The following is a 56,406-nucleotide window of genomic DNA, read 5'->3' as shown; positions in this document are numbered from 1 at the left end:
TACCAGATCTTCCAGGCCAGCGCCGGGGCAGATAACGTGCCGCGAAATTTTTCCGGAACTTTCATATTCAAGGATCTCTTCGTGGATGGCCTTGCTTATTTCAGAACCGAAAGCATGCTGGTGCTCCATCGCGACACTAATCAGCACATCCGAACTGTTCTGCTTGATGACATATAGAGTCTTTCCAGTTGTTCCGAAACCATCCACCTGAATTTTGGTTTCCATATCCCCAAGCTTTTGGCGAATGAAACCCCATGTCCTTTTTTCTGTAGAGCTACCGGGATACATAACGAGCGATCCTGATACATCTTTTAATGGATCGTCGCCCCAGGTAACTTGAAGCAATGTTTCCTTATCTCTTGAAATTTTCTCCAGCTGCCACCCCGAGTAATCAAGCTGGAGATATTGGCCTGAAGGTGCCCGAAATCCAGTGAGAAGGGCTCTTGCACCCTCTTTCGAAGTAGTGAAGAACTTGAAGGTATCCTCCCCACCATCGTTATACATCACTGTAAATCCAATTATTTTTTTCTCCAGAGGAGCCATACCAATATTAAATAAAGGTTCTATTTTAAAGTCACCCCCATTAACAGGTTTTACTTCCAGATCTATCTGAACACGACGTCCATCCCGCAATGTCGCAACAAGCTGATCACCCGCCCACGGAAGGTACCTGTTCGAATATCCACACTGAATAAATACTCCGTCCTTCGGGTGATAAGACAAGTGCACCTCAAGTGGGCTACTCAAACTGTCATCTGCATACAACTCCCCTACCGGAATCTGCAATGTCGGCAACCCCGAACGCGCATCGACAGCAATCAGTCGCCCTGCTTCGGCGTACTGGTCGAACAGTTGCTTCTCTTCACTGCTCATCCCCGCCAGTTCCACGGGGTCGTCTTCCTCCTGATCCACCTTGTGCCCATGCAACTGCCGCGCGACGAACCTGAAGCCCGACAGGATCTCCGCCTCCACCACCAGCCCCGACCCCGCCGGGGTCCAGAAGCAATTGCCGTCCCGACTGTCCGAGGCGGCGATGACGAACGACGTGGCATTGCCCTCGCCCGCCCGCAGGAACCTGCAGAAGCTGTTGACCTGGCTGCACAGGTCGCGGGTCCAGGCCTGCAGGTCCAGGCGTCCCGCCCTGGGCCAGAACACCTGGCTTTCGAGAATCCGCCCTGTCTTGCTGCCCCTGACCCGGATCACCATCTGCTGGTTCGACTCGAAGTCCTTCGAGCCGAGCGCAGGCCCCTTGACCCAGTTCTTCAGGCTCATGAAGGTGGTGAACGCACGTACATTGGGGTCGCAGGCCCAGAGCGCGTTGCGGTATCCGCTGGCGATGGGCAACGGCGCCTCGTTGCTCTTCTTCTCCCCGGCGGCGATCAGCTGGGTCCGACTGTTGATGCGCTCGGCCAGGTCGTTGGGCGCGAGGGACGAGCCGTTGCGCTTGGCCGCGGGGGTGAACTCGATTTCTTCCAGGACGTCCTCGCTGGTGTCGTCGAGGACGTAGGCCGTGCAGCCTTCACCGGGGTCGAGGTCGCGCTCCGCCGAGATGTAACCGACTTCCTTGAGCGAAACCGTCGCCATGTTCACGTCCAGCAGGTCCGTGGACCAGAGGGGCAACCAGAAGCTGTTGCCCTTGCTGTCCTCCTTGGCCACGAAGGTCTTGCTCGCGTCGTCCTTGACCCCCGCCCTGAGGCAAAGACCCTGCGCGTTGATGTACCGCGCCAGGTCATGGTGCCATTGGCCGGCCTTGAGCCGGCTCGGGTCGGGGGTGAAGGTCAGCGTCTCGCACAGGTTGCCCTTGCCGCGGGTGGTGACCTTGACCTGCACGCGCTCGTGTGGCTTGAGGTCCACGCTGGAGACCATCTCCTTCGCGCGGGTCCAGCCTTTCATGTTCGCCAGCGCGCTGCAGGTGAACAGTTGCTTGCCGTATTGGCCGAAGGCGTTCTCGCTGGCGTCCTGGGGCGGCGCGAAGCTCTCGTCCGAGAGAACTCCGGCCTCCAGGTACTGCGACGATGCGTTGATCTTGTGGGCCAGGTCCGCCGGCCACTGCGCCAGCCCCAGGCGCGCGCCGTCGACACCGGCAACCAGGGTGGTGCGCTCGATCAGGCGCTCGGCTATGTTGTCGAAGACGAACACGGACAAACGCTCGCCCTGCCTGGCATCGCGATCGGCCTCGATGGGGCTGGTCGTGGACAGTACCTCGGAGAACCAGGACACCTCGAAATCGCCGTTGTGCGGCAGCCAGATGAAGTTCGCTGTCGCGCCGGCCTGGGGCTCGATGCTCTCGCCGTTGGCACAGCCGGCGCGCACGAACCGGCTGACGGCATTGATTCGGGCCGCCAGGTCCTGCGGCCACTCGTCGATGCCGGAGCGTTCGAGCGTCAAGGTTATGGTTTCCAGGAGCACACCCGTCGCAGTACGCACGTTCACCCTCATCCGCGTCCCTGCAGGCCGTTCTTGCGTAGCTTTGAGCGGTACGCAACGGTCGCTGCTCCAGTTCCAGACGCTCGGCACGGTGGTGGTCACCACCAGCTCGCGCGTGGTCAGGTTGCGGTAGTGGTTGCGGTAGCGGCTGCAGATGACGTCCCAATCGCCGGCAGCGTTTTCCTCGCCGGCGTGGATCAGGGCCGAGTGCGCGTTGATGTACAGGCAGAAATCCTTGACCCAGAGGTGGCGTGTGCGTCGGTTGCGGCTGGGGCGGAAGGGGATCTGCTCCAGCAGGATGCCCAGCGACTTGTCGAACACGTTCAGGGTGACCTCCTCGCCCGCGGCAAGGTCACGGCCCGACCAGACTTCACCCAGATCTTTCCAGTTGCGTTTCATGCGCGCACGCCTCCGGCGGGCATCGGCGCAACGCCACCCGGCATCACCGTACCGATGCACATCCAATGGTTGAGAACAGTGAATACTGGGGTAACACGGTAGTGAGGGGCGGTCCCCCGCACAACTGACAGAAATGTCAGGTGGAGGGATATACAGGGGGCGCGGGAAGCGTCGTTTCAGGCGGGTGCGCGGGTCTGGCGGCGCGCAGGGCGAGCACCCCTTGTCGCCTGTCGAAGGCGTGAATCTCGAAGCATTTCAAAGACCGGCGCCGCGAAGTTTTTGATAACCTGAGCGGCGCCAAAGCGCTCCTGAAGATCCAGGCCATGAATGCTTCGGAAAATACGAGATTGGCGAAATCACCTTGCTGAACAACAACAGAAAACCATTGAGCCAGAGGAAAAAGAAGAACTTTCAAAGTTCTCGCAGCCATCCGGCTCTTGACACAGGACCGAGCCGATGCCCCACATGGACCTCAATGATATTGCAGAAAAACTACCTGTTTCCTGGAAATCGAAAGTGATCGGACAGTCGGGTAACTGCAATATAAAAATCCTCAAAATGGATGGCCAACAATATCCAGACGAAACCCATGACTACAATGAAGCATTGATTGTAATCAAGGGTTCCCTGCTTCTTGTTGTCGACAATGAAACGATACGGGTCGCGGAAGGAGAAATGTATCTGGCCCCCGCGGGCGTTCCACACGCTGTGGCAGCGGGCAGTCACGGCACCCTCATGATCATCGATCCAATGGAGCACGACCCGCGCAGTTGACTGTCGGCTGGCGGGTCGCTGCAAGGTCTGCCTCAGCGCTGTGACGGCGCCCACAAGCCCATTTCCCGGGCCAGGCTCTGCGCGGCGATAGTGCGTTTCTGGTAAGCCGGGGCACGCGGATCGGTGGCCAGCCAGAGCATCACCGCCGCCGGCACCTCGGGCGGGGCACTGCCGGCGCGCAGGGCGATCACGCCCTTGTCGCCGATGGTGGCCTTCAGCGCGTCGGTGGTGACCACGCCCGGGTTGAGGGTGTAGGCGCGGATGCCGCTTTCGCCCAGCTCCGTGGCGACGATCCCAGACAGCCGCGACACCGCCGCCTTGCCCGCGCCATAGGCATAACCCCAGCCGCCCTTTTCCGCCGCCACCGGCGGGTCGCTTTCGCCTGCCCCGGACGTGACGTTGATCACCACCCCACTGCCCTGCTCCACCATCACCTCGGCCACCGCACGGGTGAGCAGGAACGGCGTGAGGATATAGCCGTGGAACATGCGCTCCAGGGTATCGGGCTGCAGGGCCATGAAGCCGGCGTTGAGGTCGCTGCCCTGGTAGATGGCGTTGTTGACCAGCACGTCGATGCGACCGTACTCGGCGAGCACCGCCGTGCAGGCGGCCAGGGCCGAGGCGCTGTCGAGCAGGTCCATGGGCACGACGAGCGCCTTGCGGCCCAGGGCACGGATGGCCGCGGCGGTCGCGTTGAGGCTGCCGGGCAGCGGCGCGCCGCTGGCGTCGCGCAGGGAATGGGGATGCTGCTCGCCCTCGTCGAGGGTGCGCGCGCTGATCGCCACGTCGAAGCCGGCACGGGCGAAGGCCAGCGCCGCCTCGCGGCCGATGCCGCGGCTGGCGCCAGTGATGAAGGCAACCTTGTTCATGCTGACTCCTCAGACCTGACCGGGACGCACCATGGCGTCCATGCCGCCATCGATGTACATCACGCTGCCGTGGACGAAACCGGCCTGCTCGGAGTGCAGGAAGGCGATCAGCGCGGCGATTTCCTCCGGATGACCGTTGCGCCCCAGCGGCGCGACGAAATCGCGCACCGCCTGGCCGAAGCGCGGGTCGTTGCGCGAGGCGTCGTGCAGCGGGGTTTCCACGGCGCCGGGGGCGACCACGTTGAGGCGGATGCCCTTGGGTCCCCAGCTGGAGGCCAGGCGGCGGGCATGATGGGTGATGGCGTATTTCGAGCAGGCATAGGCGACCTGGGGTTCGCCCAGGGTGTCGGCGAGGTCGCGGGCGCGGGCTTCGTCGTTGGCCAGCATGGCCTGGGTCATGGCCTCGTTTTCCGCGCCGGGGCGGATCGCGGCGACCGAGCCGATCACCAGGGCGGCGGGGTTGTCGCCCTTGGCCAGGGCGTGTTCGAGGCCGGCGAGCAGTTGGCTGACGCCGAAATGGTTGATTGCCACGATCAGCCCGCAGGACGGCGCGGTGACGCCGACGCCGGCGCAGCAGACCAGGCCGTCGAGGACGCCGTTGCTGAGCTGCAGGACCTGGGCGATGGCGGCTTCGCGGCCTTCGCGGGTGGAGAGGTCGGCGTTGATGTCGGCGTTGGCGCGGTCGATGCCGATGATGCGCTGGCCGGCGGCGCGCAGGGCGGTGGCGACGGCGGCGCCGATGCCGGAGGCGGAACCGGTGATGACGGTGGTGGGCATGTTGTTGTTTTCCGTGGTGGGGTCGGGGACCGCTTTGCGGTCCTTCGCGGTGGTTCGTCACACGACAAGCCACGCTCCTACAGAGGCATCGCGACATTCCTGTAGGAGCGTGGCTTGCCCGCGAAGGGCTGCAAAGCAGCCCCAATAATCGAAGGTGAACTGGAGCAAAACATCGTCCACCCAGACTAAAAAACTACGCCCGCCTGGCCATCGGCACCGCCAGCTGCGGCGGCGGCACCTTGACCTTTCCCGGCGCTTTCAAGGGCATCTTCGGCTTGCCCAGGGCCACCACGCTGTTGAGCAGGATGCGCACCAGCTCGGTCTGCCGGCGCACGCCCGTCTTGGAGAAGATCGAACGCAGGTGCGCCCGCGCGGTATTGCGGCGGATATTCAGTTCCTCCGCCGCTTCCTCCAGCGACAACCCGTTGGCCAGCTCCATGGCCAGCGCCGTCTCGGCCTTGGTCAGGTTGAACAACTGCTTGGTCACCAGTTCGCTGGCCAGCGACTTGCTCGCCGCGTCGCGGATGTACACCAGCGCCGCCGGCTTGCCCTTCTCCTCCGCCCAGTCCAGCGACGGAATCGGCTCCACCACCAGGCCCAGGTTGACCTGCCCGGACGGCCGGGTCACCGACATGGCCTCGGCGCTCTTCGGCGCGTCCGGGGAGAACGCGGCGCGGATCAGCCGTTGCAGCTCGCGGTTGTCGCTCGGATAGGTCGCCTCCAGGCGCCCGCCCACCAGCTTCAGGCCGTCAGCCTGGGCCAGCAGGTCCTGGGCCACCGGGTTGACCCGCAGCACGCTGCCGCTCTCATCGAGGATCAGGGTCGCCACCGAAAGCCGGCTGATGGCCTGGGAATACAGCTCGCTCAGGGATTCGCTGCGGTCCAGCAGGTTGTGCACCTGCATGCCGCGGCGCAGGTGCGGCAGGAACATCGCGCACAAGGCCCGGTCATGCCGGCTGAACGCCGGCGCGCGCTTGGGCCGGGTGATGCGCAGGCGCAGCTTGCCGCCATCCGGGGTGGAGATGTCCGCGCCCATGACGTGGTAGACGTCCTGCGGGCCGCAGAACATCTTGAAGTAGGCCGAATGCTCCCACTGCTCCGGGCTGAGCACGTCGTCCACGGTGAACACGTAGTCCTGGGGCAGATTGGTGAAGGGGGTCTGGGTCTGCGGGTAGGTCATGTAGCTGACTTCGCCGGCGCCTTCGATATCGCCGACGATGATCATCAGGCCCATGTCCGGCTGGTCCGGCACGCGCAGGATCAGGGTCACGTAGTTGGCGCCGTAGAGGTCGCGGAAGCTGGTCAGGGCCTTGGCCATGCGGCGTGGATCGATGGCGCCGTCATAGACCTCGCTGACCAGCCGATCGTAGGTGGCCAGGTCGAGACCCAGCGCATCCAGGCCTTCCTGGGTGAGTACAGGATTCTCCACAGTCTTCTCCTCGCTCGGGTAAGGCCGTGGCCTGCCCTTGTTGTTTTTATGAGTTCGGCTGCTGCACGTTGCAAGGCGGGGCTCCAGGGGAGCCGCGCCACAGTCTCGCTGTCTCGCGGAACGCCCACAATAGGGCGCTCCCCTATTTTTCGACGATGGGTGCGGCCGGCTGTCGCTTCGGCCGGAATTCGCCACGCAGTACCTCGATGGAATGCGCCTCCCGCACCACCAGCGGACGACCACGGTTGAACCAGGCGGCCAGGGCCGGCAGGAGGAAGATGGCGCCCAGCACGTTGACCAGGAACATGAACGACAGCAGCACGCCCATGTCGGCCTGGAACTTCAGCGGCGCGAAGGCCCAGGTGCAGACGCCGATGGACATGGTCAGGGCGGTGAACACCGCCGCCGTGCCGCGCTGGCACATGGCCTGGTAGAAGGCTTCGCGCAGGTCGGCGCCGGCGGCCATCTCGTGCTGGATGCGCTCGTACAGGTAGATGCCGTAGTCCACCCCGACCCCCACGCCCAGGGCCATCACCGGCAGGGTCGCGACTTTCAGGCCGATGCCGAGCATGGCCATCAGCGCGTTGCAGAGGATCGCCACGATCGCCAGCGGCACCAGGATGCACAGCACCGCGCGCATGGACAGGAAGGTCAGCCAGCAGAACAGCGCCACCGAGCCGAACAGCGCGGCGAGCATGATCACCTCGGCGCGCTTGACCGCCTCGTTGGAGGCCGCCATCACCCCGACGTTGCCGCCGGCCAGGAGGAATTCGACATGGGGCGTGGCGACATCGGCAATGATCCGCCTGGCCTCGTTGAGCACATGGCTGATGGTGGCGCCTTCGTGGTCGGCGAGGAACACCAGGATCTGCATCTGCTGGCAGCCGTCGGTGACCAGGCCGTCGTCCGGCATGTAGGCCCGGGCGCCCTGGCTGAGACCGCGGGCCGAACCGGGAATCGCCGCCCAGCGCGGGTTGCCCTCGTTGTTGCCGGCGATCACCCGCTTGCCCATGCCGGCCACGCTCTGCACCGACTGCACGCCCTGCACGGCGCGCATGCGGAAATCGAAGCCTTCCACGGCGCGCATCACTTCCGGATTGAGGCAGCCCTCCTCGACGTTGTGGGCCTGGACGAACACCGCCAGCACATCCAGACCGATGGAGTAGCTGCCGATGATCCGCGCGTTGTCCTGGTTGTAGCGCGAGTCGGCGCGCAGCTCGGGGGCGCCGGCGCCGATATCGCCCACCGCCAGTTCGCGGGCCTTCCAGGCGCCGGCAGCCAGCAGCAACAGGCTCAGGGCGAACACCGCCAGGGCCGGTTTCGGCTCGGCCAGGGCGGAGAGGCGCCACCACAGGGCATGGCGGCTGTTGGCGTCGGCTTGCGCCTTGCGCAGCAGGCCGCGCTCCAGCGGCAGCCAGGAAATGATGATCGGCAGCATCAGCTTGTTGGTGACGATCATCAGCATCACGCCGATGCAGGCGGTCACCCCCAGTTCGTGGACGATGGGGATGTCGATGAGCATGATCACGGCAAAGCCCAGGGCGTTCATCAACAGCGCCAGGGAGCCGGGAATGAAGATCTTGCAGAACGCCGTGCGCGCGGCCTGCAGCGAGGTGGCGCCGGCCACCACGTCCTGTTTCCAGGCGTTGGTCATCTGCACCGCGTGGGACACGCCGATGGAGAAGATCAGGAACGGCACCAGGATCGACATCGGGTCGATGCCCAGGCCCAGCAGCGGCAGCAGGCCGAGCAGCCAGACCACCGGGAGCAGCGCCACCAGCAGCGCCACCACGGTCAGGCGCAGCGAGCGCGAGTACAGCCACAGCAGCAGGCCGGTGATGACGAAGGCGATGGCGAAGAAGCCGATCACCGTGGTCAGGCCTTCCACCACATCGCCGACCAGCTTGGCGAAGCCGACGATATTGATCTCGATCTGCTCGCTGGAATACTTCTGCCGCACCTCTTCCAGGCGCTGCGCGATCTGCGCGTAGTCCACCGGTTTGCCGCTGCGCGGATCGAGGTCCTGCAGGTCGGCGCGGACCATGGCGGATTTCAGGTCGTTGGCGATCAGTCGGCCGACCTGGCCGGAGGCGGCGGCGTTGCTGCGCACCTGGGCCAGGTCCTCGGGAGTGCCGCTGAAGCGTGGCGGCACCACCACGTCACCGAAGAAGCCTTCCTCGGTGATCTCGATGTAGCGCACGTTGGCGGTGAACAGCGAGGTCACGCTGGGCCGGCTGACCCCGGAGATGAAGAACACATCGTCGGTGACCTTGCGCAGGGTTTCGAGGAATTGCGGGTTGTAGATATCGCCCTCGCCTTTCCAGCGCACGCTGACCAGGAAGCGGTTGGCGCCGGTGAAGTACTGGCTGAACTTGAGGAAGTTGACCATGTAGGCATGGCGCACCGGGATCTGCTTGTTGAAGCCCGGGTCCAGCTGCGTATTGAGGGCGCTGTAGCCCAGTCCCAGGCTGAGCAGCACGAACAGCGCCAGCAGCCCCTTGCGCCAGGCCATCAGCCAGTCCGCGATCACCTCGACGCCGTGCGCCACCCATTGTTTGACCTGATTCATCACCCGTCTCTCGTTGGCCTTTGACCGGATAGTCGGGCTGGAGGGGGTTGGGGGCATCGTCCAAATGGGTTAGGTAGCAAGAGGCCTGCGTCTGTCCCGTAGGAGCGTGGCTTGCCCGCGAAAGGACTGCACAGCAGTCCCTCTTCCGGGGCAGCGCCGTAATGGGACTGCTGCGCAGTCCTTTCGCGGGCAAGCCACGCTCCTACGGGGACGTGCGACTCGCGACGATCATTGCTCCACCCGCGCCATCGCCGCCTGCTCATAGCGGGGATAAAGGTGAGTCACGCTGCGAATCAACTCGTACTTGCTCAGGTTGACCGCGGCGAACCGCTCCGGAATCGGCGTGGCGATCACCTCGTTCATGTCCAGCCCGTTGGCCGCGCTGTCGCGCAGCAGGTCGTCCAGCCAGCCCAGGTAGTCCACCATCTGGTCGAACGGGGCGCGGTCGCTGCTCACCGGGCCATGCCCCGGCACCAGCACTTTCCATGGCAAGGCCTGCAACTGCTGCAGGTCATCCACCCATTGCGCCAGCCCGGGGCTGTGCGGCGTGGTCAGGGCACGCTGGTAGAACAGCAGGTCGCCGGCGAACAGCACCCCGCTCTTCTCGTCCAGCACCGCCAGGTCCGCGCCGCTGTGCCCGCTGAACGCCAGCAGGCGCAACGGATGCGAACCGAAGGTCTTCAGCCCCGCTTGCGCGGTCTGCTCCGGCAAGCGCACCTGGGTCCCGCGCATCCAGTCGCCGACCATGCGGTACAGGTTCTCCGCCAGGGCATCGCCCTCCCTGGCCAGTTGCTCGCGGGTCCCGGGCAAGGCGGCGATCGGCACATCGGCGAAGGCCTGGTTGCCCAGGGCATGGTCCGGGTGATGGTGGGTGATCAGCACCTGCACCACCGGCTTGTCGGTAACCGTGGCAATGGCCTGGCGCAGGGCCTGGCCGTAGCGCAGCGAAGGACCGCTGTCGATCACCACGACACCGTCCTCGCTGACGATGAACCCGGTATTGACGATATTGCCCCCGTTGTCACGGGAGAAGTTCTCGGTGCTGCCCTCCAGCACCCAGGTGTCGGCCGCCACCTGGCGCGGCTGCAGGTGGTAGTCCAGCTCGGCCAGGCTCGGCAGGCTGACAAGACTCAACAGGCACAGCAAAGCACGCATCCGGGACCTCATTCGATGGCGGCGTCGAAGGCATTGCCGTTGTTGTCGCGCAGGCTCAGGCGTACCGGGCCCGGGCGGCGCAGGTCGAACGACAGGCTGGGGTTCTCGCTCACGGCCGGGAACAGTTCCAGGGTCGCCAGGGACTGGCCCTGGGCGTCGAACAGTTCGGCGTGCTCGATGAAGAATTCCGGAATCCCGGCCATCAGGCCGTTATCCATGGGGTGCGAGACCGCCAGGCGCAGGCGGCTGTAGTCCTCGCGCGGGTAGCGCCCGCCCAGCACCTGGCCGAGACGCTGTTCCCAACCCGGCTGGCTGCGCACCACGCTGGGCGCGGTACAGCCACCGCCGGCGGCGTCGATCAGGGTCGAGCCGACATGCCAGACACCGTCCTCGGTCTGCACGGCGGCACGCAGCGGGGTGGCCTGCTCGATGCGGATGCGCACCGCCAGCCACGGCAATACCTCGGGCCCCGGGGTGAAGTCGACGATCCGCGGCAAGGGGTTGAGCTCGGCCCACACCAGCATGCGCCTGACCTTGCCCGGCAGCTCGCGGGCATCCACCTGCAGCGGCACCTGTCGGGCATCCTCGGCGAACGGCGGCGCAATGACCTTGACCCGCTGATCGAAACGGTACGGCTCGTCGCCAATCCATTGTTTACGGTAGAACTCCCACATCACCGAGGGCACCGGGTCGGGGCCCGGCTCCAGGGCACATGCCGGGGCGCCAAGCCACAGCGTGATCAGCAACAGCGGCACCCGGCCCATGGCATCACTCCGTGACGTGAACACTGTCCAGATAGGTACGGATGGCCCAGAGCGCTTCCTGGCTCAGGAAATCGGCCATCTTCGGCATGTACACGCGACCGTCGCGCACCGAGCCGTGACGTACCCGCTCGACGAACCATTCGTCACCGGCGACGCCCTCGTCGAGCATGCGCAGGTCGGGAGCGATACCACCGGACTTGGCTTCCAGGCCATGGCAGGCGGCGCAGTTCATGTTGTAGGCCGAGGTACCGATGGCCAGCGCCTCGTCGTGGTCCTTGCCGTTGCGGTAGGGGTTTTCCGTCCGCCATTCGTCACCCAGCTTCTCCAGATTGCCGGTGTTGACCGCGGTCGGCGTCACGTTGCCGTGGGCCATGACCGCTCCGGTGCTGATCAGGCCGGCCATGAACACGGTGCCCAGCAAGGCGTTCTTAACTCTTGTCATTGTTTTGCCCTCGACTACTCAGGTTGCACGATTTGCACGCGAAAACCTCTCTGGCGAAAGGTTCTGCCGGCCATCTTAGGAAGCACCCGACAGCCTCCCCATGCTGCTTTGGTGGTCGCGCTCTACTCCGTTGGTAGTAGGGCTTGTGGGGCAGTGCCAAATCATGCCCGGACCGGGAATTTTTCCCGGCAAGGACGGGAGTTTTTCCGTATCTCGGGAGGGCCTGGCGTTCCAGTCTATGCAGGCCAAAACCTCCATTGGGAAACACCAACATGACAATAAGATCGTTACCCGCCGCTCTCTCCCCACTGTCCCTGGCCGTACAATCCGTGCTGCTGGTAGGCACCCTGGCCATGGCTCCGGCCCAGGCCAAGCCCGTGACCTGGGAAGACATCGCCGACGACCACAAGACCACTTCCAACGTGCTGCAATACGGCATGGGCACCAACGCCCAGCGCTGGAGCCCGCTGGCGATGGTCAACGACAAGAACGTGTTCAAGCTGACTCCGGCCTGGTCGTTCTCGTTCGGTGATGAGAAGCAGCGTGGACAGGAGTCGCAAGCGATCATCAACGATGGCGTCATCTACGTGACCGGTTCCTACTCGCGGGTCTTCGCCCTCGACGCCAAGACCGGCAAGCGCCTGTGGACCTACAACCACCGCCTGCCGGACGACATCCGCCCCTGCTGTGACGTGGTCAACCGTGGCGCGGCGATCTTCGGCGACAAGATCTTCTTCGGCACCCTCGACGCCCGCGTCATCGCCCTGAACAAGGACACCGGCAAGGTCGTCTGGAACAAGAAGTTCGGCGATCACTCCGCCGGCTACACCATGACCGGCGCACCGACCCTGATCAAGGATGGCAAGACCGGCAAGGTCCTGCTGATCCACGGCAGCTCCGGTGACGAATTCGGCGTGGTCGGCCAGCTCTACGCTCGCGATCCGGACACCGGTGAAGAAGTGTGGATGCGTCCGTTCGTCGAAGGCCACATGGGCCGTCTGAACGGCAAGGACAGCACCCCGACCGGCGACGTCAAGGCGCCGTCCTGGCCAGATGATCCGACCACCGAGACCGGCAAGGTCGAAGCCTGGAGCCACGGCGGCGGTGCCCCATGGCAGAGCGCGAGCTTCGATGCCGAGACCAACACCATCATCGTCGGCGCCGGCAACCCTGGCCCGTGGAACACCTGGGCACGCACCCCGAAAGACGGCAACCCGCACGACTACGACAGCCTGTACACCTCCGGCCAGGTCGGCGTAGACCCGAGCACCGGTGAAGTGAAGTGGTTCTACCAGCACACCCCGAACGATGCCTGGGACTTCTCCGGCAACAACGAACTGGTGCTGTTCGACTACAAGGACAAGGATGGCAAGCAGTACAAGGCCACCGCTCACGCCGACCGCAACGGCTTCTTCTATGTGGTCGACCGCACCAACGGCAAGCTGAAGAACGCCTTCCCGTTCGCCGACAACATCACCTGGGCCAGCCATATCGATCTCAAGACCGGTCGCCCGGTGGAGAACGAAGGTCAGCGTCCGCCGAAGCCGGAGCCAGGCCAGACCAAGGGCAAGCCGGTCGAAGTCTCGCCACCCTTCCTCGGTGGCAAGAACTGGAACCCGATGGCCTACAGCCAGGACACCGGCCTGTTCTACGTACCGTCCAACCAGTGGAAAGAGGAATACTGGACCGAGCAGGTCAACTACAAGAAAGGCTCGGCGTACCTGGGCATGGGCTTCCGCATCAAGCGCATGTACGAAGACCACGTAGGCTCGCTGCGCGCCATGGACCCGACCACCGGCAAGATGGTCTGGGAACACAAGGAGCGCCTGCCACTCTGGGCCGGCGTGCTGGCGACCAAGGGCAACCTGGTGTTCACCGGTACCGGCGACGGCTACTTCAAGGCCTTCAACGCCAAGACCGGCGAAGAGCTGTGGAAATTCCAGACCGGTAGCGGCGTGGTTTCGCCACCCATCACCTGGGACCAGGACGGCGAGCAGTACATCGGCGTGACCGTCGGCTACGGTGGTGCGGTACCACTGTGGGGCGGCGACATGGCCGAGCTGACCAAGCCGGTGGCACAGGGCGGTTCGTTCTGGGTGTTCAAGATCCCGAGCTGGGACACCAAGACCGCGCAGCGCTGATGTGAGTCAAGCGAGGGGGGCCTGACAGCCCCCTTCGCACTTGCTGCGCCCCCTTGTAGGAGCTGGCTTGCCTGCGAAGGACCGCAAAGCGGTCCCCTCCCCTGGCAGCCATACACCAAGCCCAGGAGCCACCATGAAATACCTCCCGCTACTCCTCACCCTCGCCATCACTCCCGCCTTCGCTGTCATCGCCGACGACGGCGAAGACCAGCCCCTGGTCGTCAATGGCTGCGTGATCAAGCCGGAAAGCCAGTGCCCCAACGCCAACCTCGAAGGCGCCGACCTGAACAACCAGGACATGCGCAAGATGAACCTGGCCGGCGCCAACCTGAAGAATGCCAACCTGCGCCATGCCAACCTCGACCTGGCCAACCTGGAAAAAGCCCAGTTGCAGGGTGCAGTGCTCAACCGCGCGAGCCTGCAGCAGGCCAACCTGCGCATCGCCGATCTCACCGGCGCCAACCTGGTCGCCGCCCAGGCCTGGGGCATGTTCGCCCAGGGCGCGAAGTTCAACGATGCCAACCTCAGTGCCGCCTACCTGGAGTTCGCCAAGTTGTCCGGGGCCAAGCTGCATAACAGCAACCTGCAGGCCGCGGACCTGGAAATGACCTGGCTGAGCCGCGCCGACCTGCTGGGCGCGAACCTGGCCGATGCCAACCTGCAGGAAGCCAAGTTCGGCGAAAGCAATCTGGAAAATGCCGATCTGCGCGGAACCCGCAAGCATTATGCGAATTTCCAGGATGCCAACATGGAAGGCTGCAAGGGTTGCCCGAAGACCTGGGACTAGCCCATCGCGTTCCTGAGTCCCTCGTAGGAGCGCGGCTTGCCCGCGAAAGGACCGCAGAGCGGTCCCCGTTACCCGACACGAGTGGGCATGGGGACCGCTTTGCGGTCCTTTCGCGGGCAAGCCGCGCTCCTACGGAGGCAGGGAGGCAATGGTCAGGCTGCTATGCGCAACAACCCCGTCTCGATCGCCAGATGAACCAGCTCGGCATGGGAACTGACCTGCAGTTTGCTCTTGAGCAGCGTCAGGTAGTTGGACACGGTCTTGCCGCTCAGGCACAGATGCTCGGCGATCATGCGCATCGAGGTGCCCTTGGCCAGCATCAGGAAGATTTCGGTTTCGCGCTGGGTCAGGCCGTTGAGCCGAGCGTCCTTGTCCTCGGCGCGGTGCGGCTGGGTCGCCAGTTGCGTGGCCAGGGCCTGCTCGATATAGGCATGCCCGGCCAACACCCGGCGCACCGCTTCGAGCAGCGTGGGCGCCGCCACCGCCTTGGACAGAAAGCCACAGGCCCCGGCATCCAGCGCCTGGCGCACCAGACCCAGCTCGGTGTGCTCGCTGAAGAACAGCACACGCAACTGCGGCAGGCGCTGACGCAGACGGCGGGTGGTTTCCAGGCCGCTGATGCCGGGCAGGTCGAAGTCCATCAGGACCAGCCCGGGCACCTGCTCCTGAACCCGCAGCAAGGCTTCCTCGCCGCTGGCGGCTTCGCGCACGGGCAGTTCACCGCTCAGGGCCGCACTCAGGCCCAGGCGCATCATGGGGTGGTCGTCGACCAGCAGAATGTCCATCGGCGTCGTTCTCATTGTTATCGATGTTATCGCCATGCCCCATGCTAGAGCGCTCGCCGGCCGCCCCGCCTACTACTTTGGTAGCGCTTTTGCTGTCGATGGTCGCATTCACAAAGCCATGCGACTGACCTGTAATAACGGCATAACAAAAATGAGACTGTCGATCATGCTGCCTCGCGCCCTGTCCGTCCTCCTCGGCCTGACCCTGTCCGGCCTGCTCGCCACTACAGCCCTGGCCGAGACTCCGCTGTTCTCCGCCGACGGCTACCGCGCCACGCTGTACCGCAGCCCCACCCCGGCCAGTGCCGAGGTGGCCCAGACCGTCGACACGGCCCAGGTCCAGGCCCTGGCCAAGGACCAGGCGCTGCTGATCGACGTGTACAAGCGCCCCTGGCTCAACGGCCAGTTCATCGACAGCGAAGCCCACGCCAACCTGCCCGGCAGCCACTGGCTGCCGAACACCGGCGATGGCCAGCTCGACGCGCAATGGGCCGGGTATTTCAGCCGCCATCTCGAACGCCTCAGCGGCGGCGACCACCAGCGTGCCATCGTCTTCTACTGCCGCTCCGACTGCTGGCTGAGCTGGAACGCCGTGCGCCGTGCCACCGCGCTGGGCTATACACGGCTGTACTGGTACCGTGATGGCCTGGATGCCTGGGAGGCCGCCGGCCTGCCCGTGGTCGCCGCCAGCCCCGAGGTGTTTCCCTGATTTCCCTGTGGTCACCGCCCAAAACAATAAGGTGCAAAGCCATGTACAAGATTCTGATCGCCGACGACCATCCGCTGTTTCGCGAAGCAATCCATAACGTCATCAGCGATGGTTTCCCGGGCAGTGAAGTGATGGAGACCGCCGACCTCGACAGCGCCCTGGCGCTGACCGGCGAGCACGACGACCTCGACCTCATCCTGCTCGATCTGAACATGCCCGGCATGCACGGCCTCGGCGGCCTGATCAACCTGCGCAACGAGGCACCGACCATCCCGGTGGTGATCGTTTCCGCCGAGCAGGACAAACAGATCGTCCTGCAGGCCATCACCTACGGCGCGGTGGGCTTCATCACCAAGTCCTCGCCGCGTTCGCAGATGACCGAGGCCATCGAGCAGATCCTCAACGGCAACGTCTACCTGCCGCCGGACATCATCCGCACCCAGAAAAGCGGCACCCGGCGCAGCCAGAGCGAGCCCCAGGGCTTCGCCCCGGAACTGCTGCAGGCGCTGACCCGCAAGCAGTTGCTGGTACTGGAGCGGATGACCAAGGGCGAGTCCAACAAGCAGATCGCCTACAACCTCGACATCGCCGAAACCACGGTCAAGGCCCACGTCTCGGCGATCCTGCGCAAGCTCAACGTGCACAACCGCGTGCAGGCGATCCTCAGCGCCGGGGACATCGACTTCACCGCCTACCTGCGTCGATAGGGCGAATCGATCGTTTCGATTGAAATCAATCCTTGAAACACATCGTTACGCTGAAGTAAGCTCGAACGCATTCGACTGGAGCACGCCATGCAACACGCCACCCACATCCACGCACAACACACCGCACGCCTCGCGCGCGCCGTGGCCGGCGTGACTGTGCGCGGCGCAAGCGCTCCGTATTACTTCGGGTATTGGTTTAGCCACAGGCGCCGCTGATACCCACACCGGCGCCCACAAACAGGGCCGCCGTACACGAGAACTCTCGAACCCCCGGACGGCCCAGCCCTCCGGGGGTTTTGTTTTTCCGGCCCGTTGCCACTGACATCACTGAGGAATCGACCCATGAACTACGCCACCTGCTACCGCTACCAACCCTCTGCCTGGCGATTTAGCCACTGCCTGTCGGGCCAGCCTGCCGCCTCCGACCGGTCCGCAACAGGTGGCGATCAAGCACTCACACGTATCTGTCGAACACAACGATAGGGCCGAAGGCGCGGGACCGAACACCCGCCTTCCGCCCAGGGAATCCCGAACATGCAAGCGACCACCCAGGCACTGCCACTGAACACCACCGCCGCGGCCAACACCTCCGTCAGCCTGCGTCTGCCCAGCCCCGTGCAACTCAAGCAGCAGTTGCCGCTGTCCACCGCCCTTGCCACCCAGGTCCAGCAGCACCGCCAGGCGGTGAAGCACATTCTCGACGGTCACGACCCGCGCCTGCTGGTCATCGTCGGCCCCTGCTCCCTGCACGATCCGCGTTCCGCCCTGGAATACGCCGAGCGCCTTGCCGCGCTGTCGCGCCAGGTCGGCGATCAACTGTTGCTGGTGATGCGCGCCTACGTCGAGAAGCCGCGCACCACCGTCGGCTGGAAAGGCCTGGCCTACGACCCGAAGCTGGACGGCAGCGACGACATGCACGGCGGTCTGCGCCTGTCCCGGCAACTGATGCTGGACATGCTGCGCCTCGGCCTGCCGGTGGCCACCGAATTGCTGCAACCCATGGCCGCCGGCTACTTCGACGATGTGCTGAGCTGGGCGGCGATCGGCGCGCGGACCACGGAATCGCAGATCCACCGCGAGATGGTCAGCGGCCTGGGCCTGCCGGTGGGCTTCAAGAACGGCACCGACGGCGGTGTCGGCATCGCCTGCGACGCGATCCGCAGCGCCGCCCACCCGCACCGCCACTTCGGCCTCGATGCCCAGGGCCACCCGGCGATCGTCGAGACCCTCGGCAACCCGGACACCCATCTGGTCCTGCGCGGCGGCCATAAAGGTCCGAACCATGACGCGGCCAGTGTCGAACAGGCACGCCAGGGCCTGGCCAAGGGCGGAATCCCGGCACGGATCATGGTCGATTGCAGCCATGCCAACAGCGGCAAGGATCCGCTCAGGCAGCCGGCGGTACTGCGCGATGTGATCGAACAGCGTGTCGGCGGTGACCGCTCGCTGGTGGGGGTGATGATCGAGAGCCACCTGTTCGATGGTTGCCAGGCCCTGGGCAAGGGCGCGCTGAAATACGGCGTGTCGATCACCGATGGCTGCCTGGGCTGGACGGGCACCGAGGCGATGCTGGTGGAGGCGGCGCAGGCCCTGCGCGCGCAGGTTCGGCTGGCCTGAGTCGAGCATGGATATCTACACATCTTTGAAGGCTTGCGGGGGGACCGCATCAAGGCCGCCAGGTGCCTGTCTTGAGTCTTGCAGCGCCCTGAAGATCGAGCGCCGCCCGCGCGGCGCATCGCGGGCAACGCCCGCTCCCACATCGGTTGCAACGTACCTATGCCTGACAGGCCATGGTTGACCGCCTTGTTGGTTCGACTCGATACCGAGTCGAACCCAACAGCCTCCCCGCGATGCATCGCCGAAAAAACAAAGGCTGACAACTCAAATCCAACAGGCCATGGCACGTTGCAACCGATGTGGGAGCGGGCATTGCCCGCGATGCGCCGCGCGGGCGGCGCTCGATCTGGAGGGCACTGCACATGTTGAGGCGAACACCTGGCGGTCCTGGCGCGATTTACTGTCAGGCGTTCAGTGTAGATACCCATGCCGAGTCGAGACCGGTCAGGGCCTGTCGTCACGGCAGGCCCTGATCGTCGGGGTTGTAGCTGAAAGGCTGGAGATTGCCATTGCCCAGATTGGTCTCCAGCAGGGGCAGGTAGCGCCCGGTCTGCTGTAAATAGTCCAGCTGGATATGCCGGCCGCCATCGCCGCCTTCTCCTTCGTAGAACGAGGAGTGACCATAGACGATCGCTTCGATCGGCAATTGCTCACCGATATTCTGCGGCCAGGGCCGCATCACGACCTCGGTCCACGGGTCGATTTCGCGGGTCTGGCTGCGGATATCCAGGAGCAGTTGCAAATCGTCCGCCGACAGACCGAGGGAGCAACCGTCGCGCGGGGTGGCTGCGTAGCGTTGCGTCCAGTCGGCCAGGGTATTCACACCAAGGGCCTGACAGGTGTCGCGCAAGGTGCAGGCGCCGCGGTCGGGTGCGTTGCCTATGGCGCCATCGACGGGGTACACGCACAACGGCTCGAACGGCGTCGGTGCCGGCGCGGCCAGTTCGCGAATGACATAGCCCTTGGAGTACACCAGCTTGTCGGCATTGTCGTCGCCGCGAAAGTAGCTGAAGGACACACCGTCGATGCGGATCGCGTTCGGGCTGGGATTCCAGGCGTGAAAATCGCCGTCGCCCACCGTGCGCAGCAGTATCCCGCTGCAGTAATAGCCAGCGCGCCCTTCGCGACAACCGGTGGCGGGGTCGGCATAGCGGGCGTTGAGCCGCGCCGCGACCTGATAGCCGTTGTACAACTGCTCCTGCTGGCTGAAACCGAACGCGACATCACCCTCGCCACGGACCAGACGCACCAGGGGCAGCCAGGTGTCGGTGGCCTTGAAGTACTCCAGCTGACCCCTTTGCGCCCGCAGCAGGGCATCTGTGGCGCTGCTGTCGTAATACAGGGCCTGTACCGCGAGTTTGTCCGGGGCGTCCTCGGCCCAGTTGCCGACCAGGACTTCCCCGGAGGTGGCGCTGTCGTCGGCGATCACCTCGTAGGGCTTGCCCTGCCCCGTTGCCGTGAAGCGGTCTTGCAGAAGAAAGCCGACATCGGCCGGCAATACCCCCGCGTAACCGTCCTTGCGCAGAAAATAGAAACGCTCCGAACCCCGTTCCTGCGCTTCGCCGCCGTGCTGCCAGAACGGTTGCGGGTGTTCGTCCAGCATGGGCAGCACCAGCACGCCACTGCAGGAGTACGGCGGCTTGCCGCCGACGCACTGCGCCGGCGTCGCGGCCAGGCGCTGGTTGAGTTGCGCGGCGGTTTCCGGACCGCTCAAGGCCCAGCTCGGGGCGCAGGACACTGCCAGCAGTACGGCGATGCTCAGGCGCAGAAGGAGTTGGAACATGTTGGATCCCTCGGTTCAGGCCGCCGTCTCACTCCAGATTCTGTTCGGCAGGCGTATAGGTGAACAGACGACCGTCAGCCGCATTGAGGTCGATCTTCAGCAGCGGCAGATAGCGCCCGGTGTGCTTCAGGAAGTCCTTCTGGATGTACTGCGCATCCACCAGACCACTGTGTTCATAGATGGAAATGTCACTGTGTACGAACGCCTCGATCGGCAAGCCGTCGCCGCTGTCCTGCGGCCAGGCCAGCATCATGGCCTCGTTCCACTGGTCCAGGCGCGGGACATTGGCGCGAATCGCACGCATCAGTTCGAAATCGGCGGGCGATGTGCCCAGCGAACAGCTCTTGCGGTGCATGTCCTGGCTCTCATAGCGTGCCCGCCAGGCGTCCAGGGTCGTGATGCCCAACTGGGCGCAGGTGTTCAGGTAGGTGCAGGCGCCACCCTCCGTTGCCACCGCCGTGGCGCCATCTTCCGGGTACATGCAATCGAGCGTGAAAGGTGTTGACGCAGGCGCCGACAGCTGGCGAATGACGTAGCCCTTCGAATAGACCAGCCAGGTCACCCCGGGCACATCCTGGCGCAGGTAGCTGAACGAAACGCCATTGATGCGTATCGAGTTCGGGCTGGGGTTCCAGATACGGAAGCTGTAGTTGCCCATGTCCACCGTGCGCACGAACACGCCGCTGCAGTAATAGCCCGAGCGGCCGTCGCTGCAGGGCGCGGTATTGGCATAGCGCGCATTCAGCCGTTGCGCGACCTGATAGCCGTTGTACAACTGCTCCTGCTGGCTGAAGCCGAACGCCACATGACCGCCGTCGGAGGCGTAACGCACCAGCGGCAGCCATTCGCCGGTGGCCTCGAACCAGTCGCGCTGCCCACGCTGCGCCAGCAGCAGGCTGTCGGGTCGGGTGTTGTCGTAGTACAGCGCCTGGACCGCGAGCGCTTGCGGCGCGTCCTCGGCCCAGTTGCGCACAAGCATTTCGCCGGGTGTCGGCGCGTCCTCGGTGACCACCTGATACGGCTTGCCCTGGCCGATGGCGGTGTAATGATCGTGGAGGATGTAGCCGGTCGTGCCCGGTGGCTGCACACCGCTGTCCCGGCGCAGAAACAGAAAACGCTCGGAACCGCGTGCCGCCGCCTCCGCGTCGTGATGCCAGAAAGGCCGCGGATGTTCCTCGGCCATGGGCAGCACCAGCACCCCGCTGCAGGCATAGGGCGGCTTGCCGCCGACGCACTGCACCGGCATCGCCGCCCAGCGCTGGTTGAGTTGCACCGCGGTTTCCGGCCCGGTCAGGGCCCAGCCCCGAGCGCCCGTCAGGCACAACAGCAGGAGAGACAGACGCAGGAACAGGCGAAGCATGATGGCTTCCTCGATCGCCCTGAGGGCTCAGGGAGAATTGAAGAGCCGAGAGGCCATATCGCACAACTGGCAGAAATATCAGGTAGCAGCAGTCTGCCTACGGATTTTGAGGAGAATTCCCCAGGCAATTACGGTAGGCTCTGGCTTTTCTAACTCAGGAGTTTCCCCATGGCCCGAGCCACCGCCCGCCACATCCTCGTCAGCAGCGAAGACAAGTGCAACGAACTGAAGGCGCAGATCGAAGCCGGCGCCGACTTCGCCGAAGTCGCCAAAGCCAACTCCACCTGCCCATCCAGCCGCCAGGGCGGCGACCTGGGCTCGTTCGGTCCGGGCCAGATGGTCAAGGAATTCGACACCGTGGTGTTCAGCGCACCGCTGAACGTGGTCCAGGGTCCGGTGAAGACCCAGTTCGGTTACCACCTTCTGGAAGTGACCAGCCGTCAGGACTGATCGCTTCTTGAGTCGTAAGGTCGTGTTGGCCTTGAGGGACCGCTTTGCGGTCCTTCGCAGGCAAGCCAGCTCCTACAGGGCCGGTATGCTGCTATTGGCGGCGATGAGTGTTCATAGCGTCCACGCCGCCCCGACCCACGCCCTCACCGTCTACGGCGAAGCCCCGCGCTATCCCGCCGGCTTCCAGCACTTCCAGTACACCAACCCCGACGCCCCCAAGGGTGGCAGCCTGCGCCGCTCGGCCATCGAGATCGGCCAGTTCGACCATGTCCTGCCCTATATCGACAAGGGCATCGGCGTCAGCGAGATCGACGGCTGGCTGTATTCGCCCCTCGCCGTGCGTTCGCTGGACGAGCCCTACACCGTCTACGGCCTGGTGGCCCGGCGCATGGAGCGGGCCGACGACGGCCTGTGGCTGCGCTTCTACCTCGACCCGAACGCCCGGTTCGCCGACGGCAAGCCGATCCGCGCCGAGGACGTGCGCTTCACCTACGACCTGCTGCTGCGCGACGGCAACCTGAAGTACCGCACCCAGTTCGCCGATGTCGCCGATGTGGTGGTGGAGTCGCCGACCCAGGTGCGCTTCGACTTCAAGACCAGCCAGAACCGCACCCTGGCCCTGGACCTCGCCTCGCTGCCGGTGCTGCCCGAACACTGGTGGCGCAATCGCGACTTCGCCAACGGCGGCGGCTTCGAGGCTCCGCTGGGCAGCGGCCCGTACCGTGTGGCGCGAATCGACAACGGCCGCAGCATCACCTTCGAACGCAACCGCGACTGGTGGGGCAAGGACCTGGCGGTCAACCGCGGCCGCTACAACTTCGACCAGTTGCGCATCGAGTATTTCGGCGACACCGACGTGGCCCGCCAGGTCCTGCGGGGCGGCGGCTACGACTACAACCGCGAGTTCTCGGCCACCGGCTACACCATCGGCTACGCCGGTCCGGCCCTGGACGACGGCCGCCTGCAACGTGCCCATCTGGCGAAAGAGGCACCGCAGAATGCCCAGGGCTACGTGTTCAACCTGCAGCGCCCGGTGTTCCAGGACCGCCGCGTGCGCCAGGCCATCGCCCTGCTCTGGGACTTCGAATGGAGCAACCGGCGGATGATGCGCGATATGTACATCCGCCAGCAGAGCTACTTCGCCAACAGCCCACTGGCCGCCCGCGCGCTGCCCGACGCCGAGGAGCTGAAACTGCTGGAGCCGTTGCGCGGGCAGATCCCCGACGAGGTCTTCAGCCAGGTGTTCCAGGCACCGCGCAGCGATGGCTCGGGAATCATCCGCGACAAGCAGCTGCAAGCCCTGGCCCTGCTGCGCGAAGCCGGCTGGCAGGCGCAGGGCGATCGCCTGGTCAATGCCCAGGGCGAGCCGCTGAGCTTCACCTTCCTCAACGGCCAGAACGGCATGGAGCGCCTGCTCCTGCCGTGGAAGCGCACCCTGGCGCAGATCGGCATCGACATGCAGATCCGCCGGGTCGACTCGGCGCAGTACGTCAACCGCCTGATGGCGCGCGACTACGACATGATCGTCACCGGCTACCCGGTCACCACCTCGCCGGGGCTGGAGCTGTACAGCTACTTCGGCTCGGCCGCGGCCAGCGACCCCGGCTCGAACAACTTCATGGTCCTGAAGAACCCGGCCGTCGATACCCTGATCGATGGTCTGGTCCGCGCCGGCACCCAGGCCGACATGCAGCGACATGCCCACGCCCTCGACCGCGTGCTGCAGTGGAACTACTACTGGATTCCCAACTATTACCCGCCGGGCACCTCCAGCGTGTGGTGGAACCGCTTCGGCCTGCCGAAGATCCCCGCGGCCAATGACCCGGCGCTGGATACCTGGTGGGAAGTCAGCCCGACCGCCCTGACCAACGCCGAGATGGCCGCCCGCCAAGGACGCCAACCGTGACCGCCTATATCCTGCGGCGCCTGCTGCTGATCGTGCCGACCCTGCTGGTGATCCTGCTGGTCAACTTCGTCATCGTCCAGGCCGCCCCCGGCGGGCCGGTGGAGCAGGCGGTGGCGCGCCTGCAGGGGATCGGCGGCGGTGCGCCCGGGGCGGGTTCCGTGCAACTGGATTCGCGGGCCAGCCGCGGCCTCGATCCGGCCCTGCTGGAAACCATCAAGAAGCAGTACGGCTTCGACAAGTCGGCGCCGGAACGCCTGTGGCTGATGCTCGGCAACTATGCCCGGCTGGATTTCGGCGAGAGCTTCTTCCGCGGCGCCAAGGTCACCGAGCTGATTCTCGACAAGCTGCCGGTGACCCTGTCCCTCGGCTTCTGGGCGACCCTGATCACCTACCTGGTGTCGATTCCCCTCGGCATACGCAAGGCCGTGCGCCATGGCAGCCTTTTCGACGCCTGGACCAGCAGCGTGATCGTGATCGGCTATGCCCTGCCCTCGTTCCTCTTCGCCCTGCTGCTGATCGTGCTGTTCGCCGGCGGCACCTCGCTGAACTGGTTCCCGGTGCGCGGACTGGTCTCGGAAAACTTCGCCGAACTGAGCCTGATCGGCAAGGTCGCCGACTATTTCTGGCACCTGGTGCTGCCGGTGGGCGCACTGGTGATCGGCGGCTTCGCCACCCTGACCCTGCTGACCAAGAACGCCTTCCTCAACGAGATCACCCGCCAGTATGTGGTCACCGCCCGGGCCAAGGGCCTCACCGAAAAACGCGTGCTCTACGGCCATGTGTTCCGCAACGCCATCCTGCTGGTGGTGGCCGGGCTGCCCCAGGCGCTGATCACCGTGTTCTTCGCAGGCTCCTTGATGATCGAGGTGATCTTCTCCCTCGACGGCCTCGGGCGCATGAGCTACGACGCCGCGGTGAGCCGCGACTATCCGGTGGTGTTCGGTTCGCTGTTCATCTTCACCCTGTTCGGCCTGCTGATCCGTCTGCTCGGGGATATCTGCTACACCTTCGTTGATCCGCGCATCGACTTCAGCGCGAGGGCACACTGATGTTTCGCCTGTCGCCCATCAGCCAGCGCCGCTGGCAACGCTTTCGCAGGAATCGCCGCGGCTGGTTCTCGCTGTGGGCCTTCGCCGCGCTGCTGACCCTGAGCCTGGGCGCCGAGCTGATCGCCAACGACAAGCCGCTGCTGCTCAGCTACAAGGACAGCCTGTATTTCCCCGCCTTCAAGCGCTACACCGAGCAGCAGTTCGGCGGGCAGTTACCGTTCCAGCCGGACTACCGCAGCCAGTACGTGCGCCAGCTGATTGAGGGCAGTGGCGGCTGGATGCTGTTCCCGCCGGTGCCGTTCAGCGCCGACACGCCCAACTACGACCTGCAGGTGCCGGCGCCCAGCCCGCCGACGGCGAGCAACTGGCTGGGCACCGACGACCAGGCCCGCGACGTGCTGGCGCGGGTGCTGTACGGCACGCGGGTGTCGATCCTCTTCGCCCTGGCCCTGACCCTGATCAGCACCGTGATCGGCGTTACCGCCGGGGCCCTGCAGGGCTATCACGGCGGCTGGATCGACCTGCTCGGCCAGCGCCTGCTGGAAGTCTGGTCGGGGCTGCCGGTGCTCTACCTGCTGATCATCCTCAGCGGCTTCGTCGAGCCGAACTTCTGGTGGCTGCTGGGGATCATGGCGCTGTTTTCCTGGCTGGCCCTGGTCGATGTGGTGCGCGCCGAGTTCCTCCGCGGGCGCAACCTGGAATACGTGCAGGCGGCACGGGCCCTGGGCCTGCCGGACCGCCTGGTGATCGTCCGGCATATCCTGCCCAACGCGATGAACGCCACCCTCACCTACCTGCCGTTCATTCTCACCGGGGCGATCTCGACCCTGACCGCCCTCGACTTCCTCGGTTTCGGCATGCCCGCCGGCAGTGCCTCGCTGGGCGAGCTGGTCAACCAGGGCAAGCAGAACCTGCAGGCGCCATGGCTGGGCTTCACCGCCTTCTTCGCCCTGGCGCTGATCCTCACTTTGCTGGTGTTCATCGGCGACGCCCTGCGCGAAGCCTTCGACCCGCGCGCCTGACCACGGACTGCACATGCACGACAGCGACAACCTCAAGGACTACCAGCGGGTGCGCCGCCTGGCGATCAAATCGCTGTTCGAGATCATCGAGCAATCCAGCGAAGGCACGGTGATCGTCGACCGCGACGCACGCATCGTCTGGATGAACGAGCGCTATGCCCGGCGTTTCGGCCTGCCCGACGCCAGCGCCGCCATCGGCCAGCCCTGCGAACAGGTGATTCCCGGCAGCCTGATGCGCGAGGTGGTGACCCAGGGCCGCCCGGCCCTGCTGGACATGCTCGACACGCCCAAGGAGCCGCTGGTGGTCATGCGCCTGCCGATCCACGACGCCGGCGGCGAAGTGATCGGCGCCATCGGCTTCGCCCTGTTCGACGAACTGCGTAGCCTGTCGCCACTGCTCAAGCGCTATTCCAGCATGCAGCAGGAACTGGCCTCGACCCGCTCGCTGCTGCGCGCGCGCCAGGCCAAGTACAGCTTCAACCAGTTCATCGGCACCAGCGCGGCGAGCCTGGAGGTCAAGCGCCGGGCCCGGCGCGCGGCGAGCAGCGAGGCCCCGGTGCTGCTGCTCGGCGAAACCGGCACCGGCAAGGAGCTCCTGGCCCACGCCATCCATGCCGCCTCGCTGCGGGCGCACAAGGCTTTCGTCAGCATCAACAGCGCGGCGATTCCGGAAACCCTGCTGGAAGCCGAATTCTTCGGCACCGCCCCGGGCGCCTTCACCGGCGCCGAGCGCAAGGGGCGTGCCGGCAAGCTGCAACTGGCCGAAGGCGGCACGCTGTTTCTCGACGAAATCGGCGACATGCCGCTGCCGTTGCAGAGCAAGTTGCTGCGGGTGTTGCAGGAGAAGGAATACGAGCCGGTGGGCTCGAACCAGATGCTGCACAGCGATGTGCGGGTGATCGCCGCCACGTCCCGCGATCTGCAGGCGGCCATGGCCCGTGGCGAATTTCGCGCCGACCTGTATTACCGCTTGAACGTGCTGCCCATCGAGGTGCCGGCGCTGCGCGAGCGGATCGAGGACCTGCCGGCATTGACCGAGGCGATCCTCGAAGACCTGGGCAGTCGCCACGAACTGGAGGACGACGCCCTCGGGCTGCTGGGCAGACATGCCTGGCCGGGGAATATCCGCGAGCTGCGCAATGTGCTGGAGCGCGCGACCTTGCTGTCCGAGCGGACGCTGCTGGGGGTTGCGGATATCGAGTCGGCGCTGGGCAAGCTGATGCCACGGTCGGTGGATGAACCGGTGCAGGACTATCGGCAGGCGTGCGAGGCGTTCGAGCGGGAGTTGCTGCAGAAGGCCCTGGCCCGGTGTGCCGGGAACGTACCGGAGGCCGCGAAGCAGCTGGGGTTGGGGCGCTCGACTTTGTACAAGAAGCTGGTGGCGTTGGGGATTCAGTCTCAATAGAGAGACATGAGTCTCTAAAAAGAGACAGCAGTGATCTGATGCGAATTCCGTGATCTGACGCTCCTACACACGTTCTGCGCGGCAAGCCAGCTGTCTACGTTCAGAGACAACGACATCACGAATCAATTATTTTTCCATACAAATCAACTAGTTAAACAGTTGGCACGATTCCCGCAATCCCGTCTCCACCAACAAAAACAAGATTCACCAAGGAGACACCCCGATGAGCGTGATCATCGCCCTGGCAGCCCTGGCGCTGCTGATGCTGGCTGCCTACCGTGGCTACAGCGTCATTCTGTTTGCCCCCATCGCCGCCCTCGGTGCGGTACTGCTCACCGACCCGTCCGCCGTCGCACCCGCCTTCACCGGGGTGTTCATGGAAAAGATGGTCGGCTTCATCAAACTGTATTTCCCGGTATTCCTGCTCGGCGCGGTGTTCGGCAAGCTGATCGAGCTGTCCGGTTTCTCCCGTTCCATCGTCGCCGCGGCCATTCGCCTGCTCGGCACGCGCCAGGCGATGCTGGTGATCGTGCTGGTCTGCGCCCTGCTCACCTACGGCGGCGTGTCGCTGTTCGTGGTGGTGTTCGCGGTCTATCCGTTCGCCGCCGAGATGTTCCGCCAGAGCAATATCCCCAAGCGCCTGATCCCGGCAACCATTGCCCTCGGCGCGTTTTCCTTCACCATGGACGCCCTGCCCGGCACCCCGCAGATCCAGAACATCATCCCCAGCACCTTCTTCAACACCACCGCCTGGGCGGCGCCGTGGCTGGGGCTGATCGGCACCCTGTTCGTCTTCTGCAGCGGCATGCTCTACCTGCAGCGCCAGCGCAACAAGGCCCTGCGCGCGGGTGAAGGCTATGGCAGCGAGCTGCGCAACGAGCCGGAAACCGCCGATGACCTGCAACTGCCCAACCCGCTGCTGGCCCTGTCGCCGCTGCTGCTGGTGGGGGTCATGAACCTGCTGTTCACCCACTGGATCCCCGAGTGGTACGGCAAGAGCCACAGCCTGCAACTGCCGGGCATGAGCGCACCGGTGCAGACCGATATCGCCAAGCTGACGGCCATCTGGGCGGTGGAGGCGGCGCTGCTGCTGGGCATCCTGCTGGTGCTGGTCAGCGGCTTCAAGGCCATCAGGAGTCGTCTCGCCGACGGCAGCCGGGCGGCGGTCAGCGGCGCCCTGCTGGCGGCGATGAATACCGCCTCGGAGTACGGCTTCGGCGCGGTGATCGCCTCGCTGCCGGGCTTCCTGGTGCTGGCCGACGCCCTGCGCGCGATTCCCAATCCGCTGGTCAACGAAGCGATCACCGTGACCCTGCTGGCCGGCATCACCGGCTCCGCCTCCGGCGGCATGAGCATCGCCCTGGCGGCCATGTCCGACAGTTTCATCGCCGCCGCCAACGCGGCCAATATCCCGCTGGAGGTGCTGCACCGGGTGGCCGCCATGGCCAGCGGCGGCATGGACACCCTGCCGCACAACGGCGCGGTGATCACCCTGCTGGCGGTCACCGGGCTGACCCACCGCGAGGCCTACAAGGACATTTTCGGCATTACCCTGATCAAGACCCTGGCGGTGTTCGTCGTGATCGCCACTTTCTACGCCACCGGCATCGTTTGAGGATCGACCCATGAAGCTCTCCGGAAAAACCGCACTGGTCACCGGCTCCACCAGCGGCATCGGCCTGGGCATTGCCCGGGTCCTGGCCGAGGCTGGCGCCGATATCCTGCTCAATGGTTTCGGCGACCCGGCCGCGGCGCTGGCCGATGTCGGCCAGTTCGGCACCAGGGTCCGTCACCATCCTGCCGACCTGGGCGATCTCGCCCAGCTGGAGGCGCTGTTCGCCTTTGCCCAGCGGGAGTTCGGCGGCGTCGATATCCTGGTCAACAACGCGGGGATCCAGCATGTGGCACCGGTGGACGAATTCCCGGTGGAGCGCTGGGACGCGATCATCGCGGTCAACCTCTCCGCAGTCTTCCACTGCACCCGCCTGGCCCTGCCGGGCATGCGTGAACGGGGCTGGGGGCGGATCGTCAACGTTGCCTCGGTGCATGGCCAGGTGGGCTCGCTGGGCAAGGCGGCGTATGTCGCGGCCAAGCATGGGGTGATCGGGCTGACCAAGGTGGTCGGGCTGGAGACCGCCACCAGCGCGATCACCTGCAACGCCATCTGCCCGGGCTGGGTGCTGACGCCGCTGGTGCAGAAACAGATCGACGATCGCGCGGCCAGCGGGGTCGATCCGCAGCAGGCGCAACATGACCTGCTGGCGGAGAAGCAGCCCTCGCTGGCATTCGTCACGCCGGAGCATCTCGGGGAGTTGACGCTGTTCCTGTGCAGCGAGGCCGGCAGCCAGGTGCGCGGCGCGGCCTGGAATGTGGATGGCGGCTGGCTGGCCCAGTAGGAGCGGGCTTGTCGTGTGACGAACCACTGCGAAGGACCGCAACGCGGTCCCGGTTCCCGATTCGAGGTCAGCCCCAGCGACCGCTGCGCGCCCGTTCGCGGGCAAGCCACGCTCCTACGCGGTGATATCGCCCATGGTCCGCGCAAGACCGCGGAGGAGCGGGAGGCTAGACTCACCTCATTGACAGACCAAAAGAGAACATCGGCATGAACCCAGTGCTCTGGCGCCCGGACGCGGCGCGTATTCAGGCCAGCCGGATGGATCGCTTCCGGCGCGAAATCAATCAACGCCACGGCCTCGACCTGGCCGACTACGGCGACCTGCACCGCTGGAGCATCGAGCAGCGCCCGGCCTTCTGGCAGGCCGTGGCCGAGGCCTTCGATGTGCGCTGGCAGCAGCCCGCCCGCGCGGTCCTGGAAGAAGGCCCGCACATGCCCGACGCCCGCTGGTTCCCCGGTGCCACGCTGAACTTCGCCGAACACCTGCTGCGTCGGCGCGATGACGCCACCGCCCTGGTTTCGATTCGCGAAGACGGCCAGCGCACCACCCTCAGCTTCGCTGAGCTCGCCGCCCAGGTCGCCGGCCTGCAACGGGCGTTCGCCGCCGCCGGCATCGGCGTCGGCGATCGCGTCGCCGCGTGCATGCCCAACACCTGGCACACCGTGGTGGCGATGCTCGCCGCCACCAGCCTGGGCGCGATCTGGTCCAGTTCCTCGCCGGAGTTCGGCACCCAGGGCATCGTCGAGCGCTTCGGCCAGATCGAACCGAAGCTGCTGCTGGTCTGCGCCGGTTACCAGTACGCCGGCAAATCCCTGTCCCAGGTGGACAAGCTCAACCAGGTGCTGGCCGCCCTGCCCGCGCTGGAACAACTGCTGGTGGTGCCCTACAGCCAGACAGACATCCGCCTGGACGCCTTCCACACCCAGGCTCGCGTCAGCCTCTGGGACGACTTCCACGGAAAAGGCGGAGAACCGCGTTTCGTCGCCCTTCCCTTCGATCACCCGCTGTACATCCTCTATTCCAGCGGCACCACCGGCGTGCCCAAGTGCATCGTCCACAGCGCCGGCGGCGTGCTCCTGCAGCACCTCAAGGAACATGGCCTGCACAACGACCTCAACGACAGCGACTGCCTGTTCTACTACACCACCTGCGGCTGGATGATGTGGAACTGGCTGGTCAGCGGCCTGGCCCTGGGCGCGACCCTGGTGCTGTACGACGGCTCGCCGTTCCATCCCGGCCCCGAGCGCCTGCCGGACCTGATCGACGCCGAGGGCATCAGCGTGTTCGGCACTAGCGCCAAGTACCTCGCGGCGCTGGAACAGGCCGGCCTGCAGCCGCGCCACAGCCATCGCCTCACGCACCTGCGCCTGTTGCTGTCCACCGGCTCGCCGCTGTCGCCGCACAGCTACGACTATGTCTATCGCGAGGTGAAGAGCGATGTCTGCCTGGCGTCGATGTCCGGCGGCACCGATATCGTGTCCTGCTTCGTCCTCGGCAGCCCGACCCTGCCGGTGCGCCGTGGCGAGATCCAGTGCAAGGGCCTGGGCATGGCCGTGGAAGTCTGGAACGACCAGGGCCAGGCCGTGCTGGAGGAAAAAGGCGAGCTGGTCTGCGCCCGGCATTTCCCGGCGATCCCCCTGGGTTTCTGGCATGACCCGGACGGCGAGCGCTTCAAGGCCGCCTATTTCAGCCAGTTTCCCGGTGTGTGGTGCCAGGGCGACTACGCCGAGGAGTTCCGCGACGGCGGCCTGGCGATTCATGGTCGTTCCGATGCGGTGCTCAACCCGGGCGGCGTGCGCATCGGCACAGCGGAAATCTACCGCCAAGTGGAAAAGATCGAGCAGGTCGTGGACAGCGTAGCCATCGGTCAGCAGTGGCAGCACGACGTGCGCGTGGTGCTGTTCGTCCGCCTGGCCGACGGCGTGCAACTGGACGACGCCCTGCAGGCGCGGATCCGCAAGGTCATCCGCGACAACACCAGCGCCCGCCATGTGCCGGCGGTGATCGTCCAGGTCGCGGACATCCCGCGGACCATCAGCGGCAAGATCGTCGAACTGGCGGTGCGCAACGTGGTGCATGGCCTGCCGGTGAAAAACACCGATGCCCTGGCCAATCCGCAGGCACTGGAGCATTTTCGTGACCGCATCGAGCTGCGCGATCAGGCATAATCGCCGGTTTTTACCGGCATCTCCGAGGCACCCGCATCATGAAAGCACAGGCCCGTCACATCCTGGTCAAGACCTCCGAGGAGGCCGAACAGCTCAAGCAGCGCATCGCCAAGGGCGAGGCCTTCGACGTCCTGGCGAAGAAGCACTCGATCTGCCCGTCGGGCAAACGCGGCGGCGACCTGGGCGAGATACGCCCGGGGCAGATGGTCGGCGCGATCGATCAGGTGATCTTCAAGAAACCGCTGCGCACGGTGCATGGGCCGATCAAGAGCAAGTTCGGCTATCACCTGGTGCAGACGTTCTATCGGGACTGAGGCGTTGCGCTAGCTGGCATCGCGCAGCGGCACCACCACCTGCCTGTCCAGCAGGTCGCAGCGCATGCGGCTCACCAGGCTGGCGATGGCGCGGTTGCTGTCCAGTTGTTCGGGGCGAATGCCGGTGACCTGCAGGTCGTAGTGAGGGGAGCCGCGATTGAACAACTGCACGGTCAGTGATTGATCCGCTGCCAGGGTGCAGCGGCAGCGAACGGGCAAGAAACTCTTCTCGATGATATCGCGCAGTTCCAGCGTGGATAGCATTTCCATGTCTCCCGGCAGTTGAAGGACCGCAGCTCCGTGCTTGCGGTGCGTTGACAATCGTAGGCTAACGGATTGGATCCGGTCAGATTATTTCCCGATAAGGCGAAGGGATTACTGTATCGATGGTTTATCATCGGGCCCCGGATCAGGCCATGGGCCATGATCCGCGATTCAAGGAGCGAAAAGAGCCGTCATGGGCAAAGCGACACAAAACGCGCGACTGCGGGCACTGATCCAGAGCGTGGAGAACGCCATCGGTGCGGACAGCGACAAGGAGCAACTGCTGGCCGCGGTACAGCAGGTCCGCGACTTCAAAGAACCACTGCAGTTCGACAACGCCACCCCGAAGACCTTCGGCCTGGGCAGCCTTGCCATCATCGCCGCGGCCATCGCCTTCGGCCAGTGGGCGCCGTTCGAGGCCAAGGCCTGGCTCACGCGGTTCTTCGCCATGGACTATGGCGAGGCATTGAGCCTGGTGGGCCTGGTCGCGCTGGTGGTGATGATCGCCAGCTTCGTCTTCATGCGCGTGCGCTCGAACCGACTGCGCAAGGTTTCCGAGGAAATCGCCGGTTATTCGTCCTGGCTCACCCTCGACCTCAGAGGCATCTCCACGCCCCGGGACGTCCTGCTGCAACGCCTGTCCAGCGACTTTGGCGACTATGCCCGCGGCAACTACAGCCGCGAGATCACCTATGCCGTGCAGTCGGTCCATCCCGGTGCGGTGCATGAACTGCCCTACGCCTATTACCAGTTGCACTACGTCGACAAACGCATCGTCACCACCACCGAGTCCGACGGCAAAGGTGGCACCCGCACGGTGACCCGGACCGTCTACGACCATTACGACCGCTACAGCCTGGTCATCGACTTCCCCTGGGTCGAAGGCGTCACCGCCCGCACCACCGGCGGGCGCAACCTGGACTTCGAACACCGTCACGAAACCGCCTCCAGCGAATTCAACAAGGCCTTCACCCTGAGCGGTGGCAGCCGCATGGCCTGCGCCAGGTTCGCCAAGCCGGTCACCGTGCTGCACCTGTTGAACATGCACAAGCAATTGCACGAGATGAACCTGGAGTTCTCCTGGAATGGCCAGTTGTGCATGAGTTTCGAGAACAGCACCCTGCTGAAATTCGACATGCACTGCGACCTGTCGACGCCGGATGAATTCCATGCCTGGATCGACGAAGGCGTGCGCCTGCCCCGCCTGGAAAATGCCCTGGCCCTGGTCCACACCCTGGCCGAACAGCACGACGACAACTTCAACCTGCCGAGCACGGCTGCCCATCAAAAGGAACATTGAGCCATGAGTTCTACCCTGATCACCCTGCTGGTCATCGCCGCCGTTCTCGCGATCGTGGTGATTTCCCTCTACAACTCGATCATCGGCGGCGCCAACCGGGCCCAGCGCGCCTGGTCCGACGTGCTCACCTACGAGCGGCAGAAAACCCGCGTGCTCGATGCCCTGCAGGAGCAGGTCGGCAGCTACAGGGAATATGAACAGCAGATCCTCACCGACATCACCCGCCTGCGCAGCGCCATCCACGGCCTGCCCGACCAGGCCAACGGCCAGTCGTTGCTGGGCGCGCAGCAGGCCACGCGGGAACTGCTCAACGACCTGCGCGTGGTGTTCGAGGCCTACCCGGACCTGAAAGCCGCCGAGGTGGTCAACAACCTGATGCGCGAGATCGCCGAACAGCAGGAGAACGTCGGCGCCGCGGTGGTGATCTTCAACGGCGAGGTGGAGCGCTTCAACAACACGATCCAGATGTTCCCCGGATCGCTGGTCAACGGGATGCTGAACAAGAAGAGCGCGATCGTGCCGTTCTCGGATTCGGAAGCTTCGCGGAGTTTCGAGTACAAGCCGAATTTCTGATGACACCTCATGTTTAAGCAGCGAGACATGCCAAAGTCAATTTATGGAGAAAACCGATGGCATTGATTCCTGGTGAAAAACTGGTTGAGCGGCTCTGGGAAACCATTGCCGAGAAGGGAATAGGAGCCCTACTCAAGCCAGGTCAAATCAAACGAGAAGGGCTAGCCCAGCTCCAAATCGAAAGAGCAAAAAGCCTGATAGAAGCTCAAACCTCTAGAGATGTAGACTCTATAAAGAATGGACAGCGTAATGCGTCTGATTTTTCGCTAGACGTCGGATTCCGTGCTATCGGCGACGCTTACAAAGCGGCTCGAATTGAACCAGTGATTACTGATAGCGAGCTTGAAGCAGCTATCGAACGACAGAGTATAAAGGAGTCGATGCGCAGGGAAATAAATGCAACCAAGGCAATTCTTATAGCTGACGAGCAGTTACGAGCAGATGAAGCTGTCCCCCCAACTGAGAAAGTTGAGGAAGACTGGCTGCATCGCTGGAAAAACTGCGCTTCAGAAGTCTCGGCAGACGAACTCCAAGGTCTCTGGGGGAAAATTTTGGCAGGAGAAGTAAAGAAACCAGGAACTTACACTTTGCGCTGCCTTGAGTTCATTCGAAACATCTCCCAAACTGAGGCCAAGCTCATTGAGAAAATGTGCGCATTCGCCATATCCAATGGCTATATCTGGCGACCTGATAGCGGACTCAGAAAATATGGATTGGAGTTCGACGAGCTACTTGATCTGCAAGAGCTTGGAATTGTAACCGGCATAGAAGGCATGATGCATTTTACGGTCGCCATTCCACAGGGAGCAAAAGATAGGTGGCAGAGCGTAATAGTCAATCATGAAAAATGCTTGATCGCCTATATACCCACAGAGAAAACTTCTTACCAAATCCCCGTTTACCCCATTACAAACCTCGGGCGACAACTTCTTGGTCTAAGTAAATTCTCGAGCACAGCTTTGTATATAAATGACTTTGGCTCATGGCTCAAGTCCCAAGGCATGGACGTAATCATTGGAGATGTCATCAAAAACGACAACACCGGCATCAGCTGGATAAACGGAACACCAATTTAAGCACCCCAAAAACAATATAGCTCTAAAAGCAAAAAACGAGACCGTCACAAATATATCAACAAAACCCGAGAATACCACCCATCAAAAAACCCATCTTAAGCCAATTAAATATTCAAGATCGCTTTCCAAGACCCGGCCCTTTTCCCTGAAAAGGGAGGCACCCTCGGGCTTCGGAGTTTTCCAAGCGCTCATAGGTAGTTTCACTATTTGTTTTTCGGCTGTTACTTTTTGTTTTTTCCTCATAGCCCTTAGAAGCCGATCACCTGCCATTCGATTTAAGATCGCCAATCCCAAGGCATCTTCGAAGGTTAAGCCCTCGGCCTCCATCAACTCTACAGCTCGCTTCCGCAACACGGCAGATCTATATCAGGAGTTTTTCCCCATCCCTTTTGCTCCATTACCAGTTGAGGACGATTAAAAGCAGGACAGAAAATCGACTCAATGAAAGTACTCTTAGCTCATCATTAAACAGATCTTTAAGCCTTGCGCGCCGCCAGCAACCCCAGCCCCGCCAGGCTCAACAACCCCGCGCTGACCCGATTGAACAGGCGGCGCGGCCCAGGCTGGTCGAACCAGCGCTGCAGGTACGCGCCCAGCCACGCATAGATGGCGATGGCAAACCACTCCAGCAGCAGGAACATCACCCCCAGCCAGAGAAACTGTTCGCCGACCGGTACCGCACTGTTCATCACCACGAACTGCGGCAGGAACGCGGTGAAGATCAGGATGGCCTTGGGATTGCCCGCCGCGACGAAAAACTCCTGCCGCGCCAGGCGCAATACCCCGCCCTTGCGCTCGCCAACCACCCCACCCTGCCCGACCGGCGCGCGCCACAGTTGCCAGGCGATATAGAACAGGTAGAACGCGCCCAGCACCTTGATCGCCAGGAACAGGTATTCACTGGTATGCAGGACCACTGCCAGGCCAAGGGCGGCGAGGACGATCATCCCGGCGAAGGCGAACAGGCGGCCGATGCCGGCCACGCAGGCAGTGCGCAGGCCGTAGCGGCTGGCATTGTTCAGCGACAGCAGGTTGTTCGGGCCGGGCGCCATGTTGAGGGCGAAGCAGGCGGGAATGAACAGCGCGAGGGTGGACAGGTCCATGGCGGGCTCCTTGGGTAAGGGAGCAAGCTTCGGCGCTGCCGGCCGCTGGCGTCAAGCGCCGGGCGGCCGCGCCCTTGACCGGGTGATGGGGATGCCCCGCCTGACGTCAGGCATCGTGCCCCAGCCACGGCGGCAACGGCTCGAAACGCGCCTCGATCCACTGCTTGAACGCCAGCACCGTCGCGGCGGGAAAGCGTGCCGAGGGCCGCACCAGGTACACCCCGCCGGTAGGGTCCAGTTGCCATTCCGGCAGCACCCGGACCAGGCGTCCGGCGGCCAGGTCGCGACTCATCAGCCACTCCCCGGCGCCAAGGATGCCGGCATCGGCACGCGCGGCGGCGAGCAGGGATTCGCTGTCGTTGGCGGTGAGGCTGCCCTTGGGCGTAACACTGGCCTGTTGCTCGCCGGCATACAGGCGCCATTGCGGAAAGGACGCCAGACCGCTGAAGCGCAGGCAATTGTGCTCGCTCAAGTGCTGGGGCGTGCGCGGTACGCCGTGGCGCTGCAGATAAGCGGGCGAGGCACAGAGGATGCGCCGGTGATCGCAGAGCTTTTTCGCGATCAGGCGATTGTCGTCCAGTTCGCCGATGCGAATGGCGATATCGAAGCCCTCTTCGATGATGTCCACCAGGCGCTCGCTGTAGTCGGCGACGATGGACACCCGCGGATGGGCTTCGAGGAACGCCGGCAGCAGGGGGCCGATGCACAGCCGCCCCATCGCCGCCGGCAGGGCCAGGCGCAACACCCCGCGCACCTCGGCCGCGCCGGAAATGGCCTGCTGTTCGGCCTCGGCGATCATTCCCAGGGCCGCGCGCAGACGCTGCTCCAGTTTCTCGCCCACCGGGGTGACGCGCACCTGGCGGGTCGAGCGTTCGATCAGGCGCACGCCGAGGCGTTTTTCCATCGCCGCGACGCGCTTGGAAATCACCGTGGGGTGCCGCTCCAGCAGCCGCCCGGCGCCGACGAAGGAGCCCTGCGCGGCGACGGCGAGGAACGCGGCGATTTCATCGCTGTGGGGGTTGTCCAGCACATCGAGGTTCATGGCGTGAGAATGATCGCTCCCGAGGATTGTCCGGATTCCAGGTCGGCATGCGCCTGAGCTGCATCGGCCAGGGCGTAGCGGCCCCAGATGCGCGCGCTGATGATACCCGCGTCGAGCGCCGCCAGCACGTCGGCGGCACGCGCCTGGTATTCCTCGGCGGTGGCGGTGTGCGCGGCCAGCGACGGCCGGGTGACGAACAGCGAACCCTTGCTGTTCAGCGTGGCCATTTCCACCGCTGCCGGCGCGCCGCTGGAAGCGCCAAAGGACACCATCACCCCGCGCGGACGCAGGCTGTCCAGGGAAGCCTCGAAGGACACCCGGCCGATGGGGTCATACACGACATCCACCTTGCGGCCATCGGTGAGGCGGGAAACCTCCGCCGCCAGGGTCCGCGGATCGAATACCAGCACCTCGTCGCAACCCAGTGCGCGGGCCTTGTCCACGCTGGCCTGCCGCGACACCACGCCGATCACCCGCGCTCCCAGATGCCTGGCCCACGGCGCCATGAGCGAACCCAGCCCACCGGCCACGCCGTACATCAACACCGTCGTCCCCGGGCCGACCGGGTAAGTGGACTTGAGCAGGTACTGCGCGGTAATGCCCTTGAACAGCACCGCCGCCGCGTCCTGCGCCGACACCGAATCCGGCAGCCTGACCAGGCGCTCGGCGGGGAACACCCGGGCGCTGGCGTAAGCACCCAGCGGGCCGGTGGCATAGGCCACCCGATCACCCACCGCGACATTGCCGACGCCAGCGCCAATCCGCGCCACCCTCCCCGCGCCCTCCAGCCCCAACCCACCGGGCAGCGGCACCGGCACGGCGCCCTTGCGCTGGGAGACATCGAGGAAATTCACACCGATGGCCTCCTGCTCCAGCCAGACCTCGCCCGGGCCTGGCGCGATGCTGTCCACCGCCTGCAGTTTCAAGACCTCGGGAGCACCCGTCTGGCTGAACCGTATCGCATTCGTCATAACCGCTCTCCTCGCCGTTCGGGCGTGTCGTTGTGTCGATGGCGGCGAGTATGTGAACTGAAGCCTTGAGCAACAAGACAGCGGATGTGCAGTTCATTACTGCATCTGATGCAGCAATGTAAATGGCACTGTAGTACTTCTTTCCGTTGCACTGGCGAAAAGGTTTTGTTACTTGTCAGGCACTTGTCGCATTTTGGAGATGTTATGTCGTCATCGCCCGTCCACACGGAAGTTGCCTTCATCCCTACGCCCTGGGGCCGGCTGTTTGCCCGGCGCTGGTTTCCCGAACGGACCGACCCGGGCAAACCGGTGATCGTGCTGTTCCACGATTCCCTCGGCAGCGTCGAATTGTGGCGCGAGTTTCCCGCGCAGCTGTGCCAGCGCAGCGGCCTGGAGGTGGTGGCGTACGACCGGCCCGGTTTCGGCCAGTCGCAAGCCTGCGCGCAGCCGCTGCCATCGAGCTTCATCAGTGACGAGGCGCGGAAGGTCTTCCCGCTGCTGCGCGAAGCGCTGGGTATCGAACGTTTCATCGCCTTCGGCCACAGCGTCGGCGGCAGCATGGCCAGCGCCTGCGCGGCCCAACACGCCGAGGACTGCGTCGCCCTGATCAGCGAGGCGGCTCAAGCGTTCGTCGAACAGCGCACCCTGGACGGCATCCGCCTGGCCAAGGCGCAGTTCCAGGAGCCCGGACAGATGCAGCGTCTGCGGAAGTACCACGGCGACAAGGCGCAATGGGTGCTGGATGCCTGGACCGAAACCTGGCTGGCGCAAAGCTTCGCCGACTGGACCCTGGAACGCTGCGCGGGCCCGGTGCGCTGCCCCACCCTGGTCCTGCACGGCGATCTCGACGAATACGGCTCGCTGGCCCAGCCGGTACGCGTCGCAGGATTGGCGGCGGACAACGGGCGGATGGTGATCCTCGATGGCTGTCATCACGTACCGCACCGCGAAGATCCGCAGCGGGTACTGGATGAGGTCTGTACGTTCCTGGCGACGGTGGCCTAGGCGATTTCCAGGGTGGCCAGGTCAAGTAAGGTGAAATGCCCCTTCGACCAGCCACCGGTGTCGATATGCCAGACATTGCCCAGCACCCGCACCTCACGCACCGGGGTGTGCCCGACCAGCAGCGCGCGCAGCCCGTCGACTCCGCGTTCGTTCTCTTCCTTCAGGCGCAGGCGCGACCACTGGCAGACTTCCCGAACCTTTTCCGGCACCGGCGACGCCCGCAGCAACGGCAACAGATCGCCCCAGCGCGGCAGCGGACAGTCGGCGTGCAGCAGGCCGACCACGCCCTGCGCCGTCTCCACCTCCAGGGCCAGCGGCATCTGCGCGAAGCTCTCGGCGAAATGGGCCTGGCGCTGCTCGTCCAGATCGAGAAACCAGCCGCCACCGGCGGCACGGTACAGGGCATAGTCCAGCCACTCGCCACGGACATGGGAAACCGCCAGTGCTTCGTGATTGCCCTGCACCGCGTGGAACCAGGGCTGGGCCAGCCAGTCCAGCACCTCCTCGCATTCCGGACCGCGATCGACCAGGTCGCCGACGCTGAACAGACGGTCACGCCCGGGATCGAACCCCACCCGCTGCAGGGCCGCGCGCAGGCGGGAAAAATGCCCATGGACATCGCCGACCGCAAGGTCCCGACCCAGGGTGTTGCGCGTCACGTGGACGACATTGCTCATGACCTTGCTCCTGCTCTGCATCGCCGCTTCGCGGGCGTACAATGAACCTGTTTCCCCCTGTATTGGCGGAGGTCCATCATGCGCTCGATCCTGACGCTCGCCACCGTGTGTCTGCTGGCCACCACCAGCATGGCACAGGCCGCGAGCGCGAATGTGCAGGTCAACTTCATCCATCCGGAAAAATTCCGCGACGCCAGTCTGCGCGGCGATGGTTACCAGCGAGGTGCCGACGAGCAGGTGATGAAGCAACTGCGGGTCTACCTGGAAACCCTCGGCAGCCGTTACCTGAGCACCGGCCAGAGCCTGCGCGTCGATATTCGCGACATCGACCTCGCCGGACACTACGAGCCCTGGCAGAGCAACGCCAGCTCGGTGCGCTTCATGCGTGATATCACCTGGCCAAGCATCGATCTGCACTACAGCCTGCTGGAGCAGGGGCAGGTGGTGAAGCAGGCCGACACGCGGGTGGACGACAAGTTCTACCTGCAGCGCGCGGGACGCCTGGGCAGCAGCGACTCGCTATGGTCGGAAAAGGCCATGCTCAACGACTGGTTCCGCGACCTGATGAAGCAGTGAAAGTCGTCTCGACAGCCCGACGGCTGGCAAGCGGCCAGTTCGTCGGGACGCTGCTACACTGAAACCGCTTACAGGAGGAACGAGTCATGTCCGACAAAGACATCCAAGCCCTGCTTACCCTCATCAACCATCGCCAGGAGCACCTGGCCAGCGCCTGCAAGGACATCGCCGACTGGATCGACAGCCAGGGCGACCTGCCCGTCGCCGGCCGGATCCGCGAAAGCCTGCGCGCCGTGGAAGCCGATGAAGTGCTGGTGAAACGCACCCTCACCACACTCTCGCTGGACCGACCGCTGCCACGCTTCCGACACTGAGCGGGACGACGACTCACCAGTCTTCGTGGTCCTCGTCGTCCAGCACATCCAGGCCGTATTCCTCTTCTTCTTCGTCCTCGACGTCGTCGAACATCGGGTCGGCGTGCTGTTCGCCTTCCTCGTCGTCGTGAAACTCACGGTCGAGCAGATGATCGTGCTCGGGTTCGTGGAGATCGTCTTCGTCGTGCATGGTTGTTTCCTGCGGGCTGATGCGAAATGACGGCGCCTGTATAGGCCGTTGCGCCTGCGCCGTCAACGCCTACAGCGCCTGACGCATCTGCACCAGTGCTACCCGCCTGCCGGCATGGTCCTGGCGTTCCTCGATACCGAACGGCAGGAAGCCCAGTTGCGGATACAGCAACAGGCCCGCGGTGTTGTGATTGAAGCAGGACACTTTCATCTCCCGCGCCTGATGCCGTTGCCGGGCGACCTCGATCATCTGCTCCACCAGAAAACGTGCCACACCCCGTCCACGGGCGGCGGGCGATACCAGCACATTGCCCAGCGAGCAGACACCACCCTGCTCCCATTGGTAGAAATTGGCGAACGCCAGCACCTCGTCGCCTTCGACCACCACCGAGGAATCGCTGCGCTGGGCAATGGCCGCGGCCAGTTGTTCCGGGGTCACCGGCCAGGTGCACTTGGGAAAGAAGAAGAACGCCTCGTCGGCGGACTGGGCAAAACCGCAGATGGCGGGGATGTCGGCAGCCTGGACAGGCCGGAAACTCAGGGTCACGGTCATTCACCTCAGGGCTTGTGGCCACTGGCCACGGCCAAACAGTTAACTACACTGGACCGATGCTGTAAACGCACCCGGTTTTGCCCTGCAAGCGCTCTAACACAGGCTGCGCCGAGGTAAAGCCAGACGTTGTGCGGATGTCATTGCTAGCCCGTCAATGATAATATTTCGCATTTGCCGGATTCCGCCCAGGGAAGGGACATGCAGGACAAGTACGAAATCCACTATGTGAAGAATGGCCTGAAGAAAGTCTTCGTCACCGACCGCAACGGCATGAGCTGGCTGGAGGCCTGGAAAGCCGCGCTGTTGATCGATGGCACCTGCGCCGGGACTACGGTAGGCCTGCGCTGCATCGACGAGGCCATGGCCCGCGCCGCCGACAGCGGCATCAGCAAGGTGCGCTGGAACAAGGCCAGCCACATCGTCTCCTGGAGCGAACGGGCGCGCTGGAACGAGGGCAGGTTGCTGGTCAAGCAACTGGATTGAGCCGGTGCCTTTCGCTGCAGGCAGCGGCTGATCCAACCCCAGCCGGGGCTGGATGCCACTGGACGTTGAAAATGCATGAGCGTCACGGCGCCAGCGTCGCCGATCGCCTGCGCACGTAGCCACTGGCCGGAACCTCGGTGATCTGCACGGAGAGATCGACTTTCTGCCGCAGCAGGGCCGGCTCGAAGATCTCGACCATCACCCCGAGCAAGGCACTGCTGATCGTGTGGCGCTTCTCGTCGTCGCCCGCCTTGCCCGTCACCGTGGATACGTTCAGGTGGATGAATTGCTGGTGATCCTCGCAATCGCCAACGAAATAGCCGTCGTAACGAACGAGACGAGTCTTGACCAGATCCAGGCGCAATCCGGACACCGCTACGAGCGCCTGGTGAAGTCGCTGGCAGGCGTCCTTGAAATCAACGGTGTCAGCCACCCCTGCGGTGTACTCAAGATAGACATGTGGCATGTTCGACTCCCATGGCGCAATCGAAAGCCGACCGGCACGCGCCGGCCGGGGAAAAGGCCTCGATCAACGGGTTGAAATGACGGGGAACTTGGGGTGCTCCATGGGCATGTCGAGCGTCAGCCCAAGCGGATCGGTGCGATGGTTCGAGGCCCCGGTGTAGCGCGCGGAAACCGGCAGCCACAGTGTCGAATACACCCAGCGCGGGGTATTGGAGCTGTTGGCGGGTGCGGCATGGATGACGTTCATGTCATGCACGGTGGCATCGCCGGCCTTGAGGGAAATCGGCGGCGACATTTCGAACTCGTCCAGCACCCATGGATGCTCATCGATCAGGGAAACGTTGTCGCGACGATTGAAGTAACGCCCCAGCATGCCCGCCCGATGGCTGCGGTTGAGAAACTGCATGGTGCCCATCTCCGGGGTCAGATCGACCAGCGCGATCCAGATATTCAGCGCACCCTGGCGGTCCAGCGGGTGATGGGGAAAGTCCTGGTGCCAGGGGGTGTCACCCCCGGCTTCGGCTTCCGGGTTCTTGGCGAACACATGGTCGGAGTAGAACCGCACGTCCTCGCCCACCAGTTGCGAAGCGATGCTCGCAAGCTGCGGCGAATGACTGAGTGCCTTGATCTGCGCACAGGTGTTGGAAACCTCGTCCCAGCGCGCATACCAGCGATAGGCATTGTCGATCTGCTTGCCGGGGTCGTTGCGGTCCACCGTGCGCGCCACCTCGCCCATCCGGGTCCTGGCCTCGTTGAGCAGCAACTGCACCGTTTCGGCATTGATCACGTTTTCCAGCTTCATCCAGCCGTTGGCCCGATAATCCCGGATTTGCCGGGCATCCAGCGAGTACGGTGCGTAGGCGGAATTGGCGTCGGTCTTCATGACTGCTTGCATGTTCAATCTCCATTGTTTCCAGGGTTTATTGAGCACTGCTTCAGGTGGCCGATTGCGCGGCCAGGGGTTGCTTGCGCAACAACAGGAGCGTCAACGCCCAGCCCACCGCCAACAGCAGCGAGGACAGGACGATCACTTCGGTGAAGCCGTGGCCGAACTGGGCAGCATCGGCCACGTTGATCAACAGACTGAAGATCGCCACCCCCACCAGCCCGCCGACCTGGCGCGAGGCATTGACGATGGCCGAGGCGACCCCGGACTTGTCGCTGCTGACGTGGTTGACCGCGGTGGTGGTCAAGGTGGGCACGGTCAGGGATATGCCGAAGCCGATCACGAACATCTGCACGGCGATATGGGCGTAGGGCGCGCCGCCGACGAAGGGGATCAAGGCAACGACGCCCAGCAAGGCGATGAGCAACCCCAGCGCCAGCAGCCGCCGCTCACCCAGTGCGGGCAGCCAGCGGGCAGCCAGTTGATTGCCGAAGAACAGCACGCCGGTCATGGGAATGAAGGCCAGACCGGTGTTGATCACGCTGTAGTGATTGACCTGCTGCAGGAAAATGCTGAACACGAAGATCAGCCCGTAGAACACGAAGTTCACGATCACCCCCAGTATCGAGGCCAGGCTGAACGCGGCATTGCTGAATACCGCCAGCGGCACCATCGGCCGGGCGCTGCGCGACTCGACCCAGAGGAACCCCAGCAGCCCGCCGGCAAAGCACGCGGCATGCAGCGCCACACGCAGGTCGACACCGCTGGCGCGGCCCAGCTCGATGACCGCATAGGTCAGGTTGGCCAGGGTGAACAAGGCCAGCAACTGTCCCCACAGGTCGAAGCCGCCGTTGCGGTTGGCCGGGATGCGTGGCGCATTGACCAGGCACAGGACGATCCCGATCAGGCCAATGGGCAGGTTGATGAAAAAGATGCTGCGCCAACCGAACACCCCTATCAGCAACCCGCCCACCACCGGGCCGGCCGCCAGGGCAATGCCCGCCACGCCCGCCCACAGGGCAATGGCCTTGCTGCGCTCGGCCGGCACGTCGAAGGTAATGCGCACCAGCGCCAGGGAGGTCGGCACCAGCAGTGCGGCACCGATGCCTTGCAGTGAGCGAAAGCCGATCAGCGCGGGCAAACTGTCCGCCAGGCCGCAGCCGAGGGAGGCCAGGGTGAATACCGCATAGCCCCACAGGAAAACCTTCTTGTGACCGAAGCGATCCCCCAGCGCGCCGCCGGTGAGCAGGAACGAAGCGAACAGCAGGGTGTAGGCGTTGACGATCCACTGCAACTGGAGCACGTCGGTGGCGAACTCGACCTTGAAGCTTTCGAGGGCCACGTTGACCACGCTGACATCGAGCAACACCACCACGAAGCCGAGGCAGGTCGCGAGTAGCGTCAGTTTTTTATTGCTGGAAACATCCATTGTGAATTCCTCATGGGGTGTTGAGCGCAACCGGCAGTGCTTCGAGCGTCGCCTCGACCCGCGCCTTGAACGCGAGCGCCGTCGAACGCTCGACGTTCAGCGAGCTGAACGCCAGCGCCGCGTGCCAGGTGCCGTTGAACCGGCCCAGGTGCAGGACGAAGTGGTAGTTGCCGCCGGAGCGATTGACGAGCGTCGAAAAACCCAGGACAGCCGCGGCCGGCCGGGTCAGAAAACGATCCAGCGGCCCCGTGTTGGTAAAGGCCAGGGCGGGTCGCGGGGTGTCGTCGCCAACCGGGGGTTCATGCAGGCTCAAGCGCGCCTTGTCCGCGACCACGACCTGCGCGTAGCGCTCGATGCATTCCAGAAGGCCGGAATCCTTGCCACCCAGGGTCGCCTTGCGCACGTCGATCTGGCAGGCCTTGGTCACTGGCTGGCCGTCGCTGTCCGGCTCACGCAGTGAATAGGCGGTGAACAGGTCGAACGCCGGCACGTCCGCATGCCTGAGATAGCTGTGGGCCAGAACCCCGCCCCAGATGGCGTTGGTGGTGAACCCCGACGTCGCGCGCAACTGCTCGATGCGTTGCGTCGCCGTGGCGCTGACCTGCAACCGGACAAAATCGGCGTAACTGGCCCGGCCCGCATCGACCGGCGAGGCCCGCCAATGCGCCAGACGGATATGGAACGCACGCGAGGCCCGCCCATTGGCAACCGCGGGATTCACCCCGAGATGACCGACCAGGCTGTCGACCAGCCTGGCGGTGCTGTAGCCGTCGGAAATGGCGTGATTGCGCGTCAGCAGGATATGCGTCTGCTTGATTGCGGCATCGACAACCAGCAGCGCGCGCCAGCCCTCCTCGTCTCCCAGCAGGCGGTTCAGCTCCAGCTTGAGCAATGCATCGACATGCAGTGACGCCGGTGTGGCGCAGGCGGTCGACTGCACATCCTCCCGCACCGCTACGAACCCATACTGGTCGGCGCCCAAAGGCACGATCTTCTGCCGCAGGAACGGGAAGTCGGCGACCAGTCGGGCGAATGCCTTGCGCGCCCGCAATGCGCTCACACAACCGGGTACCGTCAGCAGCGTGGTGACCTGCGTATTGCCATTGCGATCGAGAAAGTTGCGGTGGAACCGCTGTTCGGTTTCGTCCAGCAAACGGTGCAATTGCATACCCTGCCTCCCTGCCGCGCCTAGCGATCGATGAACTGCATCATTCGCTGTTCATAGCGTTCGCCGGCGACCGCCCACTGCCCCAGCAGCGCCTCGATTGCCTGGAGCTGCTCGCCATCGAGCACACAGGCATCGGCGCCCACGTTTTCTTCCAGGTAGTTGACGCGCTTGGTCCCCGGAATGACCGCCAGGTGCTGGCTGCGGGTCAGCAGCCAGGCCAGCGCCAACTGCGCGGGCGTCATCGACCAGGACGCCGCCAGCGCAAGGATCGATTCGGTCAGGAAGGTATTGGCGGCGAAATTCTCTTCGCGAAAGCGCGGATCCTGCTGGCGGAAATCATTGGCGTCGTAGTGGCTGGCGCTGGCCGCCTTGCCGGTCAGGAAGCCGCGCCCCAGGGGGCAGAAGGCGACGTAGCCGATGCCCAGGTGGTGCAGCAGCGGCAGGATGTCCTCTTCGACATTGCGCTCCCACAGCGAGTACTCTCCCTGGATCACGGAAAGTGGATGGACTGCATGGGCGCGTTCGATGGTGCGCGTGCCCACTTCGCAGAGTCCGAGGTATTTCACTTTGCCCTGCTCGACCAGGCGAGCCATGGCACCCACCACGTCTTCGATGGGAATGTCCGGGTCGAGCCTGTGCTGGTACAGCACATCGATGTAGTCCGTTCCCAGCCGCTTGAGAGACGCCTCGACGACTTTCTGCAGATTGGTTTCGGAGCTGTCGACGCCGACGATCTGGCCATCGACGATGCGAAAACCGAACTTGGTGGCGATCACCACCTCCTCCCGGCGCCCGGCGAAGGCGCGCCGCAACAGCTGCTCGTTGGTGAACGGCCCATACGCCTCGGCGCTGTCGAAGAAATCCACTCCCAGCTCCAGTGCGCGATGCAGCGTGCGCACCGACTCGGCGTCATCCGTCGCGCCGTACCACTGACTCATCCCCATGCAACCCAGCCCGATGCGACCGACACGCAGCCCCTGGGTACCCAACGTGATCCTGGAAACCATGGAATCGCCCTCCTTGTGATACTGATCGTTCTACATCTTTTTCAAATCCTCGCTCATTCGTCAATCACTGTTTCATGAAAATTTTTTATATTTTTCGGCGCAAATGAGATTTTTTCGTCAAAAAATCACAATAAATACTATTAAAAACAATGAATTAAATGGTTACCGTAAAAAACTCCTGCACCGTCAAATCAAAGTAAATAATTGGATCCAATAACCTGAAACACCTTGACACATAAATTCTGGAGGGATAAACACCGTCAATAGAGACATAACAGTCTCTCTTTTACCCCCTGAAGATCGAGGACGAACGCATGGGCAAGATGGACTCTTGGATCGGCCACTGGCAGCGAAGGGTGCCGACCTTCAAAGCAGAATGCGCCCAGGCGCAAGCGAGCTATCTGGAAAGGCTCGACAAACCTCTCCGGACGCAGGAGCACGTCCTGGAGGACATCATTCATGTGTGCCACAAGTCGTTGTTCTGGAAGGAAAATGGCTTCCGGGTCAGCCACTGCAACGGCAGGATCACCCACACCAACATCCCGGTGATGACCTATGAGGACTTCCGCGAAATCCTCGTGCGGGAAGGTCAGCAGAAAGGCGGGATACTCAGTTGCAGCCCGGTCGTGCGCTGGCTCAAGACCAGCGGCACCACCGGGCAATCCAAGCGCATCCCCTACACCCTGCACTGGATCCGCCAGTACCGGGTCCCCGCGATCCAGACGATGTGGGGGTTCTTCGGCCATGACTACCCTGCCCTGCACGCCAACCCCTGGGCCACGCTGGACACCCAGACCGTACGCGACCCGAGTACCGAGTACGTCGAAGGGCTGCCCTATCAGGCGATCAGCAACCGGCACCCGCAGGTCGGCAGTGGCGACTGGAATCCGCCCTGGTATGAAGCCCCCTGGTTCACCCCGACTGCCGACGCCAGCCATGAGCAGAAGATGTATGCGCGACTGCTGTGGACCCTTGGCGAGGATGTCAGGCTGCTGACCTCGATCAACCCCAGCACCCTGCTCTCCCTGCACCACTGCCTGCTGGAAAACCGTGAACGCCTGCTGCGCGATCTGCATGACGGCGCCTGGACCGGCGCCAACCTGCGCGCGGCCGACCCCGTTGCCGCGCGACGGTTCGAGGCCGTGCTGTCTCGCGATGGCGTTGCGCTGACCGATGTATGGCCGGGCCTGGAGCGCTTCAGTTGCTGGACGGCGGCCTCCGCCAAGCTCTACAAGCCCCAGCTGGAGCGGATCCTGGGGCCGGCAACGGTGCTGCCCTTCATGTCGTGCGGTACCGAGGGCGTGGTGACCCTTCCCGTGGACGATGATCAGGACAGCCAGCCGCTGGCGGTGGATCAGGCCTTCTTCGAATTCATCCCGGTGTCGGTGGACATGGATGCGCTGGTACGCGACCGGCTGCAGCCGGAAACCGTGGCCCTGGACCAGCTCAAGGAAGGCGACGAATACCACCTGGTCATGTGGCAGGGCAACGGCATGGTTCGCATGTACACCGGCGATATCTACCGCGTGCATGGCTACTACCGTGGCGTCCCCCGCATCAGCTTCAGCCGGCGCAACGGCGTCATGCATTCATTCACCGGCGAGAAGATCACCGAGACCCAGCTGCACGAAGCCGTGCAACTGTGCGGCATCCCCAATGCCGGGCTGTATCTGTGTGCCCCGGTCTGGCACGAAACGCCCTACTACGCCGTCGCCATCGAAGCGGGCGACGCGCCGAGCGGCGAGTCGGAGACGCTCAGCCAGTTGCTCGACGGGCATCTGCAGACGATCAACATCGAGTACGAATCCAAGCGCAGCAGCAAGCGCCTGGGGCAGATCAAGGTCATCACGGTACCGGGCAACGCGATCTCGCAGGCCATCGAGCAGGAGAAAGCAGCCCGGAAAACCCTTCAGATCAAATACAAGCCATTCCAACCGGACCTTTCCCTTCTGGGCATCCAGCAACCTTGATATTGAGAGGCACTCATGAACATGCATCTGTTTCAGCACAGCATCGCCCGCGAGGTTCATTACCTGGCCGGGGCAGACCGGCGGATCGCGTTGCATGCCTGGCGCCCGCAGCGGCCGCGGGGAGCCATCCTGTATTTTCATGGACTGCAGAGCCATGCCGGGTGGTTGTGGTCGGTCGGCAATGCCTTCGCCAACCTGGGGATCGCCTTCTACGCCCTGGACCGTGAGGGATGTGGCATCAGCAGTGGCCAGCGGCACAGTTTTCCGGACGTTCGTACGCTGCACGACGACGCGGCGGCGGCCATCGAGCACATTCGCCGCGAAGTGCCCGACGACATTCAGCTCTGCCTGTTCGGACACTGCCTGGGAGGCTCGGTGCTCGCGGCCATCGCCAGCTGGCCCCAGGGCCGGTTGGCCTTTGACAACCTGGTCATCTGCTCGGCCTGGCTGGGCAAGATGCACGATCGGCTCAGCGAGCAGGAGCGCGCGCACATCGCCCTGGATGACCGGCCGGAGCTGTGGGATTCCGGACTCGATGCCGATGACTTCACCGCCAACCCCCATCTGGCCGAGTTCATCCGCAACGATGCGCTGGCCACCACCCACCTGCAGCACCGCGAGCGCAAAAAGCTGCTGGCACTGGAACAGGTCTACCTGGCCGACGATGCCTTGCCCATCGACGTACCCAGCCTGTTCATCTGCGCCGACAAGGACCCGCTGGTGGACGTCGGCACCAGCGTCGGTCACTTCCAGCAGCTGTGTCGCAACAGCTCGACCCTGCTGGTGAATCAGGACAAGCACTACCTGTTCTTCACCGCCGCGATGGGCCAGGTCGTGCAGTTCACCGCCGATTTCGTCAAAGCCAACGGACACTACACCTATGACGCCGCCTGAGGTGTACCTCGTGCGCCAGCCCATGGCCAACCCGTTCGTTCACGGCGCCCACCGACGACAGACGTCGGACAGCGTGGTGCTCAGCTGGACCCGCGGCGGCTTTACCGGCATCGGCGAATGCGCGCCACGTCGCTACGTCACGGCGGAAGACTGCGAATCGGTGCTGGCGGAGCTGCGCCGCATCGACTTCGCTCAGCTGGCGCGGGCGTTGGCCAGCGGCGATCCGCTCGACCGTGGTCGCGATCTCCATGAGCAGGGCCTGCCGTCGCTGTCCGGGCAGGCGGTTGGCAACAACACCCGCTGCCTGGTGGAGATGGCGATCCTCGACACACTGGCCCAGCAAGCCGACCTGCCACTGTCCGACTTCCTCCTGCGCATTGCCTCGCCCGCCCGGGCGGCACGCCGGGCCCTGCCCGCCCAGGTCAACATCACCCAGGTGCTTGACCTGTCGCAACCGGTGCAGGCGTTCCTTGAACAGCGCAAGCCACGGGGTTCGCTCAAGCTCAAGCTGGCCGGCGAGGCACAGGCCAATCGACAGCGCCTGCACGGCATCAGGGCGCTGGCGCCGGACCTGGCGCTGTACGTGGACCCGAACATGAGCTGGTCGCCGCAGCAACTGCGGGACAGCGCCCGGCCGTTTGCCGAACTGGGCGTGACCTTGTTCGAGGAGCCCTTGCCCAGAGGCAGCCTGGAGGATTACCGCCAGGCGCGTCTCGAACATGGCGCAAGGATCATGCTGGATGAGTCGGTCAGTTCGCCGGCCAGCCTGGAGAAGGCCTTGCAGCACCAGGCGCTGGATGCGGTGAACCTGCGCATCGCCAAATGCGGCGGCTTGCTCACCACCGCGAAGATGATCGAGCAGTGCCAGCAGTGGGGCCTGCCCGTCTATCTGGGCGTGCAGGTTGCCGAAGTCGGTCCGTTGATCGCGGCGCACCGTGCGCTGCTGACGGCCTGTGACGGCTTCATGGGCGTGGAAGCCGGACAGCACGACCGTTTCTTCGACGGCAACCTGCTCGAACCGATGCCCGCCATCGATCGACTGCACAACGCGATCGACCTGCCCGTCCCGACGCAGCCGGGCCTCGGCTGCCGGCTGACGCCCCGGGTCCTGCCCTACCGCACGGCAATCGATGCCGACCGATATCCCAACGACCCCCTTCACATGGAGCGTGCGCAGTGAAGTATTTTTCCGATTTGCTTGTCGACCTGCTGATCGCCCACGACATCGAGTACGTCTGCTTCAACCCCGGCGCCTCGTTCCGCGGCATTCATGATTCGCTGGTGCATCACCCCGACCCGGCGGTACCGGCCATCCTGATGTGCTGCCATGAAGAAATCTCCGTGGCCATGGCCCATGGTTACTACAAGGCCAGCGGCAAGCACATGGCCGTGCTGGTGCATGCCAACATCGGCCTGCAACACGCGAGCATGGCCATCTTCAATGCCTGGTGCGACCGCGTTCCGTTGCTGGTACTGGGCGGCAACGGCCCCATCGACGCGGCGCTGCGCCGCCCCTGGATCGACTGGATCCATACCTCCCAGGGCATCGACAAATTGCTCTCCGGCTATACCAAATGGACCGACATGCCGGTGTCCCAGGGCGCCACCCTGGAATCCGTGCAGCGTGCGTTGAAACTCTGCGCCGCCGAGCCCCATGCCCCGTGCTATGTGGCCATCGACAGCGCCGTCCAGGAAGAACCCCTGGCTGACCATCTGGCCCTGCCGGACGGTCCGATACGCCCGGAACGCCTGTCGGCACTGGACGACCAGCAACTGGCCGAGCTGATGGCCCAGTTGACCAGCGCCCAACACCCGGTGCTCGCCGTCGACTACGCCGCGCTGAACGACGAACAGGCCGCGCAACTGCTGGAAATCGCCACCCTCACGGGGGCCGCGGTGATTTCCCGCAATGGCCGCTACAACGTGCCCAATACCCATCCGCTGGTCTTCCAGGACCACGATGCGCACCTGCTGGGCGAATGCGACTTTCTGCTGGCCCTGGAAGTCCAGGACCTGCACGGCCTGCTCGCCCACTCCGGCCAGCAGCCCCACCCGGGGCTGTATATCGCGACCCTGGGCACCCACTCGCTGCTGATCAGCAGTTGGGTCGCCGACAGCCAGAAACTGGTGTGCGCGGACCTGGTGCTGCACGCCAACGTCGCCGCCTCCATCGCGCGGATCGCCCAGGCCACCCGGGCCTCCAGCGAGTTGCGCGAGCACCCGGCACAGGCGCGGATCGACGCACGCATCCAACGCATAGCCGCGCACAAACAGGCCCGTCACCAGGCGCTGCTCGCGCAGGTGACCCAGCCTGCCGACGGCCTGACCATCGCCCAGGCGCTGATTGCCATTCATGAAGCCATCGGCCATCAGCGCTGGGTGCTGACCAACACCGGCAGCGTGACAATCGACACCCTGGTGCGCGAGCTCTGGCCGATCGAGCGCAGCGAGGCCTATATCGGCATGAGCGGTGGCGCCGGGCTCGGCTATGGACTGGGCGCGGCCATCGGCGCGGCGGTTGCCCACCAAGGCACTGGCCGCCTGTGCATCAACCTGCAATCGGACGGCGACCTGCTCTATACCCCAAGCGCCCTGTGGACCCTGTCGGCCTATGACATTCCGCTGCTGGTGCTGGTGATCAACAACCGGCTCTACCTCAACTCCAAGCAGCACGCCGAACGGATCGCCGACCTGCGCCAGCGGCCCATCGACCTGTCCGACCTGGCGACCAGCTTCCATGACAACGAGGTGGACTTCGTCGCCCTGGCGCAGACCTTCAACCTCTACAGCCCGGGCAGCGCCGACAACCCCGCGGCGATCCAGGAAAGGATCAGCGACTGCCTGACCTACATGCAGACCCACGGCAAACCCGCCCTGCTGGAAATCAAGACGCTTTAGGAGCTGTCTCATGTCGATCATTTTTGAATGCGCGCGCGACGGCCAGCGCTATGTGGCCAGCCCCGGCGGCGCCGGGCAATACACGCTGTATCCGGTGCCCGGGCTCTACGTCTTGCTGCGTGACACCGACGCGAGCAAGTACCCGGGTGGCCCGCTGGAATACCTGCGCGAACATATTCCGGCCCCCTTGACCGTCACCGACCTGACAGGCTTCGAACTGCTGCCCTGCCTGCTGCCGCCAGACCCGCGCCAGGGCGTGGTCTGCGGCTTCGGCCTGACCCACCAGAGCAAGATCGCGACACCACCGCAAGACGACGAGCGACCGGCCTTCTTCATCAAGGGTTTTGCCGACACCCTCAAGCGCAGTGGCGAGGTGCTGCGCATGAGTCGCGGAGCGCTGTCGGCGTGCGAGGAAGCGGAAGTGGTGGCCCTGTTTCTGGTGGACGCCAACGGCCAGCCTGGCTACCTGGGCTACACCTTCGGCAACGACCTGACCGATATCGAGCTGGCCCGATCCAAGCGCAATTACCTGGCCTACGCCAAGCTCCAGCCCAGCGCCATTTCTCACCTGTTCTACTGGCAGCCCCTGCCCGAGCTGATCAAGGGCAGGACCTCGATCTACCGCGCTGGCGATCTGCACTGGCAACAGGACTTCAACACCGGCCTGTCCTGCCTCAGCTACGACGCCAACGATCTGTTCGACACCCTCTGGCAGCACCCCTCGCTGCGCCTGCCCGGCACGCTGATCTACCTCTATATGGGCGCCGATCGCAACAGCGCCGACGCCGGTATTCACCTCAGCCATGGTGACACCGTGGTGTGCGATTTCGACGGCGGTCCGCGCCTGAGCAACCTGATCGAATGGGAGAACCGCCATGTATAAACGCATTGTCTTGCTGAAAAGCTCCGACGCCGCCGCCTTGTCGACGCTGCTGCGGGAACTCCACGATTTTCCGGCGCACGTGCCCGGGCTGGTCTCGGTGGAGATCATCGCCGACAGCGGCGACCGTTCGCTGGGTTATGACCAGGGCTTCATCCTGACATTCACCGACGCATCAGTGCTCCCGGACTGGCGCGAACACCCCCTGCACGCCGCATTCCGCCCGCGCCTGCGCGCGCTGTGCGAGATGCTGATCTTCGACTACCCGCACCCCACTCCCCTGCCACAGGAGCAAGACCGCCATGCCTGCGTTTGAACCCACCACCCAGGTCCTGGTCATCGGCGGTTCCGCCGGCATCGGTTTCGCCATTGCCAGGCTGTTTCACCAGCAAGGTGCCAGCGTCACCCTGGCAGGACGAAGCGCCGAGCGCCTGAGCCTGGCGGCACGGGACATCGACCCGGCCGTTGCCACCGAGCCACTGGACGTCACCCGCCCGGAACAACTGGAGCGCTTCTTTGCCCGCCCCACGCGCTGGGACCACATCGTGGTCACCGCGGCCTCGCTGACCTTCGGCCCGGTGCGCAGCGTTTCCCTGGCGGATGCGCAACGCATCTTCGACAGCAAGTTCTGGGCGGCCTACCACATCGCCCGGCTGGCCTCGTTCAACGACCAGGGTTCGTTGACCCTGGTCTCGGGACGCTTCGCCCAGCGCGCCGGGCCGCAGACGGCCTTGATCAGTGCCGTGAACGCCGGTATCGAGGGTTTTGCCCGGGGCCTGGCCAGTGAGCTGTCGCCGGTACGGGTCAATGTGCTGTCTCCCGGGTTTGTCGATACCGGCCTGCACGCCGAAGCCCTCGTCGAGAAAATGCGCCAGCGCAGCCAGTCGCTCCCGGTCAAGCGCATTGCCCGACCGGAAGACATCGCCTCGGCCGCCCTGCTGCTGGCCGGCAATCCGATGATCAGCGGCACGGTACTCGCCGTGGACGGCGGAGATACCGTCACACTCACGTAATTGCGATAAAACCGGGCGAAATACCGGGCAGAGACTGAGATAGACTGGTCTACCTCAAAATGTTACGGTTTTCGCCTGTTCACTTCCCGAATCTGGAGTTCCGAGTTGTCGGTATCGAAGAAGCAGCATGTCGTCGACACTGCCACCAGCCTGTTTTCCCAACACGGCTTTCGCCCCGTGGGCGTTGACTGGATCATTGAAGCGTCGGGTGTCGCCAGGATGACCATGTACCGTAATTTCAGCGGCAAGGAAGACCTGGTGAAAACAGTGCTTAGGCAGCGTTCTGATCACTTGATCCAGCAACTGAAGACGCGCATGGAAGAAAAGCCCAGCCTGGATGAAAAGATCATTTCGCTCTTCGACTGGCGTGGTCAGTGGTTCTGTTCCACCAACTTCGCCGGCTGTCTGTTCGGTCGCGCGGTCGCCGAGTTTCCGGACCATTCGGACATTCGCGAGATTGCCCTCGACTACAAGCGCAAGATGCATGGGCTTATCGAAGAAGTGATTGCCCGTCACCACACCCAGGAAACCGCCAATACCCTCGCGACCTACATCATGATGCTGCTGGACGGGGCCACGGTGAACGCACAGGCGTTTGGCGAAAGTCACTTCGCGAGGGATGCCTGCGATGCGGCGCTGATGCTGCTGCGATTCAATATCGGCAAGCAGATTCGCTGAGCGGTTTGAAACCAGTGGGGTTGCTTACATGCGGGTAAATTCCTTCGTGTGCGTCCCCATGAAGTTGCCACACTTGGCGACTGCGGAGTTCTGCCCGGTCAGATTGAAGCGACAGCTGTTGCGACCAAACATCCCCATCACCCAGGAAAACACCAGCGTATCGCCTTCGAATCGCTCTTCATCCGCCGAGCCCTGAGTATTGGTGCTGACCCTGTCGAACTGATAACTCACCGTCGGACTTGCCTGCGCGTTGCTGATGGTCAGGACATACAGATCAGTACGCCAACTACCGTTGTATCGCTCGCGTCCTTGAGCCGAAGCATCAGGCTTGACGCCGGCCGCCCCCTGCGCCCCCCCGCCGGCTTGAGATGCCTGGCCCTGGCACACTTCGCATTTCACACCTGAAAAGCTCTTCATGCTGATCGGTTCAGTGCCGAAGGTGCTTTCGTCAGTTTTGTTCGTCCCGGCCAACACATTGAAATAGGGAGTGTCATCGATAAAGTAGGAAACCTTCGAACAACTTGCCGTGCTGGAGGTAATCGTATAGTTGGCCGTGAATGACGGTTTTGAACCGGAGACCGACTTCAAGTTTATCGACGCCGTACACTGACCAACAATCTTGCCGCAATCGCATAGCGGTTCTGCTTGCACCGTTGCTGTAGCCAGCCCAATGCATCCACACATAAAGGCGATCCGGATCTGGTTCATTTCATGTGCTCCTATCTGGCAACCCGCCCATAGGCATTCTAGCTGCGTTCTCACCCTCCTCTTTTCACACGAGGATCAAA

General features: G+C 63.9%; 55 protein-coding genes (1 of these 55 only partly in view). 30 read left to right on the top strand and 25 right to left on the bottom strand.

Annotated elements, in window-relative coordinates:
• On the bottom strand, nt 1–2,826 hold the 5' end (the start) of the coding sequence (locus CHB99_RS05830) for an RHS repeat-associated core domain-containing protein (protein WP_042129624.1). 4,182 nt of this gene lie to the left of the window's left edge; 2,826 of the gene's 7,008 nt are visible here — the first part of the coding sequence; it begins with the start codon at nt 2,824–2,826; the stop codon falls past the left edge of the window.
• A 136-nt stretch (nt 2,827–2,962) separates the two neighbouring features.
• Complete coding sequence (locus CHB99_RS29435) at nt 2,963–3,256, bottom strand: hypothetical protein (RefSeq protein ID WP_141137253.1); 294 nt, start codon at nt 3,254–3,256, stop codon at nt 2,963–2,965.
• A gap of 26 nt (nt 3,257–3,282) precedes the next feature.
• On the opposite strand from CHB99_RS29435, the gene CHB99_RS05825 reads away from it, so the two are divergent.
• Entirely contained in the window at nt 3,283–3,600 is a 318-nt protein-coding gene (locus CHB99_RS05825) for a cupin domain-containing protein (protein WP_042129623.1), read from the top strand.
• Between the two features lie 32 nt (nt 3,601–3,632).
• On the opposite strand, the gene CHB99_RS05820 is transcribed toward CHB99_RS05825, so the two are convergent.
• The 7 genes from CHB99_RS05820 to pedF form a co-directional block, all read right to left on the bottom strand.
• Complete coding sequence (locus CHB99_RS05820; protein ID WP_042129621.1) at nt 3,633–4,469, bottom strand: SDR family NAD(P)-dependent oxidoreductase; 837 nt, start codon at nt 4,467–4,469, stop codon at nt 3,633–3,635.
• A 9-nt stretch (nt 4,470–4,478) separates the two neighbouring features.
• Nucleotides 4,479–5,246, bottom strand: a complete 768-nt coding sequence (locus CHB99_RS05815; RefSeq protein WP_042129619.1) for an SDR family oxidoreductase — start codon at nt 5,244–5,246, stop codon at nt 4,479–4,481.
• Nucleotides 5,247–5,439: 193 nt separating this feature from the next.
• A complete protein-coding gene (locus CHB99_RS05810) occupies nt 5,440–6,675 on the bottom strand; it encodes a helix-turn-helix transcriptional regulator (RefSeq protein WP_042129617.1) in 1,236 nt (411 codons plus the stop codon).
• Nucleotides 6,676–6,817: 142 nt separating this feature from the next.
• Nucleotides 6,818–9,244 (bottom strand): efflux RND transporter permease subunit, encoded by a 2,427-nt coding sequence (locus CHB99_RS05805; RefSeq protein ID WP_042129614.1) that lies wholly within the window; start codon nt 9,242–9,244, stop codon nt 6,818–6,820.
• 228 nt (nt 9,245–9,472) lie between these two features.
• On the bottom strand, nt 9,473–10,399 hold the full coding sequence (locus CHB99_RS05800) for a quinoprotein relay system zinc metallohydrolase 1 (RefSeq protein WP_042129613.1): 927 nt from the start codon (nt 10,397–10,399) through the stop codon (nt 9,473–9,475).
• 8 nt (nt 10,400–10,407) lie between these two features.
• Complete coding sequence (locus tag CHB99_RS05795; RefSeq protein WP_042129611.1) at nt 10,408–11,163, bottom strand: quinoprotein dehydrogenase-associated SoxYZ-like carrier; 756 nt, start codon at nt 11,161–11,163, stop codon at nt 10,408–10,410.
• A 4-nt stretch (nt 11,164–11,167) separates the two neighbouring features.
• A complete protein-coding gene (gene pedF, locus CHB99_RS05790; protein ID WP_042129610.1) occupies nt 11,168–11,605 on the bottom strand; it encodes a cytochrome c-550 PedF in 438 nt (145 codons plus the stop codon).
• 353 nt (nt 11,606–11,958) lie between these two features.
• Here pedF and exaA point away from each other — a divergent pair, with 353 nt between their 5' ends.
• Complete coding sequence (gene exaA / locus CHB99_RS05785; protein ID WP_245655663.1) at nt 11,959–13,746, top strand: quinoprotein ethanol dehydrogenase; 1,788 nt, start codon at nt 11,959–11,961, stop codon at nt 13,744–13,746.
• 133 nt (nt 13,747–13,879) lie between these two features.
• Nucleotides 13,880–14,533 carry a pentapeptide repeat-containing protein gene (locus CHB99_RS05780; protein ID WP_042129602.1) on the top strand — a complete coding sequence of 218 codons (654 nt, stop codon included), beginning with the start codon at nt 13,880–13,882 and terminating at the stop codon, nt 14,531–14,533.
• Nucleotides 14,534–14,685: 152 nt separating this feature from the next.
• Here the strand turns inward: CHB99_RS05780 and CHB99_RS05775 are convergent, their stop codons facing one another.
• On the bottom strand, nt 14,686–15,318 hold the full coding sequence (locus CHB99_RS05775; RefSeq protein ID WP_042129597.1) for a response regulator: 633 nt from the start codon (nt 15,316–15,318) through the stop codon (nt 14,686–14,688).
• A 166-nt stretch (nt 15,319–15,484) separates the two neighbouring features.
• Between CHB99_RS05775 and CHB99_RS05770 the strand changes: the two genes are divergently transcribed.
• The 3 genes from CHB99_RS05770 to CHB99_RS05760 all read left to right on the top strand — a co-directional run bounded on the left by CHB99_RS05770 (nt 15,485) and on the right by CHB99_RS05760 (nt 18,351).
• Nucleotides 15,485–16,027 (top strand): PQQ-dependent catabolism-associated CXXCW motif protein, encoded by a 543-nt coding sequence (locus CHB99_RS05770; RefSeq protein WP_170946360.1) that lies wholly within the window; start codon nt 15,485–15,487, stop codon nt 16,025–16,027.
• Nucleotides 16,028–16,068: 41 nt separating this feature from the next.
• Complete coding sequence (locus tag CHB99_RS05765; RefSeq protein ID WP_042129596.1) at nt 16,069–16,734, top strand: response regulator transcription factor; 666 nt, start codon at nt 16,069–16,071, stop codon at nt 16,732–16,734.
• Nucleotides 16,735–17,268: 534 nt separating this feature from the next.
• Entirely contained in the window at nt 17,269–18,351 is a 1,083-nt protein-coding gene (locus CHB99_RS05760) for a 3-deoxy-7-phosphoheptulonate synthase (RefSeq protein WP_042129593.1), read from the top strand.
• A gap of 457 nt (nt 18,352–18,808) precedes the next feature.
• Here CHB99_RS05760 and CHB99_RS05755 read toward each other — a convergent pair whose 3' ends face one another.
• Together CHB99_RS05755 and CHB99_RS05750 are read right to left on the bottom strand one after the other, a co-directional pair.
• Complete coding sequence (locus tag CHB99_RS05755) at nt 18,809–20,134, bottom strand: hypothetical protein (RefSeq protein ID WP_042125166.1); 1,326 nt, start codon at nt 20,132–20,134, stop codon at nt 18,809–18,811.
• 28 nt (nt 20,135–20,162) lie between these two features.
• Nucleotides 20,163–21,494 (bottom strand): hypothetical protein, encoded by a 1,332-nt coding sequence (locus CHB99_RS05750; RefSeq protein ID WP_042125164.1) that lies wholly within the window; start codon nt 21,492–21,494, stop codon nt 20,163–20,165.
• Between the two features lie 168 nt (nt 21,495–21,662).
• On the opposite strand from CHB99_RS05750, the gene CHB99_RS05745 reads away from it, so the two are divergent.
• The 9 genes from CHB99_RS05745 to CHB99_RS05705 all read left to right on the top strand — a co-directional run bounded on the left by CHB99_RS05745 (nt 21,663) and on the right by CHB99_RS05705 (nt 32,204).
• Nucleotides 21,663–21,944, top strand: coding sequence for a peptidylprolyl isomerase (locus tag CHB99_RS05745; RefSeq protein ID WP_042125162.1), 282 nt, complete (start codon nt 21,663–21,665; stop codon nt 21,942–21,944).
• A gap of 103 nt (nt 21,945–22,047) precedes the next feature.
• Complete coding sequence (locus CHB99_RS05740; RefSeq protein ID WP_377697369.1) at nt 22,048–23,850, top strand: extracellular solute-binding protein; 1,803 nt, start codon at nt 22,048–22,050, stop codon at nt 23,848–23,850.
• A complete protein-coding gene (locus CHB99_RS05735) occupies nt 23,847–24,899 on the top strand; it encodes a microcin C ABC transporter permease YejB (protein ID WP_042125159.1) in 1,053 nt (350 codons plus the stop codon). Before CHB99_RS05740 ends, CHB99_RS05735 begins: the two co-directional genes overlap by 4 nt.
• Nucleotides 24,899–25,921: an ABC transporter permease gene (locus CHB99_RS05730; RefSeq protein ID WP_042125157.1), complete on the top strand. Its 1,023-nt coding sequence runs from the start codon at nt 24,899–24,901 to the stop codon at nt 25,919–25,921. Before CHB99_RS05735 ends, CHB99_RS05730 begins: the two co-directional genes overlap by 1 nt.
• A gap of 13 nt (nt 25,922–25,934) precedes the next feature.
• Nucleotides 25,935–27,326, top strand: coding sequence for a sigma-54 interaction domain-containing protein (locus CHB99_RS05725; RefSeq protein WP_042125155.1), 1,392 nt, complete (start codon nt 25,935–25,937; stop codon nt 27,324–27,326).
• A 223-nt stretch (nt 27,327–27,549) separates the two neighbouring features.
• Nucleotides 27,550–28,941, top strand: a complete 1,392-nt coding sequence (locus tag CHB99_RS05720; protein WP_042125153.1) for a GntP family permease — start codon at nt 27,550–27,552, stop codon at nt 28,939–28,941.
• Nucleotides 28,942–28,951: 10 nt separating this feature from the next.
• A complete protein-coding gene (gene hbdH / locus CHB99_RS05715; protein WP_042125152.1) occupies nt 28,952–29,722 on the top strand; it encodes a 3-hydroxybutyrate dehydrogenase in 771 nt (256 codons plus the stop codon).
• Nucleotides 29,723–29,928: 206 nt separating this feature from the next.
• The gene (locus CHB99_RS05710) at nt 29,929–31,890 is read left to right on the top strand and encodes an acetoacetate--CoA ligase (RefSeq protein ID WP_042125150.1); all 1,962 of its coding nucleotides are present in this window, start codon (nt 29,929–29,931) and stop codon (nt 31,888–31,890) included.
• Nucleotides 31,891–31,928: 38 nt separating this feature from the next.
• Entirely contained in the window at nt 31,929–32,204 is a 276-nt protein-coding gene (locus CHB99_RS05705; RefSeq protein ID WP_042125148.1) for a peptidylprolyl isomerase, read from the top strand.
• Nucleotides 32,205–32,213: 9 nt separating this feature from the next.
• Here CHB99_RS05705 and CHB99_RS05700 read toward each other — a convergent pair whose 3' ends face one another.
• Nucleotides 32,214–32,468 carry a DUF1652 domain-containing protein gene (locus CHB99_RS05700; protein ID WP_042125205.1) on the bottom strand — a complete coding sequence of 85 codons (255 nt, stop codon included), beginning with the start codon at nt 32,466–32,468 and terminating at the stop codon, nt 32,214–32,216.
• A 193-nt stretch (nt 32,469–32,661) separates the two neighbouring features.
• Here CHB99_RS05700 and CHB99_RS05695 point away from each other — a divergent pair, with 193 nt between their 5' ends.
• The 3 genes from CHB99_RS05695 to CHB99_RS05685 are packed head-to-tail and all read left to right on the top strand — an operon-like array spanning nt 32,662 to nt 35,417.
• Nucleotides 32,662–33,768 carry a hypothetical protein gene (locus tag CHB99_RS05695; RefSeq protein WP_042125146.1) on the top strand — a complete coding sequence of 369 codons (1,107 nt, stop codon included), beginning with the start codon at nt 32,662–32,664 and terminating at the stop codon, nt 33,766–33,768.
• 3 nt (nt 33,769–33,771) lie between these two features.
• Nucleotides 33,772–34,341: a LemA family protein gene (locus tag CHB99_RS05690; protein WP_042125144.1), complete on the top strand. Its 570-nt coding sequence runs from the start codon at nt 33,772–33,774 to the stop codon at nt 34,339–34,341.
• A gap of 56 nt (nt 34,342–34,397) precedes the next feature.
• Nucleotides 34,398–35,417, top strand: coding sequence for a DUF2806 domain-containing protein (locus CHB99_RS05685; protein WP_042125143.1), 1,020 nt, complete (start codon nt 34,398–34,400; stop codon nt 35,415–35,417).
• Nucleotides 35,418–35,893: 476 nt separating this feature from the next.
• On the opposite strand, the gene CHB99_RS05680 is transcribed toward CHB99_RS05685, so the two are convergent.
• The 3 genes from CHB99_RS05680 to CHB99_RS05670 all read right to left on the bottom strand — a co-directional run bounded on the left by CHB99_RS05680 (nt 35,894) and on the right by CHB99_RS05670 (nt 38,533).
• Nucleotides 35,894–36,520, bottom strand: coding sequence for a LysE family translocator (locus CHB99_RS05680; protein ID WP_042125141.1), 627 nt, complete (start codon nt 36,518–36,520; stop codon nt 35,894–35,896).
• Between the two features lie 106 nt (nt 36,521–36,626).
• Complete coding sequence (locus CHB99_RS05675) at nt 36,627–37,562, bottom strand: LysR family transcriptional regulator (protein WP_042125139.1); 936 nt, start codon at nt 37,560–37,562, stop codon at nt 36,627–36,629.
• Nucleotides 37,559–38,533: a quinone oxidoreductase family protein gene (locus CHB99_RS05670; protein WP_042125137.1), complete on the bottom strand. Its 975-nt coding sequence runs from the start codon at nt 38,531–38,533 to the stop codon at nt 37,559–37,561. Before CHB99_RS05670 ends, CHB99_RS05675 begins: the two co-directional genes overlap by 4 nt.
• Nucleotides 38,534–38,737: 204 nt before the next feature.
• On the opposite strand from CHB99_RS05670, the gene CHB99_RS05665 reads away from it, so the two are divergent.
• Nucleotides 38,738–39,538 (top strand): alpha/beta fold hydrolase, encoded by an 801-nt coding sequence (locus tag CHB99_RS05665; protein ID WP_042125134.1) that lies wholly within the window; start codon nt 38,738–38,740, stop codon nt 39,536–39,538.
• On the opposite strand, the gene CHB99_RS05660 is transcribed toward CHB99_RS05665, so the two are convergent.
• Entirely contained in the window at nt 39,535–40,215 is a 681-nt protein-coding gene (locus tag CHB99_RS05660; RefSeq protein WP_042125132.1) for a metallophosphoesterase, read from the bottom strand. The two genes, CHB99_RS05665 and CHB99_RS05660, sit on opposite strands and share 4 nt — an antisense overlap.
• Before the next feature lie 78 nt (nt 40,216–40,293).
• On the opposite strand from CHB99_RS05660, the gene CHB99_RS05655 reads away from it, so the two are divergent.
• Together CHB99_RS05655 and CHB99_RS05650 are read left to right on the top strand one after the other, a co-directional pair.
• Nucleotides 40,294–40,791 carry a DUF3016 domain-containing protein gene (locus tag CHB99_RS05655; RefSeq protein ID WP_042125129.1) on the top strand — a complete coding sequence of 166 codons (498 nt, stop codon included), beginning with the start codon at nt 40,294–40,296 and terminating at the stop codon, nt 40,789–40,791.
• 86 nt (nt 40,792–40,877) lie between these two features.
• On the top strand, nt 40,878–41,105 hold the full coding sequence (locus tag CHB99_RS05650) for a hypothetical protein (RefSeq protein WP_042125127.1): 228 nt from the start codon (nt 40,878–40,880) through the stop codon (nt 41,103–41,105).
• Nucleotides 41,106–41,118: 13 nt separating this feature from the next.
• Here the strand turns inward: CHB99_RS05650 and CHB99_RS29745 are convergent, their stop codons facing one another.
• Together CHB99_RS29745 and CHB99_RS05645 are read right to left on the bottom strand one after the other, a co-directional pair.
• Nucleotides 41,119–41,295 (bottom strand): hypothetical protein, encoded by a 177-nt coding sequence (locus CHB99_RS29745; protein ID WP_167335862.1) that lies wholly within the window; start codon nt 41,293–41,295, stop codon nt 41,119–41,121.
• A 69-nt stretch (nt 41,296–41,364) separates the two neighbouring features.
• Nucleotides 41,365–41,841 (bottom strand): GNAT family N-acetyltransferase, encoded by a 477-nt coding sequence (locus CHB99_RS05645; RefSeq protein WP_042125203.1) that lies wholly within the window; start codon nt 41,839–41,841, stop codon nt 41,365–41,367.
• Nucleotides 41,842–42,045: 204 nt separating this feature from the next.
• On the opposite strand from CHB99_RS05645, the gene CHB99_RS05640 reads away from it, so the two are divergent.
• On the top strand, nt 42,046–42,330 hold the full coding sequence (locus CHB99_RS05640; RefSeq protein ID WP_042125125.1) for a DUF6555 family protein: 285 nt from the start codon (nt 42,046–42,048) through the stop codon (nt 42,328–42,330).
• 82 nt (nt 42,331–42,412) lie between these two features.
• Here CHB99_RS05640 and CHB99_RS05635 read toward each other — a convergent pair whose 3' ends face one another.
• The 5 genes from CHB99_RS05635 to CHB99_RS05615 all read right to left on the bottom strand — a co-directional run bounded on the left by CHB99_RS05635 (nt 42,413) and on the right by CHB99_RS05615 (nt 47,285).
• Nucleotides 42,413–42,796: a tautomerase family protein gene (locus tag CHB99_RS05635; RefSeq protein WP_042125122.1), complete on the bottom strand. Its 384-nt coding sequence runs from the start codon at nt 42,794–42,796 to the stop codon at nt 42,413–42,415.
• 63 nt (nt 42,797–42,859) lie between these two features.
• Nucleotides 42,860–43,690: a phytanoyl-CoA dioxygenase family protein gene (locus CHB99_RS05630; RefSeq protein ID WP_042125120.1), complete on the bottom strand. Its 831-nt coding sequence runs from the start codon at nt 43,688–43,690 to the stop codon at nt 42,860–42,862.
• A gap of 40 nt (nt 43,691–43,730) precedes the next feature.
• Nucleotides 43,731–45,110 (bottom strand): MFS transporter, encoded by a 1,380-nt coding sequence (locus CHB99_RS05625; protein WP_042125117.1) that lies wholly within the window; start codon nt 45,108–45,110, stop codon nt 43,731–43,733.
• A gap of 10 nt (nt 45,111–45,120) precedes the next feature.
• Nucleotides 45,121–46,278: a condensation domain-containing protein gene (locus tag CHB99_RS05620; RefSeq protein ID WP_042125115.1), complete on the bottom strand. Its 1,158-nt coding sequence runs from the start codon at nt 46,276–46,278 to the stop codon at nt 45,121–45,123.
• A 20-nt stretch (nt 46,279–46,298) separates the two neighbouring features.
• Nucleotides 46,299–47,285: an aldo/keto reductase gene (locus CHB99_RS05615; RefSeq protein ID WP_042125113.1), complete on the bottom strand. Its 987-nt coding sequence runs from the start codon at nt 47,283–47,285 to the stop codon at nt 46,299–46,301.
• Nucleotides 47,286–47,599: 314 nt separating this feature from the next.
• On the opposite strand from CHB99_RS05615, the gene CHB99_RS05610 reads away from it, so the two are divergent.
• The 8 genes from CHB99_RS05610 to CHB99_RS05575 all read left to right on the top strand — a co-directional run bounded on the left by CHB99_RS05610 (nt 47,600) and on the right by CHB99_RS05575 (nt 55,618).
• Entirely contained in the window at nt 47,600–49,255 is a 1,656-nt protein-coding gene (locus CHB99_RS05610) for a GH3 family acyl-acid amido synthetase (RefSeq protein ID WP_042125111.1), read from the top strand.
• A 15-nt stretch (nt 49,256–49,270) separates the two neighbouring features.
• Nucleotides 49,271–50,149 (top strand): alpha/beta hydrolase, encoded by an 879-nt coding sequence (locus CHB99_RS05605; protein WP_042125109.1) that lies wholly within the window; start codon nt 49,271–49,273, stop codon nt 50,147–50,149.
• A complete protein-coding gene (locus CHB99_RS05600; RefSeq protein ID WP_042125107.1) occupies nt 50,136–51,329 on the top strand; it encodes an enolase C-terminal domain-like protein in 1,194 nt (397 codons plus the stop codon). Before CHB99_RS05605 ends, CHB99_RS05600 begins: the two co-directional genes overlap by 14 nt.
• Entirely contained in the window at nt 51,326–53,047 is a 1,722-nt protein-coding gene (locus tag CHB99_RS05595; protein ID WP_042125105.1) for a thiamine pyrophosphate-binding protein, read from the top strand. The genes CHB99_RS05600 and CHB99_RS05595 overlap by 4 nt, the downstream gene beginning before the upstream one ends.
• Nucleotides 53,048–53,057: 10 nt before the next feature.
• On the top strand, nt 53,058–53,930 hold the full coding sequence (locus CHB99_RS05590; RefSeq protein ID WP_042125103.1) for a sugar transporter: 873 nt from the start codon (nt 53,058–53,060) through the stop codon (nt 53,928–53,930).
• A complete protein-coding gene (locus tag CHB99_RS05585; protein ID WP_042125101.1) occupies nt 53,923–54,243 on the top strand; it encodes a Dabb family protein in 321 nt (106 codons plus the stop codon). Before CHB99_RS05590 ends, CHB99_RS05585 begins: the two co-directional genes overlap by 8 nt.
• Nucleotides 54,230–54,940, top strand: coding sequence for an SDR family oxidoreductase (locus CHB99_RS05580; protein ID WP_042125100.1), 711 nt, complete (start codon nt 54,230–54,232; stop codon nt 54,938–54,940). The genes CHB99_RS05585 and CHB99_RS05580 overlap by 14 nt, the downstream gene beginning before the upstream one ends.
• A 105-nt stretch (nt 54,941–55,045) precedes the next feature.
• A complete protein-coding gene (locus CHB99_RS05575) occupies nt 55,046–55,618 on the top strand; it encodes a TetR/AcrR family transcriptional regulator (RefSeq protein ID WP_042125098.1) in 573 nt (190 codons plus the stop codon).
• Between the two features lie 24 nt (nt 55,619–55,642).
• Here CHB99_RS05575 and CHB99_RS05570 read toward each other — a convergent pair whose 3' ends face one another.
• Complete coding sequence (locus tag CHB99_RS05570) at nt 55,643–56,326, bottom strand: hypothetical protein (RefSeq protein WP_052419438.1); 684 nt, start codon at nt 56,324–56,326, stop codon at nt 55,643–55,645.
• Nucleotides 56,327–56,406 lie beyond the last annotated feature (80 nt).

The sequence above is a fragment of the Pseudomonas japonica genome, assembly GCF_900188455.1.
Classification (GTDB): domain Bacteria; phylum Pseudomonadota; class Gammaproteobacteria; order Pseudomonadales; family Pseudomonadaceae; genus Aquipseudomonas; species Aquipseudomonas japonica.
This window is presented reverse-complemented; position numbering and strand designations above follow the sequence as displayed.

Coding starts and splice junctions, on each gene's coding strand:
- CHB99_RS29435 (WP_141137253.1), bottom strand. CDS start 3,256: ATGGCTGCGAGAACTTTGAAAGTTCTTCTTTTTCCTCTGGCTCAATGG.
- CHB99_RS05825 (WP_042129623.1), top strand. CDS start 3,283: ATGCCCCACATGGACCTCAATGATATTGCAGAAAAACTACCTGTTTCC.
- CHB99_RS05820 (WP_042129621.1), bottom strand. CDS start 4,469: ATGAACAAGGTTGCCTTCATCACTGGCGCCAGCCGCGGCATCGGCCGC.
- CHB99_RS05815 (WP_042129619.1), bottom strand. CDS start 5,246: ATGCCCACCACCGTCATCACCGGTTCCGCCTCCGGCATCGGCGCCGCC.
- CHB99_RS05805 (WP_042129614.1), bottom strand. CDS start 9,244: ATGAATCAGGTCAAACAATGGGTGGCGCACGGCGTCGAGGTGATCGCG.
- CHB99_RS05800 (WP_042129613.1), bottom strand. CDS start 10,399: ATGCGTGCTTTGCTGTGCCTGTTGAGTCTTGTCAGCCTGCCGAGCCTG.
- CHB99_RS05795 (WP_042129611.1), bottom strand. CDS start 11,163: ATGGGCCGGGTGCCGCTGTTGCTGATCACGCTGTGGCTTGGCGCCCCG.
- pedF (WP_042129610.1), bottom strand. CDS start 11,605: ATGACAAGAGTTAAGAACGCCTTGCTGGGCACCGTGTTCATGGCCGGC.
- exaA (WP_245655663.1), top strand. CDS start 11,959: ATGGCTCCGGCCCAGGCCAAGCCCGTGACCTGGGAAGACATCGCCGAC.
- CHB99_RS05780 (WP_042129602.1), top strand. CDS start 13,880: ATGAAATACCTCCCGCTACTCCTCACCCTCGCCATCACTCCCGCCTTC.
- CHB99_RS05775 (WP_042129597.1), bottom strand. CDS start 15,318: ATGGACATTCTGCTGGTCGACGACCACCCCATGATGCGCCTGGGCCTG.
- CHB99_RS05770 (WP_170946360.1), top strand. CDS start 15,485: ATGCTGCCTCGCGCCCTGTCCGTCCTCCTCGGCCTGACCCTGTCCGGC.
- CHB99_RS05765 (WP_042129596.1), top strand. CDS start 16,069: ATGTACAAGATTCTGATCGCCGACGACCATCCGCTGTTTCGCGAAGCA.
- CHB99_RS05760 (WP_042129593.1), top strand. CDS start 17,269: ATGCAAGCGACCACCCAGGCACTGCCACTGAACACCACCGCCGCGGCC.
- CHB99_RS05755 (WP_042125166.1), bottom strand. CDS start 20,134: ATGTTCCAACTCCTTCTGCGCCTGAGCATCGCCGTACTGCTGGCAGTG.
- CHB99_RS05750 (WP_042125164.1), bottom strand. CDS start 21,494: ATGCTTCGCCTGTTCCTGCGTCTGTCTCTCCTGCTGTTGTGCCTGACG.
- CHB99_RS05745 (WP_042125162.1), top strand. CDS start 21,663: ATGGCCCGAGCCACCGCCCGCCACATCCTCGTCAGCAGCGAAGACAAG.
- CHB99_RS05740 (WP_377697369.1), top strand. CDS start 22,048: ATGAGTGTTCATAGCGTCCACGCCGCCCCGACCCACGCCCTCACCGTC.
- CHB99_RS05730 (WP_042125157.1), top strand. CDS start 24,899: ATGTTTCGCCTGTCGCCCATCAGCCAGCGCCGCTGGCAACGCTTTCGC.
- CHB99_RS05725 (WP_042125155.1), top strand. CDS start 25,935: ATGCACGACAGCGACAACCTCAAGGACTACCAGCGGGTGCGCCGCCTG.
- CHB99_RS05720 (WP_042125153.1), top strand. CDS start 27,550: ATGAGCGTGATCATCGCCCTGGCAGCCCTGGCGCTGCTGATGCTGGCT.
- hbdH (WP_042125152.1), top strand. CDS start 28,952: ATGAAGCTCTCCGGAAAAACCGCACTGGTCACCGGCTCCACCAGCGGC.
- CHB99_RS05710 (WP_042125150.1), top strand. CDS start 29,929: ATGAACCCAGTGCTCTGGCGCCCGGACGCGGCGCGTATTCAGGCCAGC.
- CHB99_RS05705 (WP_042125148.1), top strand. CDS start 31,929: ATGAAAGCACAGGCCCGTCACATCCTGGTCAAGACCTCCGAGGAGGCC.
- CHB99_RS05700 (WP_042125205.1), bottom strand. CDS start 32,468: ATGCTATCCACGCTGGAACTGCGCGATATCATCGAGAAGAGTTTCTTG.
- CHB99_RS05695 (WP_042125146.1), top strand. CDS start 32,662: ATGGGCAAAGCGACACAAAACGCGCGACTGCGGGCACTGATCCAGAGC.
- CHB99_RS05690 (WP_042125144.1), top strand. CDS start 33,772: ATGAGTTCTACCCTGATCACCCTGCTGGTCATCGCCGCCGTTCTCGCG.
- CHB99_RS05685 (WP_042125143.1), top strand. CDS start 34,398: ATGGCATTGATTCCTGGTGAAAAACTGGTTGAGCGGCTCTGGGAAACC.
- CHB99_RS05680 (WP_042125141.1), bottom strand. CDS start 36,520: ATGGACCTGTCCACCCTCGCGCTGTTCATTCCCGCCTGCTTCGCCCTC.
- CHB99_RS05675 (WP_042125139.1), bottom strand. CDS start 37,562: ATGAACCTCGATGTGCTGGACAACCCCCACAGCGATGAAATCGCCGCG.
- CHB99_RS05670 (WP_042125137.1), bottom strand. CDS start 38,533: ATGACGAATGCGATACGGTTCAGCCAGACGGGTGCTCCCGAGGTCTTG.
- CHB99_RS05665 (WP_042125134.1), top strand. CDS start 38,738: ATGTCGTCATCGCCCGTCCACACGGAAGTTGCCTTCATCCCTACGCCC.
- CHB99_RS05660 (WP_042125132.1), bottom strand. CDS start 40,215: ATGAGCAATGTCGTCCACGTGACGCGCAACACCCTGGGTCGGGACCTT.
- CHB99_RS05655 (WP_042125129.1), top strand. CDS start 40,294: ATGCGCTCGATCCTGACGCTCGCCACCGTGTGTCTGCTGGCCACCACC.
- CHB99_RS05650 (WP_042125127.1), top strand. CDS start 40,878: ATGTCCGACAAAGACATCCAAGCCCTGCTTACCCTCATCAACCATCGC.
- CHB99_RS29745 (WP_167335862.1), bottom strand. CDS start 41,295: ATGCACGACGAAGACGATCTCCACGAACCCGAGCACGATCATCTGCTC.
- CHB99_RS05640 (WP_042125125.1), top strand. CDS start 42,046: ATGCAGGACAAGTACGAAATCCACTATGTGAAGAATGGCCTGAAGAAA.
- CHB99_RS05635 (WP_042125122.1), bottom strand. CDS start 42,796: ATGCCACATGTCTATCTTGAGTACACCGCAGGGGTGGCTGACACCGTT.
- CHB99_RS05630 (WP_042125120.1), bottom strand. CDS start 43,690: ATGCAAGCAGTCATGAAGACCGACGCCAATTCCGCCTACGCACCGTAC.
- CHB99_RS05625 (WP_042125117.1), bottom strand. CDS start 45,110: ATGGATGTTTCCAGCAATAAAAAACTGACGCTACTCGCGACCTGCCTC.
- CHB99_RS05620 (WP_042125115.1), bottom strand. CDS start 46,278: ATGCAATTGCACCGTTTGCTGGACGAAACCGAACAGCGGTTCCACCGC.
- CHB99_RS05615 (WP_042125113.1), bottom strand. CDS start 47,285: ATGGTTTCCAGGATCACGTTGGGTACCCAGGGGCTGCGTGTCGGTCGC.
- CHB99_RS05610 (WP_042125111.1), top strand. CDS start 47,600: ATGGGCAAGATGGACTCTTGGATCGGCCACTGGCAGCGAAGGGTGCCG.
- CHB99_RS05605 (WP_042125109.1), top strand. CDS start 49,271: ATGAACATGCATCTGTTTCAGCACAGCATCGCCCGCGAGGTTCATTAC.
- CHB99_RS05600 (WP_042125107.1), top strand. CDS start 50,136: ATGACGCCGCCTGAGGTGTACCTCGTGCGCCAGCCCATGGCCAACCCG.
- CHB99_RS05590 (WP_042125103.1), top strand. CDS start 53,058: ATGTCGATCATTTTTGAATGCGCGCGCGACGGCCAGCGCTATGTGGCC.
- CHB99_RS05585 (WP_042125101.1), top strand. CDS start 53,923: ATGTATAAACGCATTGTCTTGCTGAAAAGCTCCGACGCCGCCGCCTTG.
- CHB99_RS05580 (WP_042125100.1), top strand. CDS start 54,230: ATGCCTGCGTTTGAACCCACCACCCAGGTCCTGGTCATCGGCGGTTCC.
- CHB99_RS05570 (WP_052419438.1), bottom strand. CDS start 56,326: ATGAACCAGATCCGGATCGCCTTTATGTGTGGATGCATTGGGCTGGCT.